Consider the following 57671-nt stretch of genomic DNA (forward strand, 5'->3'; position numbering starts at 1 on the left):
AATAGTGCATTGAGAAGCCAATTAATCACTGGAGCATTTACTTTTGTAAATAGCATTGATAAGCGACCAGCAAAAACAGAGAAAGAGCTGTGGCTTAAAAAATTAATAGAACGACGAGGGAAAAAATGTGCCGCTGTTGCTCTCGCTAATAAAACAGTCAGGACTGCATTTTCAATGCTACAAAACAACACAAACTATTGCTCAGTAGCACTATAGGGCGAAAAGGTTAAACACTTCATTACTTTGCATAACTCATTCGGTAAGCCAGTAATACACTGAGAGGTTAAAACCTCGCCTAACAGATGTTGCTCCGATACGCGCAATTATCATTGAGTCGATCATTTTAGATTGAACTCGTAAATAAGTTCGCAAGTATCAAATAATGGGGTGTTGACATGAGGGAGTCTACATCAGTGTATTAGCAAGAAACACGGATAAACCCGCAGATTACTTCAACACGTTCACTGCTAATCAATTCATTTATTGCTAAAAGATACTCTAATAGCGTCTTTTTAAAAGCATTTAGCTGATTTTATGCGATGGAGAAAGCGATAATTGGGTTTAGCGAGCCAGTTGTGACAGGGGTGAACTTTCAATATTTATACATTATTGTTAATTAACAATGCGTTACAATTAATCCTAATAGTTCGCATATAGGTATAGGTTCTCGCTTTCACACAAAACCGTTTAATACCCAAAAAATTAAATTATAACTGTATAAACACACAGAACGTGAAAGGGAGCGAGTGATTTTCGAACACTTATTGTTTCGTTAAACACATCTAAAGAAAGCACTATCAAACTTCTAATATACGCTTGTGGTAAATAGATTCCTGCTCTCGCCTAGGCTCGGCTGGAATGACAACTTTAAAGCACCCGAAGTTGTATGATTAAGTTAGAATAGACATCAATACCAAACCGTTAATCAAACAATAAGTGCGCTTGTCCATCATGCTCAATACGCATGACTTGAGTATTAAATATTTCTGTCAATAATTGGCTGGTTAATAACGACTTTGTTTCGCCTACTGCTTTTAATACACCTTCTTTAAGAATCAACACTTTATCAGAATGTCTCAAGGTTCGATTTAAATCGTGGTTTGCCATCACTACGGTTAAGCCTTTGCTCGCCATCACTTCTATCATTTGGTACAGCAAGCTTTCTTGACCAACATCTAAAGGTGCTGCGGGTTCATCGAGCAGCAATACTTTCGCATCTGGGTTCAAGGTTGGCCACACTTGCAGGCATACTCCGGCAAGTCGCACCCTTTGCCATTCACCACCGGATAAATGATGAATGCTTTTGCCTAGCTTGTCGGTAATGCAAAGCTGCGTGGTAGTTTCACTCACCGCTTTTTCCACTACATCATGATGAATGTCTTTGTTGATAGAGAGCGATAAATATTGAAAGACCGACATATTAAACGCCGGTCGATCTGACTGACATAAATAGGCGCGGATCTTTGCCAGTTCTTTCAAATCATATCGAGCGATTGATTCACCGCTGAAAGTGACGGTGCCTTGATGTGAAAGTAAACCGGATAACACTTCAAGTAAGGTACTTTTACCACTCCCATTTGGACCAATCACATGTAGGATTTCACCAGGATTAACTTGAAAGCTCATCGGCATCAAACGATTTGATACGCTGAGATCTTTTATATCGAGCATAGGCGTTAGTTTATTCATAATTAATTCTGATCATGCCCACGTAGTAACATCCAAATGAACACTGGCGCACCAATCGTCGTTGTCATTACGCCTAAAGGGAGTTCTGCACTGGTCAGTGATACTCTAGCAAGTAAGTCAGCCAACACCAGTAAACTTGCGCCACACAGTGCAGACATCGGTAACAGATAACGGTTTTCACTGCCAAAAATCAAACGAATAAGATGCGGAACCACTAAACCTATAAAACTGATCACCCCGCCAATCGCCACTGAGCAGCCGACCAATATCGACACATAGATAATCAACTTCCAACGTAGAGCAAACACATCTAAGCCGAGTTGTTTGGCATGTTGCTCACCTGCCATCAATAAGTCTAAATCTCGACCTTTGAAGCACAGCCAAACGATACAGGGTAACATTATGAGCCCTAGTGCCACTTGAGCCCAAGACACTCCGCTAATACTACCCATTAGCCAATACATCAATATTCTTAGGTTAAAGTCATCACTGAAATAAAATGCCCACGTTACAACCGCGCTAGATAAAATCCCTAACGCTACCCCAATCAATAACAAGCGCCCTGTGGTTAAACGCATCGCTTTGGCAAGTGACACAATTAAAAACGTAAAAACTAACGAACCCAATATCGCGACGGCCATTGAACCTAGTGGCGACATTAAGACAGGAAAAAAGAACAAGGCGATCACCATCGCCAGACTTGCCCCGCCTGAAATACCAATAATGCCGGGCTCTGCCAGTGGGTTGCCTAATAAGACTTGTAAGGTCGCACCGGCCACCGCAAGTGAAGCGCCTAATAATATGGCGGCAAACAACCTAGGTAGCCGAAGGTTGACGACCACTTGTTGCTGTAAATCAGACATAGGATGGAAAAAAGACAGGGATAAATCGCCAACCGATAGATAGATAGTACTCACGCTGGCTAAAAAGAGCGTGATTAAAATGAATGGCAGTTTCCAGCGCTGGTGTTTGGTGTGAATTAACTGATTGAATTGCATATGATCATAGTCACTTATGTATACTCAAACTAATTGGAGTTGCAGTGAGGCGACAAGTGAATGAAGCCCCATGAGCATAGCTCGTCTATGTGATTGGGGTGAATGAACGCCGTCAACAAAGCTGCAGCTTCAAGTACGAAGAGTATAAGCTTGCGGTGTTTGCGATACCATACCAGTTACGCACCAATTGAAAAGTAAAGTCAGAATATATTTATCGTTAGCGAATTCTTTCGACCAATAACGCCGCTCTCTGACCGACATCCACTTTATCATTGGCAAACACTAAAGCGTAACCACCAGACTCACAGATCATCGGAACGCCGCCTTGTATTCCATATTCTTGATTTAAATACAGTGGTTCAAAGTTAATTAGTGCTTGCCTCGCGGTAAAGGCTAAATCTGGATGCTGCTTGCGGATTTCATCAACCACATCATAAACCGCGATATCTTGATTCATGCAATTAACATCATCTAGCTTTTCATTACGGTTGAGCAATAAATGCATACCCGATAAAAACGATGTAAACACGGAAAGATCATTTTCGCCCAATGCTCTAAGTTGCCCGAGTTCAATGGTTAAGCTCTTCGCTTGGAAGTACTCACCTGTATACCAACTAAACGCATAACTAGGGTGATGGCATAACAAAACAGCCTGAACATCAGCATGTTGGGCAAAATATTTTAATTCTTGGTCAGTGGTGTCAGATTGATGTCTGGTCGCAGGACGAATAGCAAAAACAGGATATTGAGAAGGACGAGAGGAACAATGAAGATCGAGGTGCCAGCGTTTCTTTCCAGAAGATCGTTCAAAAAACAATTCAACGACATCTTTTATTTTGGCGGCAATTTCCCCTTCAATGCCTCGCACTTGCATGTTGGACATTTCAAAAAGTTGATTGAGGTTTTGTTCTATAAAGCGCTGCTTTTTTATGGTGGCGTCAGGATGAGCAAAAATAAACAAACACGGGTGACTGATGGTGACCTCTCCAGATAGCACTTGAGAAACCAGTTTATCGACCAACTCAATCGGCCCTGTTTCATCACCATGAATGCCAACCGATATTACCGTGGCGCTGTCCCCTTTATAGTGAGCAGGCATTATGCTTAGCATGCCACGGTGGTAAAACCGTAGCACTAGGCCATTATCAACCGTTAAGGTTTGTTGCGGCCACGATAAGTGATGCAAAGAGGTATAAACAAACCCTTTCGTGACGAGATCATTAATTAAGGGGTTATCTTTTTGATTATGCTGGTGCTCCATAACCCACCTCCGCAAGCCTACTCTTTAAAGTCTAGACTAAGTTGATGATTTATTCAGCAATACGAATTAATTTCTCATTGCCCATCAAGAGTTTCATCTCTGAAGCAATCGGATCATTGGCAGTGAAAATACAGACTCTTAATTTATCCGCTTTGGCTTTCTCGATTAACCCGGCCAAATGGTGGATATCTTGGTACTCTTCTCTGTCTGCATCACGACGACATAAATCCACGAATTCAAATGGACAATCTGCCGGATACAAAACCAATTCCGATTCTTGCATTAAACGTAGTGCTTTAATCGAAAGGTTTTCAACATCGTGATTGAACTGAATCCAATGCAAAACCGACGTCACTTCCACTTTATCTTGCAAGATATCGAGATATAGAGATTCTAATTGTTCACGCTTGGTAATGATTGGAATTTTTGCCGAAGAAAAGAAACGCTCCCAAAACTTACGTCTTTCATCTACCGTGGCTAATGATTCTTTAATGCTGTTACGTTTTGATGCGCCAAAATCTGCCAATAGCGATAAGTTCTGCGGCAGCATAGACTCTAACTTTTCACGCAGATAACGGATTAATACCGGTGATGCCCCACCACTGGATACTGCAATTTGAATACGACCACGGTTGATCATAGAAGGCGTAATAAAGTCACAATAAGGTTTATCGTCGACCACATTAACCATGATGTTTTTTTGCTTAGCATCGTGATGAACTTGATGGTTCAACTGAGGATTATCGGTCGTTGCCCAGACTTGAATATAGTCTTGCAGCATCTCTGATTGATAGAATGATTTTACCCAAAGCAGTGATTGTTGTTCCGCGAGAGAAAGCAGATGTGGATGAATATTCGGCGAGACTACTGTGACATTTGCCCCAGCTCTGAGAAGCATATCAACCTTTCGACAAGCCACTTCTCCACCGCCAACGACCAGTACCGCTTTATTATTTAGGTCTAAAAAAACTGGAAAATAACGCATTTAATTCCTTTTTGTGATGTGTCACTCATGCTTGATACTACCAAATTTGTGCACAGAGGAAACATAAGATCTTTATCACAAACAATTTTACTTCGAATTTAACACTCTCGCTTATTAATTAATCCATTAGTAAGCAATCTATTAATAATTATATAGCGTCCATACCCTGCTATTCAGAATAAAAGTTCAAATGTGACATCGTGGTGCACCATTGCACTATTTACATTGCTATGACATTTATACATCCTAAACTTAATGAAAGATTTGTGATGCTACTCAACCACATAATGGATGTTGTGGTTTGTGTATTTCAAATTCTTTCCTACTCTTTAAGAGTTAAACAGGTACGAAACCTAAGTTAAATATAAAGGTGTACCGAACAAATATTCTAATTAAAACAACATTAGTTTAATCAATCACAGACAAATTCGTTTTCAGTTCAACCTGATTTCAATGGACGTATACAGGAAGGATACACATGCAAAAATCAATTAAACTTCTCGCTTCAGCAGTAGCAGTTTCTGCTGCCATGATGGCTAACTCAGCTTTTGCCGGTACGCTGCAAGATGTACAAAAAGCGAATGAACTAAAATGTGGTGTGAGTACAGGCCTTGCAGGCTTTTCAAACCCCAACTCTAAAGGCCAATGGGAAGGTCTTGATGTTGAATATTGTCAAGCGGTTGCTGCAGCAGTATTAGGTGATAAATCAAAAGTAAAATACGTTCCACTGAACGCAAAAGAACGTTTTACTGCCCTACAGTCTGGTGAAGTTGATGTTCTATCTCGTAACACAACCTGGACACTTCAACGTGATGGTTCATTAGGTCTTAACTTCGTTGGTACTACTTATTACGATGGTCAAGGTTTCATGGTCAAGAAAGACTTGGGTGTTAAGAGTGCTTTAGAGCTTGATGGCGCGTCTGTTTGTGTTCAGTCTGGTACAACGACTGAACTTAACCTTGCAGACTACTTCCGACTAAAAGGCATGGAATACAAACCCGTAGTCTTTGACACGATGGACCAAACCTCTAAAGGTTTCGATTCCGGTCGTTGTGATGTTCTAACTTCAGACCAATCTCAACTTTACGGACTACGCTTGAACTTGAAAGATCCAAACTCTGCAACCGTTTTACCTGAAATTATCTCAAAAGAGCCTCTAGGCCCTGTTGTGCGTCAAGGTGATGACCAGTGGTTTAACGTTACTAAGTGGACATTATTTGCCATGATCAATGCTGAAGAATATGGCATTACTCAAGCAAATGTCGATGAAATGAAAAAATCAAAAGATCCTAACGTGAAACGCATTTTAGGTCTTGATGGTCCAAAAGGCGAAGGCCTAGGACTGAAAGATGATTGGGCTTACCAAATCGTTAAGCAAGTAGGTAACTACGGTGAAATGTTTGAACGTACTGTCGGTCAAGGTTCACCACTTAAAGTTGACCGTGGTGTAAATAAACTTTGGAACGCGGGTGGCTTCCAATACGCGCCACCAATTCGTTAATACACATAACTTCATAATACTCTGGACTAGGGCGGTTTCGGCCGCCCTTTTTTTTCAATGATTTTGAGGTTACGCAGTATGAAACCTAATGAATCCGAGAAAGCCGTCAATCAGTCAGCATCTGGTAGCTCCCTTTCTCACCTTATTTATAACCCAAGGTTCCGCTCAATTGCTTTCCAGCTTATCACCGTGGCGGTACTTGGTTACTTTTTCTATATCATTATCAATAATACTATCGATAACTTGAATAGCCGCGGTATCTCCACGGGTTTTAGTTTCCTCGATCGTGAAGCTGGCTTTGGTATCAGCCTAGCGTTAATTGAATATGATGAAACCTATACCTTTGGCCGTACCTTTATTGTCGGTCTACTCAACACTGTTTTAGTTTCCTTTCTCGGTATCATCCTAGCAACTATTCTTGGCTTTACTGTCGGGATTGCGCGCCTATCATCCAACTGGATGGTCAATCGCCTTGCTGCGGTATATATAGAAATTGTACGTAATGTGCCGCCTCTATTGCAGATATTATTCTGGTATTTTGCGGTCCTGCAAGCTCTACCTTCTGCAAGGCAAAGTCTTAGCTTAGGCGAGGCTCTATTTCTAAATATACGTGGCTTATATATGCCAAAGCCGATCTTTGAATCCGGCAGTTGGTTAATCGGCGCTGCAGCTATTCTTGCGGTAGTGCTCAGTATCGGTGTGTATATCTGGGCTAAAAACAAACAAAAAGTGACAGGGTTACAAACGCCAACCACTAGAATTGTTTTAGGTTTATGTATCGGCTTGCCAGCTGTGGCTTACTTTATTATGGGGATGCCAATTTCGGCAGATTACCCAGAATTGAAAGGCTTCAACTTTAAGGGCGGCATAACTATTTTACCTGAATTATTTGCTCTGTTGCTGGCTCTTGGCATATTCACGTCTGCTTTTATTGCTGAAATTGTACGCTCAGGCATTGAAGCCGTGAGTCATGGTCAAACAGAAGCCGCAACCGCTTTAGGTCTATCGCAATCAAAAACGCTAAAATTGGTTGTCATTCCACAAGCCATGCGAATCATCGTTCCTCCCCTTACCAGTGAGTATTTGAATTTAACCAAAAACTCATCATTAGCAATGGCCATTGGTTATCCTGATCTTGTCTCGGTTTTTGCAGGAACAACTCTCAACCAAACCGGTCAAGCTATTGAAATCATCTTTATGACGATGGGAGTCTACTTAGGATTAAGTTTATTAACGTCATGGCTAATGAACATCTATAACCGCAAAGTTGCGTTAGTAGAAAGATAACAAGCGGAGAATTTAGATGAAACAGCACCAATTTTTACCTGACCTCCCGCCACCGGCTAATACTGTCGGGCTTATCGGTTGGTTACGCAAAAACTTATTTAGTACGCCTCTTAATAGCCTTTTGACCTTAGTGATGGCTTATATAGCCGTGACAACCATTTGGTCAATTGCAGATTGGGGAATCATCAACGCCGACTGGATAGGAACCACTCGAGATGCATGTAACAGTACCGGCGCATGTTGGGTGTTTATCAGTGTACGTTGGGATCAGTTCATGTTCGGCTTTTATCCAGCGGCAGAATTGTGGAGACCTAAGCTATTTTACTGGACACTCGCGATTCTTGTTGTCTTAATGGCTTACGAAAAAACACCAAAACGTACTTGGATCTTTATCTTTTTTGGTAGTGCCTACCCTATTTTAATGGCAGGTCTACTTGAAGGTTCTATGTTTGGTTTGCCAGTTGTTGACACTCATCAATGGGGTGGCTTACTGGTTACGTTAATCCTTTCAACCATTGGTATCGTTCTTTCATTACCTATCGGTGTCGTTTTAGCCTTAGGCCGACGATCTAAAATGCCGATTATCAGTAAGTTGAGTGTTGCTTACATTGAGATTTGGCGTGGCGTTCCTTTGATTACCGTACTATTTATGGCTTCTGTTATGTTGCCGCTATTTTTTGCTGAAGGCATTCAGACCGATAAACTCATTCGTGCCTTAATCGGTGTGGTGATGTTCTATTCAGCCTATATGGCGGAAGTAGTACGAGGGGGGTTGCAAGCTATTCCTAAAGGCCAATACGAAGCAGCCGATTCACTTGGACTGTCTTATTGGCAAAAAATGGGATTAATTGTGTTGCCACAAGCGTTAAAAATCACCATTCCATCGATTGTAAATAACTTCTTATCCCTACTGAAAGATACCAGTCTTGTTCTCATCATTGGTATGTATGACGTGCTAGGTATCGGCCAGGCGGCGAATAATGACCCTGACTGGTTAGGTTATTCAACAGAGAGTTATGTGTTTGTTGGGTTAGTGTTTTGGGTATTTTGTTTCGGGATTTCCCGCTACTCCATTTACTTAGAAAACAAACTCCATACTGGCCATAAGAGATAATTATACCAATCAAATTAATTAGATGATCAGAAGTTGCGAAGGAAAAAGCCTTGAGAACAAGGCATAAATTTTCGATAAGTAGTTGCTCTACAATCAAAATTTATAACGTGGTTATCGAGGCTTTTAACAAGCAAGAATGTTCAGATAATTAGTGCGATTGGTATTAATACGATTGGTATTAATACGATTGGTATTAATACGATTGGTATAAATCTCTTGGAAGATAGAAGCATTCAAGGAAGTAATTATGACTCAACAACAAGACTACATGATCCAAATTGATGATATGAATAAGTGGTATGGTGAATTCCACGTACTTAAAAATATCAATTTAAAAGTAACAAAAGGCGAAAAAATCGTTATCTGTGGCCCTTCAGGTTCTGGCAAATCAACCATGATTCGCTGTATTAACCATTTGGAAGAGCATCAAAAAGGCAGAATTAATGTTGGTGGTATCGAGTTAACTGAAGATCTGAAAAATATTGAAGCCATCCGTAAACAAGTTGGCATGTGTTTTCAGCACTTTAACTTATTCCCACATTTAACGGTGTTAGAAAACTGCACCCTAGCGCCTATTTGGGTAAAGAAAATGCCGAAAGCGGAAGCAGAGAAAGTCGCCATGAAGTATTTAGAGCGGGTAAAAATCCCAGACCAAGCGGATAAATACCCTGGGCAACTTTCTGGTGGCCAGCAGCAACGTGTGGCGATTGCTCGCTCATTATGTATGAATCCACAAATCATGCTATTTGATGAGCCTACCTCTGCGCTCGATCCAGAGATGGTACGTGAAGTACTTGACGTAATGGTTGAACTTGCAGGCGAAGGCATGACGATGCTGTGTGTAACCCATGAAATGGGCTTTGCCAAAGAAGTCGCAGACCGTGTGATATTCATGGATGCTGGAGAAATTATTGAAGAAAACAACCCGAAAGAGTTTTTCGAAAATCCTCAATCGGACCGTACTATTAATTTCTTAAGCCAAATACTGCATCATTAATCTCATCGTTTAAACGCTTATATCGTTGAAACAAAGCCTTAGCAATTCACACTGCTAAGGCTTTTTAGTATCTATCACTTAACTCATTATTCTAATCAACTAGAGGCATTGAATTTCATCCCAGAACCAATTTGATTGTACTGGCGATTCCCAAACTCCCGGACCATTTTTGGCAATAAAGCACTTATCTTGATAAATCACTTTTTCGCCATTGGCCACTTGAGTTACACCTGGCTGCCAAACAATATAGTCCTCGGTCGGAGTCGGCTCTGGTGTTGGCTCGGGATCAGGTGTCGGTTCAGGATCTGACGAAGGTTCAACATCCCCACCACCATTCACATCTCCGCTCACTAGAGACCAAGGCCCGCCACTTGTCGGTGTATCTCCTTGCGTCCACCATGCTGCTTGATAAATAGCGCCTTGATAACTCACTTGGTCACCGCCAGTATAAACCTTACTTGCGTCCCATGAACTCACACCATCAACAGGAGGGTCAACAGGATCGGGTGTTACCGGCTCAAGATCATCAACGACTCTTACCTCTGGCCACCCAGCATGAGATCCATAGAAATTAGCGACACACTTTTCATAATCCCCTGAGACCAGTGCTGAATAAGCAGTTTGGAACCCGACCAATTCACATTCAAATGAATAACCACCCGGACGGTCAGAATAGTATTTCCAATTTCCATCCCAGTTGGTGTACAACACATCGGTAGCACCATTTAAATTCAAGCTTCCATAAGGCGTCTGTTGCCAGCAAGTATTGGTTTCATCACTTTCGATAGGAATTTGGAAATGTGCCGCCAAACCTTCCCAATAACGAATACGATTTACTGGCTGACCTTTATCTTTATTTTGCTCGCCGCATTCAATCCCGCCATTAATAATGTTAATAGTAGTACCAAAACCGTATCCGATACCCGCATCAAGTTCTCGCTGAGATGGTTCCCAAGTTCTATCAATAACATGCAACATCGCAGGTTTTGGCGCTTGTGGCGTTAAGAAAAACCAAATAGCAGAAGCAAGGTTAAGCCATGAATCCGCGACTAGCCCCGGGGTATTCAGTAATACTGTCGCATCCCCGTCAAACATCACTTCAGAAAAGGCGCCATAATTAAAATGATAAGAAAGCTGCTTGGCACCTCGACCAAAATAGCCTTCACCTGCCGCACATGGCCAACGCTTATTCTGCCAATCATCTTGGCCGCAACCTGTGGTATATCCTGCTTGACCTTCAGACCAGCCCATTTCTCTAACATGCACTAGTGCTTGCTGCCACTCTTCTAGAGCAAGTGGATTATCGGAAATATTATCTTTGGAAATATGACCGCCGGTTTCTTGTGAAAAGTGAGCAAACGCCGTAATAATTGACTTCTTACAAATAGCATCAGAGTCACGCTCATCGGTATACTCACCACAAAATGCAGGGAACTTGCCTATCGCACGCAAAAAACGCGTGTAGGTATATTCCGGCGCTGCCATTTGGGTTAAGAAGTCCCAGTCAGATTGAGGAAAAACGCGCTCAACTCGCTTAACATTTTCTGGGTTAGCACTCGCCCCCGGCTCAATTGCCTCTACAATAGCATTATCTCTGGTTTCTAACGCTTTAGACCAAGTAGCATACATAGGATCTGACGTCTTTTGCTGTTCCATCGCTTTTATTTCACCGCGATCGACTACATAGCCCGTCGGATTATCAGGATCCGGTTGAATATTCATATCAGCGTAACTTGGCAAGGTATATAGCGCGCCAAGAGCTATGATGAGTGATTTCCGTTTGAACATAGATGTATTCCTTATTTGTTGAGAATCATCTAGAGGTTAGTTCTGAAACATGAAACCAAGACAAGATTAAAAGTAAGGATATACTCCTTTTGCGAGTCAACTAAAAAATCATATGTCGACTGTTGAGTATATAAGGAAGTAATTGTGATACACCCAAGTAGCCTCAAGGTGAGAATTTTAGTAACCGATGTAACTGATAAATTAGACACTTCAAACTGCGTCTCAAAACATCATTAATATTAACATACTGTATAGCCGTCACATTTTAGGCTGATTAAAATGCAAATCACTTTACCGATAGAAATAGGCCTAAAGCAGTATGAGTTTGCAGACCCAACGCGCCAAATTACTTTTAAACGTCACATCCATTAAACACGATGGTTTTATTCAATATTTACTATCATCAAAGTGCTATGACTTAGAAACGGGTTTCTTCTCGGTTACTTGCGACATAGCAAATCTACCTTGTCACTGGTATGAAGATATTGATGCAAATGTAAAGTGGCTAATACCGATAGGCATGAAGAAGCATGGACTCGCTCTGTTAAACGACAAAGAATCTCGTCATATTACCGCGCAAGATTTTATTTTTTGCTCACCAGAGCTGAAGCTAGAAGATAATATTGTCGCGATTTTGCAGTCTATTCCTGCCGCTTTAGATGAATCACTATTATTTGAATACCTAGCAATAAACACCTCCACGCCACACTATCAAGCTTCATTCTGGCAATCTGCTTTAGGCGCACTAGTCGATGGTTCGAAAGGCAAATATGAAGTTGAGCTATATGGGTTGCCCCTCAACAAGCAATCTAAAATATCCTCTCGCTTTAATGCCTCATCATGGTTAAAAGCAAGCATAGAAACATTGTCTGAGCGTAAAGAAAGCCAACTATGCTATACCGTTTCACGCAATCAAAATGACAAAACTCAGTATCTCGCTTTTGATACCGACGAAACCAACAAACTGATTAACTTGCAGTGGAAAGAGTGTATCAGTAAAGCATTTTTATTTGCCAAGATCCCACATTCACAAGTGCAAGAAGTCACCTCAGCCTACCAAAATGAACAGCAAGTTAATAAAGTATTAAGAGAATACTGCCATTGCGAATCTCAATTAGCGGCCTTAGAAGATATGTTACCCTTCTTACAAACGATGGACGATTCTGTCAAACTAGATTGGGTAACATTAAAAGAAGCGTGAACACATAAGAGCCATTGATTCTACAAGCCCTTTTCTTTTCATATCGTGTTACAACTTCACCTGACAGATATGAGGAAATTCCCGTAGAATAAAGACAAAGGTTATTAAATAAAGACCTTGAAAAAGTGAACTTTAAGCACCATTAATGTACTTAAAGATACTTAGTCTATTTTTAAGTAATCCGATAGCAGTGACCCTGCAATCAAAAAATGGTTATGCTGTCGGTATCAAGTGTATTAACGAGGGAAACTATGAACAGTCCACTAACATCACGCACCGCAAGAAGCGAAAGCGTTGTACAAACCAACCGAGTGTTACGTAACACTTACTTTTTATTGTCTATGACACTACTTTGGTCGGCAGTGGTAGCGGGTGTATCCATGGCGCTAAACCTACCTCGCCCGGGTATCATTCTAATGTTAGTTGGTTTCTATGGTTTGCTTTTCTTAACCGAGAAAAACCGTAACTCTAGCTTAGGTCTTGTATTTGCTTTCTTATTTACAGGTTTCTTAGGTTATAGCCTTGGTCCAATTCTGAATATGTACGTTGGCGCAGGAATGGGCGATATTATTGTTACTGCTCTTGGTGGTACAGCTTTATCTTTCATGGCGGCATCAGCTTATGCATTAACTACTAAACGTGATTTATCTGTATTAAATGGCGTTATGATGGCAGGTGCAGTTGTGTTAATCATTGGTATGGTTGCAAGCTTCTTCATCCAAATTCCAATGTTCCACTTAGCACTAAGCTCAATGTTTATCCTGTTCTCAACAGGCGCAATATTGCTAACAACGCAAAGCATTATACGTGGTGGCGAGACAAACTATATCTCAGCAACCATTACTCTTTACGTATCTATTTACAATATTTTCATCAGCTTACTAAGCATCTTAGGTATTACTAACCGCGATTAATATGCCAATAAACTGATAATTGAATCATTCAAAAGCCTGAAGGGAAACTTTCAGGCTTTTTTGTATCTATACCCAAGTGACTTCAAGATGCAGAATTCAGAGCTATCATCTAGAGCTTTAAGCAAGTTAAAGTTACTTGGGTATATTTAAAGCAGCTAGAAGCCATAGCCGTAATATCATTAGATCCAGAGTTTGATTACTATTATGATTAGTACCAATAACTATACTCAAGTAACGCATAACGCACGCGCAGGACTGTTGAAATGTATCAATATAATGGCAAGACCATAGAAACAGACAAAGAAGGTTACCTTTTAAATCACACAGATTGGCAAGAAGACCTTGTGCCTATGATCGCGGAGCAAGAAGGGATTGAGCTTACTGATGCCCATTGGGAAGTGATTCTATTTGTGCGCAATTTTTATCTCGAATTCAACACTTCTCCAGCAGTTCGCATGCTAGTCAAAGCAATGGAAAAAGAGCATGGTCCAGAAAAAGGTAATAGCAAGTATCTGTTTACCCTATTTCGCAAAGGACCAGCAAAGCAAGCAACAAAATTAGCTGGTTTACCCAAGCCTGCAAAGTGCTTATAAAGCATATTCAGTAACTTCAATAGAGAGGGGTTACGCTCAATCACTACAAAATAGCAAAATCCCTTTCAGTAATAAGCGTCGTTTCGACTTCTTTTACAGATTCAACATAAGCGGTCCTTGGGCCTTGCTTTAACCACTCATAAAACTCAGCGACCTTTTGCTCATTACCACAAGCTAAAACTTCGACATCACCATTATTCAGGTTTTTAGCATGCCCCGTTAACCCAAGAGTTAAACCATGATGAGCGGTTTGATAACGAAAGCCAACACCTTGTACCCTACCCGATACTATAAACATTCGATTCGATTGGGCCATATCCACTCCTTCTCTATTAATCATTCAGTTATCAGTTTAGTGATAATGGCGCTAATACAAAACATTTGCCTGTATTCATTTGCTTTCCGCCTCACATTCCATGAAAATAGCCCATCTTATTTTTTCAGGCAATTTCTAACTATGTCATCAGCTATCTATCTCGTTAAAGGCAGAGAGAAATCTCTACTTCGTCGCCATCCTTGGGTTTTTTCTCGTGGTATTCAAAAAATCGATGGAAAACCACAATTAGGAGAAACGGTAGATATCTATTCCAACCAAGGTCAATGGTTAGCAAAAGCCGCTTTCTCTCCTCAATCACAAATTCGTGCTCGCGTTTGGAGTTTTGAAAAAGAAGAAATTAATACTGACTTCTTTATTAAACGCTTAACTGATGCGCAAACTATGCGTAATGCGATTATTGAACGTGGTGGTTTAACGGGTTATCGACTCATTGCGGGCGAATCAGATGGTCTGCCAGGGATCACGATAGATCGTTACCAAGATTTTCTAGTTTGCCAATTACTCAGCGCTGGCGCAGAAGCAAAGCGTGAAGAGCTTATTGAAGCATTAAAAGAGGTTTACCCTACTTGTAGCATCTACGAGCGTTCTGATGTATCGGTTCGTAAGAAAGAAGGCTTAAAAGAGCGCCAAGGCGTATTGCATGGTGATACTCCACCGGATGTCGTTGTCATTGAAGAAAACGGCGTAAAAATCCAGGTAGATATTAAATCAGGCCATAAAACAGGCTTCTACCTAGATCAGCGTGATAGCCGCCAACTTTCAATGAAATATGTCGATGGCAAAACCGTACTCAACTGTTTTTCTTACACTGGTGGCTTTGGGCTTTATGCATTAAAAGGTAACGCTGCACACGTTGTAAATGCAGATGTGTCACAACCCGCTCTTGATAACGCAAAAGCAAACGCAGAACTCAATGGCTTTGATGTATCGAAAGCTGAATTTTTAAATGCGGATGTATTCAAACTATTACGTGAATACCGTGAAAATGGCACTAAATTTGATGTTGTGATCATGGATCCACCCAAATTTGCCGAATCAAAAGCGCAATTAAATGGGGCTTGTCGCGGTTATAAAGATATCAACATGCTTGCTATGCAGATTCTAAAACCAGGCGGCACATTGCTGACCTATTCATGTTCGGGACTTATGGAGCAAAACCTGTTCCAGAAAATCTTAGCGGATGCTGCTTTGGATGCTGGTCGTAAAATGCAATTTATTGAACGTTTTGGACAAGCCGCCGATCACCCAGTGGACAGCGCCTACCCTGAAGGTTTTTATCTTAAAGGATTTGCCTGTCAGGTAATTTAATGGCTATTGTGTATTCATACGCAACATTACTTACAATATGCCTAACGAATTAATCAATTTATCAAACTCACAGTAGAGAGTAATAACATGTCAAAATTAACATCGGACATTCAAGCTAATCTTGATCTTTTCGTACAAGAAACTCAAGAAACGAAATTGGTTTGGGGACTTAAAAACGAAGATGGCTGGTTAGCTTGTGATTCTTCAGAGTTTGAAAATAGTGAAGTTATGCCATTTTGGTCATCAAAAGAAGATGCTCAAATGCACAATGTTGAAGAATGGTCTGATTTTGAAGTACTAGAAATCCCATTAGATATCTTTGTTGAAGACTGGTTAATCACTCTTTCAGAAGATGGCGTTCTAATTGGTACTAACTGGAATGCACAACTTGAAGGTAAAGAAGTTGAGCCTAGTGATTTAGCCAAACTGTATCTTTAATCAAACAAATATACGGAATAGCAAAAGCCCTTCGATCATTGAAGGGCTTTTTTATTATTACTTTAATTCAATGCTGTAGAACTTAAGCTGGTTAGAATTGCTTTGCAACTAATGCGGCCATCACTGCATCTCGATTATCTATATAATCGACTAAACCTGCCTTTCGAAGATCACACGCCGGACAATCACCACATCCATCACCGATAATGCCGTTATAACAGGTTAGCGTCTCATTTCTTACCAGATCTAACGCATCAAATTGATCTGCTAATGCCCAAGTTTCTGCTTTGTTCAGCCACATTAGTGGTGTATCAATCGTAAATTGACGATCCATACCTAGCACTAAAGACTGATTAATCGACTTTACAAATTCGTCACGACAATCTGGGTAGCCAGAAAAATCCGTTTCACACACACCTGTAATCACACTTTGAGCGCCAATTTGATAAGCGTAAATACCCGCCAGAGTTAAAAATAAAATATTACGACCAGGAACAAAGGAATTAGGCAAACCGTTATCTTGTAGCTCATGCGATACAGGAATGTCATCACGCGTTAAAGAGCTGATCGCAAGTTCATTTAATAAACTCACATCCATCACTTTGTGTGCAGCAACGCCTAACTTTTTCGCTAAGGATTGGGCAACTTCTATTTCGAGTTTGTGCCTTTGGCCATAATCAAAAGTAATGGCGTGGACTTCATCAAATTCTTTCAAGGCTTTAACAAGACAAGTGGTTGAATCTTGCCCACCACTAAATACTACAACCGCTTTAGATGTCATGAGGATTTCTCTATTATTTGGTTATTGCCGATACAACTAATTTTAATGATCATATAAGTTAGTAGAAACCAGATCCCGCACTGAGTTAAATAGCCACTTATCGAACTTTGTACAAAATGAGGGAACCAGTGAACCTGAGTGGCTAAAATCGCCCCGGCAGCTAACCAGGATACAATCAGTTTTATGGCTAAATAAGGTGAATGAAGCCGTTGCGCTTTTAACAGGCTTGGCAATGCAATGACTGCAGCAAAAACGACCGCCGCAATATTTGCCAACTGTATGGAATGAAATTGATTTGCTAATACGCACAAACCTATAAACGATGCCCACCACAATGCAGGGTGCAACATAATAAGCTTCACGGTAACCGATGGCTTACCTTCTAAGCGAATATAATGCCATAACGTAAATAGCCCTATCACATAGCCAAATAATACGTCCGAGGCAAACTGCTCCCCAAGAATAACACTTGATAATCCTTGAGTTAACGTCAGAGCAATGACCGCAAATAGATAACCCCAAATGGAATCATAATCATAGGTCTTTCGCCATACATGAAAAAGGTAGCCAATTAAAACCACACCTAAAGCGGCTCGTATGCTGGGCGTGCTGAAGCCAACTGCATCGGTTAATTGCAATAATGGCTGATAAATAAATGGCCGTGGATACTTTAAGCCTAACTGAATTAATAGCGTAATTGTCACGGTGACAATGCTAATAAACATCATATGTAAAATAGATTTACCACCGAAGAAATACACCAAGATCGGAAGCAAAAATAATACGCCAAAAATACTGGATGATAAGTTCACCAGTTTAAAAAAGCTTACCACTCCATCTGAAATACCTTCTGGCAATTGGAATATACTCGATTGAATCGCGAGTATCATAGGTAATTCATATTGGTGCACTAGTGGCGCAGCGCTAATGGCAGAGTCAATATATTGAATTGGTGCATTTGGAATATCGTGGTTTAACACTTGTTGTACAAACTGATCAGGGTAGCGATATTGTTCCGGTTTAATGCTATCTGCATAAGCGAGGAGCGCTTGATTCACTTCAATACGAAAATCAGGTGCAAACCAAGCCGGTAGTACATGAAAGCCCTGCTCATTTCTTTCGGTAAAAGCAATAACCCCGGAATCTGGAGTACAGTGATAAACCACAGCAGTATCGGTTTGAGTCAAGATCTCTTCAGCTGTAACGACTAACCCTGTTTCTTCCCACGTTTCTCTCTCTGCCGCATTAGCTGGATTTTCATTTGCGCCAATCGTACCGCCAGGGAGTGAAAGCTTCTTAGTGAAGACTTCATCAACAAATACAACTTGATTATCTGCCTTTATATAACACAGTGCGCCTTTAATATGAGACGGCACAACGTCTACCTTTGTCTCTTCCGCCGCCACGGTCATAAATGAAGTTATGACGAAAAAAATCAGAATTGAATATTTGAACACTCGTGTACCTAATTTAAACACCATTAAACCACCGACTTCCGAAGCCAATGTATATGTGAAGCAAAGCCTAACTTGTTATATAAAGCTCGTGCAGCTTGATTAAAATCCCATACTTCAACAAAAATTTGCTGAACACCGTAATCAACTAAGGTTTGTTCTATCTTAGCCAAAAGTTGTTCAGCTACACCTGACTTTCTATATTCAGGCATAATAAATAACTCATCAATACTGCCCATCGCTACTGGTTTACTTACCGTTGAGACTAATTCGCAGAAGTGCCCAGTCACAAAACCAATAATTGAATCTGAAACGTCTATCGCGACATACACCAAACATTCCGGGGAATCTAAATAGCGAGCAATACTTTTTTCCTGTTCTATTTCTTCTGGTGTTTTAAAAAGGTCTGGACATGACTGATGATGGTGGTTATGAAGTTGAAACATTAGCTCATCCAGTTGAGGTAAATCTTTTGGCGAAGCAGCACGTATTTGAATTGTCATACCCAGTTATTATTTACTTAAAATAGCGTAAGGCTGACTATTCTACTGCATTAAACGTATTTTGTACTTAGCATATTACTGATTTTCTTTCGCTTACCATACCTATCATGCAGTTAGAAAAATAACTCAACACTTTCTTATTTTTGCGAATTCTATTACAGTAAAAAATCTTCTTTTAAATGGCTTAGATTATGCTCGATTACGCACTTTTATCCGCTTTTATTCCTACCTTTTTCTTTGTGTCCATTACACCAGGAATGTGTATGACACTCGCCTTAACACTTGGAATGAGCGTTGGAATTAAACGCACGCTTTGGATGATGGTTGGAGAACTTGCTGGCGTGGCCTTAGTGGCAACGTTAGCGGTGATTGGCGTTGCGGCAATAATGTTAAACTACCCTAGCTTATTTTTAGCATTAAAATGGATTGGTGGTGCCTACCTTATTTGGGTTGGTATCAATATGTGGCTCAATAAAGGCAAAATGTCCCTGAATCTTGAGCAATCCACTCAGCCTACCGATCGCCTAAAGTTAATAAGCCAAGGTTTTATCACTGCTATTGCCAATCCAAAAGGTTGGGCATTTATGATTTCACTCTTGCCGCCATTCATTAATGTCGATAAATCGGTCCCCCACCAAATGGTTGTCTTGATTAGCATTATTTTAATGACGGAATTCATTTCAATGATGGCCTATGCAACCGGCGGCAAAAGCTTACGTTTATTTTTAACCCGCGGAGATAACGTTAAGTTCCTTAACCGTATTGCTGGCACTTTGATGATTGGCGTTGGTATCTGGTTAGCACTGATTGATTAACATGACACCCATGCATTCCTTCGCCAACCTTCCTTGCTTAAAGGTTTGGAGAACAGTCCTGAATTCTGCATTTTGAAGTCACTTGGGCATAGTTGTTACTGATAGTTTTCTTTTTATATAACAAAACGTCATAACACATACTTTAATTGGCTTTGAAATTGTGAATCTAGGCTGTAAATTTACAAACAATTGGAAACATTCCTCCCCTTTTTTAAACAAACCATTTTAAGGATTCAACTATGTCACTTGCGGTTATCGCTAACTTAGCGGTATTTGTGTGCATTCTTTTCTTTTTATTTCAACAACAAAGAAAATCTAGCACCCTATCTCGCCTTGTTTTATTAGGACTTGTGCTTGGAAGCGCGTACGGTTTACTGATCCATGTTTTTTATGGCGAAGGTAATCCGGTTATCAAAAACACCCTAGATTGGGTGAATGTGGTCGGCAGTGGTTATGTTGGCCTACTCAAAATGGTGATCATGCCATTAGTATTAATTTCAATGATTTCAGCGGTTGTGAAACTCGACAACTCTGGTTCACTGGGAAAAATTAGTGGCTTAACCATTTCGGTACTGCTCTTCACTACAGCTATTTCAGCATTAATTGGTATTACCGTTGCCCACCTATTTGGTTTATCTGCGGAAGGTTTATCAGCAGGTGTTCGCGAAACGGCTCGCATGAGCGTATTAGAAAATCGTATGGGTAGCGTTGCTGACCTAACAATTCCACAGATGCTAATAAGCTTTATTCCAACTAACCCATTTGCAGATTTAACTGGTGCACGTTCAACGTCTATTATTGCGGTTGTTATTTTCGGAATTCTCGTAGGTATTGCCGCTCGTCACGTGATGAAAGAGAAACAAGAACTTGAATCACCAATTCGTACCTTTGTTGAAGCTGTTCAATCAATCGTTATGCGTCTGGTTAAAATGATCATTGCCTTGACACCATACGGTATTGCGGCGCTAATGACTAAAGTGGTTGCGACCTCTAGCCTTAATGACATTTTAAGCTTAATTGGCTTTATCGTTGCTTCTTATGTTGCAATCTTATTAATGTTTGTTGTGCATGGTTTATTAGTTTCTCTGGTTGGCGTAAGCCCTAAAGAATACTTTAAACGAATCTGGCCAGTCCTAACGTTTGCGTTTACTTCTCGCAGTTCTGCCGCGACGATTCCACTGAACGTAGAAGCGCAAATAACCAAATTAAAAGTGCCACCAGCGATTGCTAACTTATCTGCAACCTTTGGTGCCACGATTGGTCAAAATGGTTGTGCTGGTATCTACCCTGCTATGCTGGCAGTGATGGTCGCGCCAACGGTTGGTATTAACCCACTAGATATAAACTTTATTCTGTCTTTAGTAGCGATCATTACCATCAGTTCATTTGGTATTGCCGGTGTCGGTGGTGGTGCAACGTTTGCAGCATTGATCGTACTACCAGCAATGGGACTACCTGTCGCGATTGCAGCTTTACTCATCTCGATTGAACCATTAATTGATATGGCGCGTACTGCACTTAATGTAAGTGGTGCGATGACGGCAGGGACTATCACCTCTCGTCTGCTAGGTGATAAAAAAGACATCAATAAAGAGTTTGATGAAGTTAACGCTTAGTAGCCGTCCCAACAAGTTATTCATCACAATATAAAATAAACAAAGCCCGCTAGTTCGCATTGAACTAGCGGGCTTTTTGTCACTTATATATATGATTCAATATTAGTTACAAAGACGTTATTAGATCAGGTTATAAGATTGCCAGTGCTAATTTCGCTAAATTATACGCATCGACATAACCTGAATGCTGTCGCCCTTCCCATTCTATATTCAAGTTTTCTTGGGCGGCTTTATGACCGATTCTTTTGTCTTTGAGTCGGTACTTAATACGGTAGAGCGTCGCGAGATTCAAAAACTCTTTAAAAGGAAACTCTAAACCTTTTTCCAGACACTCTTTTCGCAAAATATCATCATCATGTCCCCAAGCTGCGTAGATTTTATTAGGGCCACCAAAGTTTTTAATCATAGATTTCAAAACATCTTCTAACGGGCGGCCTTGTTTTTGTACTTTACGTGGCGTAATACCCGTTAGCTCAAAGCAAAATGCAGAAATTTCATCATGTTCAGGTCGCACGTAATATTGAGCACGCTTAACGATCTCGCCTTTGTTAAGGTCAATCTCCGCTAAACCTACTTCAATAATTTCACCGGTCGTGCCAACACCATCGACATTCCAGCAACACATTTCTAAATCGAAACAGACGACTCTGTTATAGTTCATGCTACATTTTACCCATAAAAATCAAGAGTGGGATTCTACCCAAGTTGCAAAAAATTCTCGACCCCAATTCGTTTACAGTGTCAGCAAATAACCCACTAAACTTGGTTTATCTTGTATTTTTATCGTTTCAAACCACAACATTAAGGCTAAATCAGTCTCGATAGCACAAAGAATAATCAACAGTCTTGATGTGAGCATGATTCTATAATGGAATTTAACAAGCTTATGTTAAAATATCTGACATTGCGCGTAAGTGATCTACGCCACTTGTGAATTCAAATTTCACCCTAATATGATCACTTAGAACCGAATTAACTAATCAAATAAAGCTAAGAGATAAAATAATCATGACTTTTGACCTATCGGCAATCCCAACCACTATCGATTTATTCCATATCATTTTGGCTGCAACAACCATTCTTTTCCTTCTATTAAGCTTTCGAACTAAAACGGTAGAAAAAATCGTCGAGAAACCTGTCGAAAAAATTGTTGAAGTAGAAAAGCCAGTTGAGAAGATCGTTGAAGTTGAAAAAGTTGTCGAAGTAGAAAAAGTGGTTGAGAAAATTGTTGAGGTTGAGTCTAAATTGAAAAGCGCCCCAACTGATTCGGCACTTCAATTGATGTCTATTTTCCAGCAAGAAGCACGTTTAATTGATTTCTTATCTGAAGACCTAACAGGCTTTAGCGATGAAGAAGTCGGCGCAGCGGCTCGCGTGATTCATATCGGTGGACAGAAAGTATTAGCGGATCACTTCAAATTAAGCCAAATTCGTACAGAAGACGAAGAATCTCGCATTACCATTGAAGAAGGCTTTAATGCGCAAGAAGTTCGTTTAACCGGTAATGTATCAGGCCAAGCACCATTTACTGGCACGCTTATTCATAAAGGTTGGAAAGCCGATACCATCACACTACCTAAGCTATCTGAAAATTACGATGCCAAGGTATTAGCACCAGCAGAGGTTGAGCTGTAATGTCTACTAGTCAATATTTTATCGGTATCGACTTAGGTACTACCCACTGTGTTTTGTCGTATTGCCCAATAAGTGCCGATGAGCCACAAGTCAATGTTTTCGCAGTGCCACAATTGATTTCGCAAGGCCAAGTCGATTCATTAAATCAACTGCCTTCGTTTTTATATCAAGCGCATGAAAGTGAAATAGCTTCAGGTACGAACGCCCTACCTTGGACAAATTCCGCGACCAATACGCTCGTGGGTAGTATTGCTCGCAACATGGGTAATAAAACGCCAATGCGTTTAGTGGCGAGTGCCAAAAGCTGGTTATGTCATGGTGGCGTTGACCGTCGTAGTGCTTTCTTACCGCAAGGTAGTGATGACGAAGTTCAGAAAGTGTCACCATTGAAAGCAACACAGCTCTATCTAGAACATTTAATGGCCGCTTGGGATCATCAACATCAAGATGCTCCGTTACGTGAACAACAGGTGACCATTACTATCCCTGCGTCATTTGATCCTGCTGCGAAAGAATTAACTGCAGAAGCAGCACGTAATGCCGGTTTTCAACATGTCGCCCTACTGGAAGAGCCTCAAGCAGCACTTTACAGCTGGATTGACAGCAATAGCGCAGCTTGGCGTGAACAAGTTGAGCTTGGTGATTTAGTCTTAGTGGTCGATATCGGTGGTGGTACCACTGATTTATCATTGGTTTCTGTCACTGAACAAAACGGTAACCTTGCTTTAGAACGTATTGCCGTTGGTGAGCATATCTTACTTGGCGGTGACAATATGGACTTAGCTCTCGCCTACCGCTTAAAAATGAATCTTGCTCAACAAGGTAAACAATTACAACCTTGGCAAGTACAAGCCATGGCGCACCTATGCCGTGACGCCAAAGAAGCTTTGCTAAACGATCGCACACTGACTTCTGTGCCGATCGTAGTCCCTAGCCGCGGCTCGAAACTACTAGGTAGTACGCTTAAAACCGAACTCACTCAGCAAGATGTCGAGCAAACACTACTTGAAGGCTTCTTCCCGAAAGTCGCAGTAAACGAGCATCCTGTACAATCGGCTCGCAGTGCTTTAACTCAACTTGGCCTGCCTTATGCGCAAGATGCGGGGATTACTCGTCATATCGCCGCGTTCTTATCTCGTCAAAGTCAGCAAGATGGTTCGAGCTTTGTTAAACCGACCAAAGTGTTATTTAATGGTGGCGTATTAAAATCTGAGCTAATTTCAGAACGCCTGCTTGATATTATCAATTCTTGGTTAACTCAAGATCATAACGACCAAACGCAAGCGCTAACCGGGGTCGATCTTGATTTAGCCGTCGCTCGTGGGGCGAGTTACTACGGTTTTGTTCGCCATAATATGGAAAACAATAATAGTGGTGTTCGTATTCGCGGTGGTATCGCGAGCAGTTACTATGTAGGTATTGAAAGTGCCATGCCAGCCATTCCGGGCATGGCGCCACCAATGGAAGCGATCTGCGTTGCGCCATTTGGTATGGAAGAAGGCAGCCACGTTGAGTTATCTAGCCAAGAATTTGGTCTAGTGATCGGTCAACCGGTTCAATTCCAGTTCTATGGCTCAACGACTCGTCGCGAAGATGAAGTTGGTACTCATTTGGATTATTGGGCACCAGAAGAACTCGAAGAGCTTCCTGAGATTCAAGTCACACTGGATGCTAAAGAAGGCCGAAATATTGGTGAAGTAGTTGTGGTTAACTTAGCAGCGACGATTACTGAAATTGGCACCTTAGAACTTGAAGCCATCGCCAAAGATAATGGCCAAAAATGGCTGGTTGAGTTTAGCGTTCGTCAACAATAACGAACTAACCTCTAGGTTCCACGTTCCACATCAACTAAGGGCATTGAATTGAATAGATAATAACGCTTTCATTCAATGCCCTTTTGTTTTTATTTTGCTTTAGGAAAACATCATGAATTCTCCAATCAAATCAAATGCCCGTTACCTAATTGGAATTGATTTAGGCACCACCAACAGTGTGCTTGCCTACTGTGAAATTCAGGATGATTTAACCAAAAGCCAAGTCAGTATTTTCGATATCGACCAGCTCGTTGGCCCGGGTGAAGTTGTACGTAAGCCGCTGCTTCCTTCTTTTCGTTTCCACCCTACTCAAGGTCAATTTCAATCATCTGATATGTCACTACCTTGGGATCTACAACCGGTTGAAGGTGAATTAGAGCAAGTTATCATTGGTGAGTGGGCCCGTGAATTAGGCGCGCAAATTGAAGGCCGCCAAGTATCCAGCGCCAAAAGTTGGTTATCTCATAATGCGGTTGATCGTGAATCTGAAATCCTACCTTGGTCTGGCTCAGATAACGTCGAAAAAGTATCTCCACTACTTGCCAGTGCCAGTTACTTAAATCACATGCGTCAAAGTTGGGATCATCATAATCCTAACCACAAGCTAGCAGAGCAAGAAGTGGTGGTAACCATCCCGGCATCCTTTGATGAAACCGCTCGCAACCTTACCTTAAAAGCTGCTCAATTAGCAGGTCTACAACATATTCATTTATTGGAAGAGCCACAGGCAGTTTGCTATGACTGGTATAGTCGTCATATCGACACAGCTTCCACACAGCTACAAGATATCCCTTCGATACTCGTTTGTGATGTTGGTGGTGGCACCACTGACTTGAGCTTAATTGAAGCCCAATACCAAGAACAGCAACTCTCACTGAACCGTATTGGAGTGGGCGATCACCTTATGCTCGGTGGTGACAATATCGACTTAGCCCTCGCCCATCTGGCTGAACAGCGTTTAAATCAAAATAAAAAACTGAACGCAGCGTCGTTGATGAAACTAATCCAACAAACACGTAAAGTGAAAGAAGATTTATTGCGTCCTGATGCGGCAGAAGAAGCCAAAATATCAATACTCGGCAGTGGCTCTCGCTTGATTGGTGGAACAAAAAGCGCACCAATTACTAAGCAAGAGATCCATCAAATCGTTATCGATGGTTTCTTTCCTTTAACTCAGCCAAACGAAATGCCGCAGCAACGAAAAACCGCTGTCGTTGAATTTGGTCTACCTTATGCTGCGGATGCTGCGATCAGCCGCCATTTAGCAGAATTTATTCAAAACCATTCTCCCGATGGCAAAACACCTACTGGGCTATTACTAAATGGTGGTGTGTTTAATAGTGAATTGGTCGAAAACCGCATGGTTGAGTTACTCAGCCAATGGCATGGCGCTCCGATTACTTTGCTGGATAACCCTAGTCCTGATTTATCGGTTGCTTTCGGTGCGGTCGCTTATGCCAAAGCTCGCCATGGTGCGCAACTTAAAATTGGTGGCGGTTCGGCTCGATCATACTTCTTACACCTAAAACAAAAGAATGTCTCGGCTTCAAAAGCCTTATGTGTTTTATCCAAAGGCACCGACACAGGCCAAGAAATTCGTCTTAATGGCCGCCAGTTTTTATTAACTCTTGGCGAACCGATTCAAATTGATTTGTTAACCTCAACCCAAGAGCAATTTATTGATGCCAGCGGATCTTTAACGCCTCCTCAAAATAGTTTGTTGCTCAACGTACAAACTAACTTAGAGCGAGCTGCATTCAAGCCGCTACCGCCTTATATTGCGACATTAGAAGGCAGCCAAGCCCGTGAGAACTTGCAAGCAAACCAGAAAGATCGCGTTGAAGTCATGCTCGCTTGCCAACTTACCGAAGTAGGTACTCTAAAAATTGAATGTGTCAGCACCACAAATGACAATCAACGTTGGTTACTCGAGTTCGATACCCGCAAACATGAAGAATTTGAGCAAGCTCAAGCTCATCCCCGCTTAGAACAAGCGAAAGAGCTGATTTCAACCGCCTACTCTTCTAATAAAAAATCGGACAACGCTAAATTAATTAAAACTCTTAGCAAAGATCTCGAAAAACAACTCGGCAAACGCGAACAGTGGGATTTTGCCACCCTACGCCAGTTATTTGATACGTTTGCTTTAGGAAAAAAACGTCGTCGTCGTTCGGAAGCGCATGAAAAACAATGGCTACGTCTGGCCGGTTTTGCTCTACGCCCGGGCTTTGGTGATCCAACCGATGAATGGCGCTGCGAACAAACATGGGCGTTATATCAGCAAGGTATTCAATTTCCGTCGCACCAAACTTGGTCGGATTGGTGGATTTTCTGGCGTCGCATTGCTGGTGGATTAAACCAAGAGCAGCAAGAAACCATTTTGGCCGATATTGCGAAGTACCTACACCCAGGTGCGCATCGTGGAAAAGGAACGGGCAAAGAAGCAACTGAACATGGATACGAAGCTATGGTTCGTCTATCCGCCTCGCTAGAACATCTAGACAGCGAAGATAAAATCTTACTCTCTAATTGGTATCTAAGCCGTGCACAAAAGTCTCCCGAGTATGTACAAGCACACTGGTGGGCATTAGGCCGCTTAGCCTCACGCACCCAAATGTATGGCAGTCAACACAACCTTGTGCCAGTTGCTCAAGTCAATCAATGGCTACTTAAAATGCTTGATTTAGACTGGAAGAAAGAGCCGATGATTGGCTTTGCCGCGGTGATGATGAGCCGGAAAACTGGCGATCGCAGTATCGATATTAGTGACGATATACGTGAGAAAATCATCAACAAACTTACCACAAGTCGTGCAACGCCAACTTGGATAACACTCGTCAGTGACGTAACAACATTAAGCGAAGATGAATCGAAAAAAGTCTTTGGTGATTCTATTCCGGCAGGTTTGCAGATGGTGAACTAATTCAATGTATACCCAATGGAATGTAGGCCACTTGAGCTGAACGTCTAGTGGCCTAGTGGTTTTAATTAGGGTTATTACCTTGCTGCAAAACTCGAACTTCACGTTGCGGGAACGGAATAACAAAACCATTTTCTCGCATCGCTTCAAAGATCATGAGCAACAAATCCCCACCCACTCGATTTTTACCATCATCAATCCCTTCCATCCAGAACTCAACGAACATATTTACCCCAGAATCACCAAAGCCATCAATTTCACAATCTGGCTGTTCTTCAAACGGCACGCCTTCTCCACTAATTACCTGTTCGTGCTGCGCAACCGTCTGCTTAATGATTTCAACCAGTTTCCTGATGTCCGTATCGTAAGCGACAGAAAAATCGACACGATATCTCTGCTTTTGGTTTTTATGAGTCCAGTTAGTAAAGCTCTCAGTTACAAACCTCTCATTGGGCACCATGATGTCTTTACCATCAAAAGTTTCCAGTGTGGTTGAACGTAGCGTCGATTCACGCACTATTCCAGTACGCCCATCTTCCAACTCAATATAGTCACCAATCGAAATAGAACGATCTAATAAAATGATAATGCCGGAAATAAAATTAGATGCGATAGCTTGCAAACCAAATCCAAGTCCGACCCCCAGTGCGCCACCAAAGACCGCCAACGCGGTTAAATTAATCCCCATTACCTTGAGAAGTAGCAAGGAGAACAACACAAACACGGTGACTTCAAATAACTTTGCCGCCACTTCTTTGGTTCTAAAATCGAGCTTTTCTTGACGACGAATCAGCTCTTTTCCTGTCACATTAGAAATTCGACCAAGCCAGAATAATACCGATCCCAGTAGAACCACTCTCACCACATCATAAAAAGAGATTTGGATGTCACCGAACCCAAGCTTCATGGTTTCAAGGATAGTTATAATTGGCGTAAGTAAGTTAACTAGGTGGAGAAAAAGTAATGGAAGGCCAATATAGCGGAACACAAAGCGGATAAAATCGGAACGAACAAAATCATGGGTGACTCGATTACAAATCAGTAGTATCGCAATAACCAACGCCGTATTAATAAGCCAAGAGTGCCCTAATAGTTTTTGAACAATTTCGATAAAAAACATCAAAATAAAAACAGTGATAATCGGAAAAACCAAATTGCCAAGCTTACTGGAAATTTTACGTAGTTGATTCGCCTCCTCTTGCTTGGCCACCTTTGTTAATGCAGGCACATTTCTACGGATCGTTTTTGCGCATAAAAAGGAACAGCCAAACACAATCAACACAATAACAAGCTGGATATAAGTCTCGGTTTGCATCAATGCTTCAAACACCTGCTGACTAGCCTGCTGTGCGATGTCTATGTAATGCTTAAAATCCATTTACCTTCCTTCATTTTGAATATCACCACTATGAATATAGTGGCTAGGTTTAAGTATATGCTTGATTTACAAGAGCAAGGACTTATAAAAGTAAAAAAGCCTAAGTAGGTCTCACTTAGGCTTTCAAATAACTAGGGCTTTAAAATAACTTGAGCTTTCAAATAGAAGCTTCTGGCTATGCTGCTTACATGAACCAACTCCACCAAATAAAGGCCGCTAGGAACCCAAATAGATAAACAAAACCAACCCAAGACAGTACTTTCAGTTTACCCGTAAATTTAAGGTTGTCCGGTAAGTTAGTTTTTGTCACTAGTTTATAATTCAAAACCGCAAAGATCGGGGTCGTCATAAAGGCTAAGATCATCGCAAAATGCATCATCGCCATTAATGATGAAGTGAAAAATAGAATAACCGAAAAGGCCAATAAACTCACAATCACCATCCAGATATTTAACAAACCTTTCGCTTCAGTTGGATGGCTTTCCTCTGATTTTTTGCTTAGCAATAAGGTGCTTTCGGTTAACACTCGAGAGTAACCATCAATACAAGTAATGGTACTACCGAAGATACAAAAGAAAGCAATCACCGCAATAAGGTAACGAGACCACTCACCAATAGATGCCGTGTACATGCTGACTAATTGGTGAGAGAAGCCAATACCAGAGGTTTTAAGTGTTTCGCCACTACCATTTAATACTAGTGCGCCAAGAGATAGAAACACTATCGCTAGAGTAGCGGTGCCGATATAACCCACATTGAAATCAAATAATGCAGATCGCGCCGTCACTTTTTGCTCCTTGCTTTGTGACTTTAGCCACAGCGAGTTAAAACAAGAAATTTCAATTGGTGCTGGCATCCAGCCCATCATGATCACAATAAAACCAAAAGCAGCCATCGTCCAAGCTGACGGGCTTTGATACTCCGCAGGTGCAACTGCGCCATTACTTGCAGCAATCATCACAGCCAGTACTGTGGTCACCACTAACACCCCCATGATAACTTTAGATAAAGTACTCAGTGCTTTGAAATGTCCAGTGACCAAAATGGCTAAACAGACAACTAAGATACCACCAGAGATAACCGGGATAGATAATGAGATCGGCAAGAAGTACCCCATTAAGCTGGCACTAAACATCAATAATGCGGCCACATTTACAAACGCAGATACAAAATTAAGGATATTAAATAACCACAGGTATCCAACCCCCATTTGGTGATAGCCCTGTACTAAACTTTGCCCTGTGCCCACCGTATATTGAACGCCTGCTCTAAAAAATGGGTATTTAAAGAAGTTTACTAGCAGGATAAGCGCCGCGAGTTGCCAGCCATAAATAGCGCCTGCTTGTGTGGATGACACTAAATGCGAACCACCGACAGCTGCCGAAGCCATCATGACGCCAGGGCCTAGTGCTTTAATTAGAGCGGTTTTCTTACTGATATCCCCTGCGTGAGGAGCTGAAACTGTGGCAGTATTTTCCATATCTTGTCCTTAATGAAGCAAGTGAATTGATTGAATATTCAATTCCAAGCTTTTTATTGTTATTGCCTTCCATTGCCATCAGTAATGTTGATAACTCATTTGGCTTTTTGGGGGAGAGACACGCAACGTACCTATCTTATTGATAAAAGAGTTAACGTTACTTTTTAGAACATTCTGCTAACTTTATGACAAAGAAACAAGGGTTGGAATAACAGCAACAGAACTATTGACTACTAATGACATTAGGTTTAGTAATTTACTTCAACCCTATACTGGTAACAGAATCACTGACTTGTTTTTAACGCCAAAAATAACATAAAAAAAAGCTGACCATCAGGCCAGCTTCTCAGTCATTCTTTGTCGAACTCAGTTTGAATTAATATAAACCAAGGTCTTTTTGCAAATGTGAAGATAACGATGAAGCGTCATAAGCCGAAGTCACTGGCTTTTTGCTTGCTCCAAATAATACGTCCACAATGTGCATCATCAATCCTTTGACGTTAACCGAGTAGGTTTTTTGATCCATAGATGGTGTTGCAACTGTTTCTAAAATTGCTTGTGTCATCTTTGTACTCACTCTAATTTAACTATCAATTTGAGCGTATAATAAAAGTACAAAAGACGAGTTAACAATGAAAAATAGCCAGCATTCGCATTAGTTTTTCTAATTTACAAAACATTAACACCCTGTGACTACTATAAAAATTCAACGCATTAAAAAACAACAACTTAGATCAAATATTAAGCAAAGCGTTATAGCAAGAATAGTTGGCTTAACACTTTGTTAACTATTATTTATTTTGAATGAGAACGAAATCTTAATTCGCTATCCACTGAGTCTCAATCAGCAGTTGATCGTATTGCTTAATTCTTGCAGTAAAGATATCACCTTCATGCACCACACCGACACCACTTGGGGTGCCTGTCATGATCACATCGCCGTTATTTAAGGTGGTATACGATTTCACTTCACTCAAAATATCATCTGGGGTATACATCATATTCATTACCCCACCCGCTTGTACTCGTAGCCCATTGATCAGAAGCTCTAATGACAATCCTTGCCAATTACCGCCCTTTAACGAGACAAACTTACTTAACACAGCAGAGCCATCGAAAGCTTTCGCTCGCTCCCAAGGTAACTGCTTTGCTTTCAATTGAGATTGTAATTCGCGCTTAGTGAGATCGAGACCAAAACCGACCGCATGTATTTCACCATTTTTAATGCTAAAGCAAATCTCACCTTCGTAATGCAATGGCTCTTGATGAAAGGAGTTTAACTGGTTAGTAATTGAAGTACTCGGCTTATTAAATACCACCATTTGATCTGGCATTGCATTATTTAGCTCTTTGACGTGCTCGGCATAATTTCGGCCTACACACACTACCTTTGAGGGCTTCTGCTTTTTATTATCTACCAGTATTGTTGTCATTGTTGTCCCTTTAATGTTGGGTAGTTTGCTATTAAGCCGACACACGGAAAGAAGAGTCTAATTCACTCATTCCAAGTCCGTTGCGTTTATGCACTTTAATTTGTACTGGAATACGCTCTTTCATGGCATCTATATGACTGATCACACCAATCATTTTACCGGATGCATTTAAGTTATCTAATGCGTTTAAAGCCATATCGAGCGTATCAGCATCCAATGTACCAAAACCTTCATCCAAGAATAAAGAATCAATACTGGTTTTGTGACTGACCAAATCCGACAATGCGAGCGCTAAAGCTAGGCTCACTAAAAAGCTTTCACCACCAGACAAAGTCTTCGTATCTCGAACCGTGTCGCCTTGCCAAGTGTCTATCACTGATAACGCCAATCCGTCCGTTGATACACTAGCAGTAGGTGGATGGGCATTCTCAGCCATTGAAACCCCAGAACGCTGCAATAAATAGCGTCCATGCAGCCGTTCCAATTGTTTATTGGCTAAATACACAAGGTTGTCTAAAGTGAGTCCTTGAGCAAATTTTCGGAATTTATCACCACTTTTAGAACCAATTAAGGCATGTAGGTATTGCCAGTCATCATAATGGGATTGTTGTGATTCTATCTGTTTAAATAGCTCAACTTGCCCTTCACGCCTGCGCTTGTCACTCAATAATTCGTGTTCAATTTGTCCAATGCGGTAGGTTTGGCGATCTAAGATTTCACTCACTTCTTGAAGGCTTTTTAACACCGTTTCGCAATCCGTCTTCATCCACTGAGACGCCTTTTCATGCTGTTGAATACTACCCCACTGTTTATTGGCATTGTCCACTAACGCCACCGCTCGCTCAGCTTGATTATTTATCTCTTGCTGCAAGGTGATGAGTTTCTGTCTTTCATTTTCATCTAATAAGGCTGCTTCAAACATGGCTTGATCTTCAAACGGACTTTGAGCAAGCGCTTGTTGCCAATCTAGCTGTGCCTTTTTATAAGTTTGAGTTTGTTGTTCAAACTGATTTTTAGTACTGCCAATCTCACCGGATAATTTTTCTAACTGAACTTGCAGACTATGCCACTGTTGTTGTGCGACTTGATAGGCTTGTTCCGTTTCATCTAATTGCTTTTGACTCGCTTGTTTTTCTTCTGCAATGCTTCGCTTACCAAATAATGCCAACCGTTCTTGTTTTTTCTGTGCGAGAAATTCAACTTGATCCGCAAGAGCCTTGTTCATTTCATCTGCAAGATTTTGCTTTTCTTGCAGTAATTGATTCAAACGAACTTCATTTTGTTGTACTTGCGCCAGTTTGTGCATCAGTTCAGTAGATTGCTGATTATATTGCTGCCACCGCTTCGATGCGTGACGCTTTTGCTCTAACCAATGACTTAATGGCGAAACATCAGTTGGGCTACCCTCTACCAATGAATAGTCAGGCAAGCTATAGCCTAAAGCCCTCCATTGATCACTCAAGGTTTGATAGATTGTCGCTCTATCTTCTTGCAGGCTTTGTAATGATTGAAGCTTGGCATCATCTTGTTTTAGCAATACTTGCTCTTGTTGCTTAAGCCCTTCAAGCGAGGCTTTTACTTTTTCTTGCTGAAAATTACTTAATTGCAGCGCTTCCTTGCAAGTACTCAATTGCTTTTCAGCCTGTTGAAGCTGAGACAAGTTCGCTTTAATGGCTTCGATTTGCCTAGGAACGTCAACCTCATACCGCTGCAGTTGCTTTGAGTCTTCAATCGCAAACAGTGGTAATGTTTGATTGCTAAAACTTTGCTGCCATTGTTGTTCAATGTCGCTCAACTCAGCTTTATCTTGCTGCTGTTTTTGCGTTAATTCAGTTATATACCGAGCCGTAGAATCTAGTTGTGAGCGAGCTTGCATGCCTTGCGCTTCAATCGTCTTTATCTCTGTTTCGGCGCGTTCTTTATCAAGACTGACTTGCGAGCGGTTCAGTGTCGTTGAATGCTCTAAAGCCGGATGTTCCAATGAACCGCACAAAGGACACGCTTCACCCGCTTGTAATTTGGCACGATAATCGGCAAATTGCGTGTCTTGATCGATAAGAGTTTTATAGCTTTGTATTTCAGCGTCTTTGGCTTTATAAGCCAGACGTAATGATGCGCAATTATCGGTGAGTTGTTGATGCTGTTTATTTTGCTCAATCAATACCTGAGCTTCACGTAGAATGGTTTGCGATAACTTTGCCCATGTATCGTGCTTAATTTTTAATTGATAAATAAAATGGCGATGTTGATCTTTTTCTTCTAACTCTTGAGACAATTGCTCCGCATTTTTTTGTTCATCGGTATTGAGAGATAACCAGGTTTGATTGGCAGCTTGATACAGCGCTTGTTTACCATGAACTTCCGCTTGGCATTGCTGAAAGTGTTTTTCTTCTGCTGCGATCGTATTAGCCAGCTGATCTTTTGCTTGTTGCTCGGCTTGAATAGTCTTATTTAGCTCGACTATTTCACGCCCCTTTTGTGCCATTTGTTCAACTTGCAACTGCCATGAATTTAGGTGTTGAGAGATCACCTCATCATTCGCATGCTTATCTAAATACTCTCGACAAGTCGTCTGTTGTGTTTGAGCTTGACCTAAAGCAGATTTAACTTGGCGAAGCTCTTGCTGTACGGTATTAAGCTGCTTATTTTCATTTTGGTATTGGCTAGTTAAATCGGCAACTTTGCTCTCTTTTTGCTGTATATCTTGATCGAGCGGCAGGACTTGTTCATCAATTAATTTGAATAGATCTCGTTGTGATTTTTTCTGCTGATCCAATGCAACAGCAGCCTTGTCATGAATGTGTTGTTTCGATTGTTTCTGCTTTTCAAACTCTGAAAATTGTTGCTGCTTTTCATTTAATTGAGTGGTAACAGAATCAAGTTGTTGCTTCGCCTGTTGCCATTGCAGGAAAGGCGGTCTCAATTTTTCAGCCGGTTCACTTTTCGCAAGTTTATCCAACTGCGACTGCTCAGCTACTTTTTGCTGATTAACCTTATCTTGTAGTTGCTGCGCTTCTTGAACGGCTTGTTGGGCAGCCTGGTATTGTTGCCACCACTGGTGATGCTCATTCCAGGCTTGTAATACTTGCTTGTTTTTCTGTTGCTGTTGTTTAACGTCTTCAAGTTCATTATTCAGTTCTGACACTTGCTCTAAAGACAGAAGTTGAACACCTTTGGCTTGCGATTCCAGTTCCGCTAATTTTTGTTTGGCGTCGGTGAAGTACTCATGCACTTTCTCTGAAATTTGGCCGTAGATCTCCGTGCCGGTTAACTCTTCAAGTAGTTCCGCTCGCTCGGATTCTTTCGCATTTAAAAAAGCGGCAAATTGGCCTTGAGACAACATCATTGATTTAGTAAAACGTGAAAAGTCGAGACCCGTAATGTCTTTTAACAAAGTGTCTTTTCGTTTTATTTGCGTGGCAAGCATCTTACCGCTTACCACTTCTGCAAGTTCAACTACCGCAGATTGTAAATTTCCATCCACTTTGCCCCGAGAACGACGCATGCTCCAAAATGCACGGTAAGCTTTGCCTTTTACTTCGAACTCCACTTCCGCTAAACATTCTGTAGTACCTCGAGTCATGATCTCATTGTTTGAAGTAGAGATAAGCCCAAGACGCGGTGTCTGGTGATACAAGGCTAAACACATGGCATCGAGTAAGGTGGTTTTACCTGCCCCAGTTGGCCCTGTGATTGCAAATAAGCCATTTTCGGCAAATGGAGATTGAGTGAAATCGATCTTCCACTCGCCTTTTAAGGAATTTAAATTTTGAAAGCGAACCGTTAAAATTTTCATTATTTCACTTCCTTGTCACTAGTATCGCTATTGCCACTTTGTTGCTCTAAGACATCGGAGACGACTTGATCAAACTGCTGCATAATTCGTTGTTGTCTAGCCTCTGCCTCTTCTCCTTCAAAGGATTCAAGGCTCATTCGCTTATGAAAAACATCTTGTGGGGTAAGCTCAGCCAGAGTTTCATTTTTCACTTGAGTAAGTGATTGAACCTGTTGCGAGCGACTACGGCGCAGCTGCAATACTTCAACATTAAGATTTTCCGTCATAGCTTGGATTCTAGGTTGTAAATCTGACAAATAATCATCCACTTCTACATGGATACACAACCAGACTGTTTGCTCGATACCTACAAATTGCTGCAATTGTGACTCTATACTTTCAAGCGATCCTTTCAATGTCATCATGGATTGAAAAAGCGGAATAGGAAGTGGTTCGATTCGCTTACCATTTTCATTGAATTCGACTAGCACCACATGTTTATTCGATAACGTTAGCTGGTTTTTTTCTGAGATCTCACTTTCAACAGGTTGAGTTTTAATCTCATCAAAGCTCAACGGAATAGGCGATCCGCAGTAGCGAATAGATTCAGATTTGGCAACAATTTGTGGCCTGTGTATATGGCCAAGCGCAATATAATCAACCGGTGGAAAAGCTTTGGCATCAAAAGCTTCAAGTGAACCGATATAAATATCTCGCACAGATTCAGAAGTGGTGATACCTAGCGCCGTTAAATGCCCCGTTGCGATAATTGGCAGATTACGTTTGAGCTTTTGTTGTTGCTCAGTTTGTATTTCTAAGGCTTTGTCGTGCAAGTTCTGGTAGTGCTGTTGAATGGCCTCACCCAGCGCTTGTTTCTTTTGGGTACTCGTTTCTCCCGCGACACTTTGCAATACATCTCGCGGTCGGATAAAAGGAACCGCACACAAAATTGCGCCAGCTTGCTTATTACGATCTTCCAGTAAGAGCACCTGTTCATTAAGGTTTTCAGTCGTATTCGCAATAACATGGGTATTTAGGCAAGCAAGCAGATCTTTAGATTCATTCAGCATTGAAACCGAATCATGGTTACCACCCAAAACGATTAATGTTGTACCTAGTTGACTCAATTTCACAACAAACTGATTGTACATTTCTCGGGCGTAACTTGGTGGTGTGCCAGTATCGAAGACATCTCCCGCAATAATAACCACATCGACTTGTTGAGCTTTAACCAACTCAAGTAGCCAATGAATAAAAGCTTGATGTTCATTCTTGCGACTTTTTGTGAAGAAGTTTTGACCAAGATGCCAATCTGAAGTGTGGATTATTTTCATAATAAATATTGAGCACGCCAATTTAAAAAGATGATATACCCAAGTAACTTCAAGATGCAGAATTCAGAGCTATCATCTAGACCTTTAGGCAAGGAAGATTGGCGAAGGAATGTCAGTACCTTTCAAACCAATCTGACGCTGTATAAAGGTTTGGATGAAGCTCCCGAAGGGCAAGTTAAAACAAGCTTTATGCTGCGTTAAATTGAATAGAGATAGAATAACTATGATCATATTCAATTTGTCTTGCCTAAAGCTTGTTTTATTCTTGCTGAAACTCGCATCTTGAAATTACTTGGGTATAGATATTGTGCCATAAACGATTGAATAAAAAAGGATGCGCGATGTGTTTTATTGCAAATAGTTACCGTAATAACTTTTTTGACAGACATAAAAAAAGCTCAGGAAATTTAACCTGAGCTTGTTACAAAAACCATCACAAAAGTAACGGCCAGCTATGCGTAACCACCAATGTGTGTTCTGGTGTTTAGCTGATCGGCGGCCAAACCAAAAGCTAAACGAACACCTGGTATGCGACTAATTTCGTCGCTTTACCAATACACTGCCTGTTAATAGTAGACAATCCATTAAGGTTGCTTTTCTATACAACAAACAACGTGTATTCAGTAAAAAGAGCTAAACTGCTTATTTATCTATAGGTTATCGACTTTTCAGTGGCTTCGATAAAGTTTCGCATCAATAATTTACAGACTCTTTCATGATAAATTTGTGATGTAAAATCAACCACTAACTAAAAAAATCAATCTCTATATTTTAAATAGACCGCAATTCTAGCGTTTCTACTGAAGTATGTCATCAAAAGTGTGAATAACATCTCTAAAACTGTGAAATAAGTATTCATTGATACATTTTATCGTGACATGATTTTATTCAGCTTTAGTATTCCTGAATATTATCAAAAGATTAAGTCAATTTAATGACATGTATACTCTGTAACTTCAGAGAGCAGATTCCTGCAAGAGTTAAATAATTTGTAGGCAATAAAAAATGCCCACCGAAGTGAGCATTTAAAAAGTGAGCAGATTTTTGATTCTAACTAGCTAGTTTTTACAATAGGCTCATTAAAGAACTTCTACCTTATCATCAACATAACGTTGAAAAACCGGATTTTTAAGCTCTTCTACACTAGCAGGGTTCCATAAGTTATTTTTAATGCCTTTAACTACGGTATAAATAACCGCAGTATCAATCGCTGACATCAAGGCAATATTGACCGGCTCGTTATTGGTGTAGCCCATCTCGACTTCCAATAGATCTTTATAGTCTATGTAACGAAATGCCCCAGCGCTGACCTCATAAGATAATATGGTTTTGGTCGTTGTAACACTAGATAAGATCTTACCGGTTCTCACATCAACAGATCGTAAGTTTACTGTAATTTGATCGGTTCGATATTCACCAGAAGCTCCGATACCTAAATAACGGGCACCTAGTCCACCAGTTTTAATGTTTGTATCATAAGCCACAATACCACCTTCAATTAATATATTGGCTGATTGAAGTGATGGTAATTGCCCCCCTTGATTAAAGGCTTCTCCTTTCGTTTGTGCGGCCCGGATAATTTTCCGCTCTGTCAGTAAGTTCTGTAGACCTTCCCTCTCAAGCGGAGCAAACCAACCAGAATCAATAAGAGACATGGTTAATAAAGAGGTTGCACCTTGCGAGACAGCAGTTGAAAAATTACTGTTTGGTTGTGGTCTATACTGACCAGTTTGATCTCTAAAGTTATACACCGAGACCATAATAATCCCTTGAGGTTTCGGCAAACTAATTAAATCTTGATAAGCCACACCGCGGTACATCAATTGGGACTCTTCTTCAGCATCTGGAATGGTTATGGAATTTGAACAAGCCGTTAACATCATGACCATGGCGGCTACATAAAACTTTTTCATCATTTGATTCTCCATATTAATTACCTAAAGGGTCGCTAACTTGGATCACAGATGATTCACCACTCACTTTGTCATATATATTCAAAGTCAAGCCACCATTGCCATCATCAATGACATTCAAAATAAAATCGTCGGTTTCCAATTGTCCACCATCAGACTTTCCTGAACTCACATCATCTAACAAATTATTCAGAAGCCTAGATTGTAAAGTTGTTTGTAACCGATCTGCAGCGGTTAGTCCCAACTCATCATCAGGCTTATATTGATTAATAGCATTGGCGACATTTAACAAATGGGTTCCGTTATAAGGGTTTCCTCCAAAGCTCGGGTTGGTAGGTTGATACACTAGCTCAGTTGCTACGGTGTGAAAACTGACCATAACTGAGCTAATTAATAGAATGTTTTTGAACGTCCTTTTCATAGTGACACCTTAGAGCTCATCAGGAGCAAGATCGGTTTTATCTGAGAACTTCCTGTCTAATTTCCACCTTAATAAATAAACGGAAATATTATCAACGGCTTGTTCTGCCTTAGTTTCTGCTTGTTGTAAGCCTGGTGATAAGCTTGTTCTATATATGGGAGTATTAAAGTGAAATATGGTTATAATACTGCCCGACAATGCTGTAGGCCTTTCTTTAACACTTAGATTTATCGATAGATTTTCATGTTTATCATTTAATTTTTGAGAGAAGTAAAAGTAAAAATTTCTCCCTAGTACTGTCACCGTTTGATCAACAATCAAGCCGTTTATACCACCTTCTGTATCTGGCAATATGTTGCTTTCTTCTACTTTCTTATTACTATCAATAGTGTCATTATCGTTAGCTGTTTCTACTTCCGCATTGATTGGAAAGGAAATTGAAATCAGTAAAGAATAAAAAAATAAGGCACTACTAATATTTTTCATACGGCCCCATCAAACTTGTATTTTTTTGCCCACATCAGTGCTTGCAATCTATTTCTTACTTTTATTTTTTTAAACACATGATGTAAATGTGTTTTTACTGTATTTTCGCTAACAAACAACTGTTCAGCAATTTGAATATTTGAAGCCCCCACTAACAGTAACTTTAATATTTCTTCTTCCCGACAAGTTAAATCAGCGAATGTTCTCGACGAGAACAAATCATTTTCTCTATAATATTCAATTATTTTTTGAGACAACTCATTTGACAAACTAAACCGACCAGACAATACATCCCCTAACCCTTTGTTTATACTATCCAAACAGTCATCTTTAAAAAACACAGCCACAACATTAGAAAATTGTAAGATAAAAGACACATTAATATCCCGACTATTATTAATTAAAATTTCTTTCGCTTTCCTTCCTTCTTCATGCATATGATTCAAATAGCTTTTAATCATATCTCCTTGAATATATTCCATATCTAAAATCACATACATCAGGTTAATATTGCACGTATCGTTCAGTTCAAGAAAATTATTAAAAATTATCGGCTCTATTTTTCTGCCTAACTCTCGTTCTAAGTTCTCCTTGAGCAAAGAAGACTGTAATGTCTTACTTGTTATCAAGTATAGTTTTTCATCCATGCTTATCTCCAATCCCTTCCCTACATAGACTTCCTTTTATATTCATACTAGACAAATAACTTGAAACGACCTACTGCATCCAGCACAAAAAAGGTTCCATTTTACAAATTCTCATTTATGAGAAATCTAACGCAAAACCTGAAAATTTATTAAACAAAGGTTAGGACAATGTCAAGCCACTGTAAACTTACGTTCAATAGTTTTTTTCTGAAAAACTTTTGATCTAACCACAAACTTCAAACCGTAATACTTTAGTTTATTGATTCTCTTTTATATTCAACTTTAAGTTTATAGCCACAATCAGAACTCAATACCATAATCCCTATTAAATAACGCATAGGGGTTGAGTATGAAAATCACAAATATACATAGCTCGTTTTTTTTATACTCCACGAGTATTCTCTTTTATTTATCGTCAGTAAATATAGCTTTCGCTAATTTAGACCTTGCTAAGAGTGAATTACCCCAAAGAGATGAATTAATAACTAAAACCACAAACCAAACAAAATACAACATCTCTGATATAAATATCTCAGGTGAATCAAATATTGCCTATATAAAACAATCTAGCGGTTTTGATGCTGGAAATTCAGCCTCAATAAACCAAAAAGGTAATAAAAATAAATCATTGATAAATCAAGGAGGTGACGCCAATAGTGCAAGTATTGATCAGTACGGAAATAGTAATTTAGCCATCATAATGCAGTCTGGATATGGAAACACAGGTTCGATAATTCAGGATGGCAACGATAATGAAGCCATATTAAGCCAATCGGGAGTTAGCTTAGAAGGTTCTATCTCTCAGTCAGGCAATGGCAACCTTGCTTACATTGTTGATAGCGGCAACGTAAGTATGTCTGGATACGATATCAATCAATCTGGGCAAAGCAGTTTAATAATAATTAATGGTATGAATAGAAATATCAACATGACACTAAAATAATAGAAGGAATTTATTATGAAAAAGTTAACAATTGCAATTTCAACCATTCTAGCTACCGGGTTTAGTGCGCAAGCGCTTGCGGTAGATAATACATCAACAGTGAATCTATCTGGTGTAGCAAGTACTGCGACAGTTGTCCAATTAAGTGCAGGTGATAGCAGCGGTAACATGTCCAATGTCCAAGTTAATTCAGGTTTTAGCAATCATGCTAATGTCTTCCAAGCTGGAACAAAAAGTGATTCAGATGTAATGATAACAGGCGGAGCATTCAATGATGCTAATGTCGTGCAAGGTGCATTAGGAGCAGATAACTCAGCAACAGTGAGCACAACTGGTTCATATGCAACAAACTCCTCAATCAACCAAGGTGCTGCTGCTTTTGATGGGATACTAAGCCTTACTTCTAGCTCTAATACCGCTGGTATTTCAACGACAAATTCATCATTTGTTAATTCGACCATTAATCAAGGTTCACTTGCGAGTACTGGTTTACTATCATTAGCAATAAGTTCTAATTCTGCTGATATTTCGACCAGCAATTCAACCGTTGTTAATGCGACAATCAATCAGGGTTCTGTTGCTTCATCTGGTGCTTTTGACGCTAATGTGAGCGCTAACTCAGCAACTATCTCAACGATGAATTCAGCATTCGTAACCTCAACCATTAATCAAAATAATGTTAATGATGGCTCATCTAATAGTGCTTATATTGGAGTAAGCGACTCTGGTGGTATTACCTCTACCGTTAATCAAGATGGTTCAATGAACACTGGTAATATAGTTGTGACTAATTCTGGCGGTGTAGGAGCATCGATTGATCAAAATGGTGATATGAACTCTGCTGGCATCAATGCACATGATGCATACTTCTCTAGTGCATCTGTTGATCAACTAGGTGACGGTAACGAAGGCTATATTGATACCTCAGGCGTATTCAACACTACAAGTATTGACCAATTTGGTGATAATAACTTTGCAGGTTCTACTACTTCTGGCTGGGGTAACCAATCTTCTACTACTCAAGTTGGTGACGGCCATGTTGCATATACAACAATGAGCGGTGTTGGGAACCAATCTACAACGCTACAGTTAGGCAATGATAATGCATCATATACAACCGTAGCTGGTTGGGGTAATACTGCAAATGTGTTCCAAAACTAAACAATGAAAATCTCTAATATTATAGCGGCGTCCTGCGCCGCTCTTTTCTTACCTACCCTACTTCTAGCTGCTGAGAAGAGTATGCTTAAACCATTCCCAAATTCAGAACTCAGTTGCCAGTCAAGTGTGCAAGCTGCAAAGCTAGTATTAAAAACGACTAACTCCGATGTTATTCAAGTCAAGATATCGAGTAAAAGTGGGAACTCAATAAGGTCGCAAGTCTCTGGCAGTTCATCCAATCAATTTCAATTTTCGACTTCGGATTTACCTCTTAATTTAGAGCTCACAAGCAATAACACTACGCTATCCTATCAAGTCATAATACAAAACTCTGAATGCCATATTATCGAGAAATAATGGTTGTAGGGTATTAGGAGCAAAAATATGTTGAGGCCTTAGTCGTTTGTTATGCGCACCCATTCGTAATCCGGTCTAATGTCTGCTGCTTCGGAGGAAAATACCAGAAGAAAAACAAAGCTATCCCAAACGTAAACAATTCAGCTAAAGGAATAGCGAGAATGAATGGATATTCTGGAAGTAATTTAAACAACACCAACAGCAGTAATATGGGTAAAACAAGGCTACGACTTAAAGCAATGATTGCAGATGGTTTGGGCAGATGTAATGCAGTAAGATAAGAAGTGATAATCATTGTCAATCCACTCACCAAGAACACAGGCCAGACTAACTCCATCAATTCATTCGCTAACTCAATCACATACATTTCATTATCAGGTAAAAACATTGTTACGAGAAACTCTGAAAAGCCAACCAGAAAAGCTATAAATATTACCGCAATCACCAACGCATTTAAGGCACTCACCAATAAAAATTGCTGAATTCTTTTTACTTGCCGTGCGCCAAAGTTTTGGCTTATAAATATACTCCCAGCCTCACCAATTGAAAAACCAAACATCATGCCGATCATTAGTAGATAATTCAAAATAGTAAATGCAGCAACACCGTCCACACCGTAACGTAAGACAAATAACCAATTCAATATAAGAACGATAATTGCGCCAGAAATCTCATTCACGAACTCGGATAAACCATTTGCAGCCGATTGAAATAGTTCACGCCACCGTGTTTGATGAAAATAAAAGTTTAAATGCCGATTACTCTGTAAAAAGTAACTACATAGCACAATAAAAGGCAATGCTTGTGATATTCCTGTCGCCCATGCTGCACCAGCTATTCCCCAACCTAAATGAGCAACGAATAAATAATCCAAACCGATATTTACTGCCGAACCAAGTATTAATGCAAAGCTTGCAAGGTTAGGATAGCCATCGAGGCGAACAAAGAAATAAAGCGCGACGGTTAGAAGCTGTGTCCAGATAAACCCCATAGTAATGCGGTAATACGTTTTCATCAAAGGTAATACTTCGTCCGTGCCCCCCAAAGCCCTTAGTACATTGGTCTCAAACGTTAGACCAAGTAAAATAATTAGGCCAACTAAGCTAATTATAGCTATTACAGTTTTTGAAAATATATTACTCGCTTCTGTGTAATTTTTCTCACCTATATATTTTCCTGCGCGCACAGAGCCACCCATTGCGAACATAAAGCTCAACCCAAACAAAATACCAAAAAACGGAATAATCAGGTTGACTGCTGCTAACGCATTAGAGCCGACGTAGTTACCGATAAATAATCCATCAACAATATTAGCGGTCGTCAATGCCAACAAACCAAGCAACGAGGGTATCCATAAACGATAAAATGTGACAATCACGGAGCTACTTAACACGTGATTAATACGATCTGATTGGGTCATTAAATAATCCATTGATACATAAAAAGGGTAACCTCGCAGATATTTTGTAAATTTACTTGCTAACTGGTTTAGGGGTAATAACGAGATAGACGTACTATACACTAATATATAAATCCATATATCAAGAAGAAGTTACTAAACTTTAATCCATTATTTTCAGTAAACCCCATACATTAAAAGATATATTTGAATAATTTGGGGCATCAATGGGGCATAGAGGGAGTGAAATAGCCTAATTTCCTCCATATTCGTAGTTGTTATTCATTAGTGTATGGCACAAAAAAACGCACCCGAAAGTGCGCTTCTTTAATGGCTAATTACTTAGTCCAATCTAGTATCACTTTCCCAGAAAGCCCGCCACGCATAGTGTCAAAGCCCTCTTGGAATTCATCAACATTGAAATGATGCGTGATAATTGGCGTTAAATCTAGGCCTGATTGAATGAGGCTCGCCATTTTATACCACGTTTCGAACATTTCACGGCCATAGATGCCTTTAATCACTAAACCTTTAAAGATCACTTTGGTCCAGTCAATCGCCATGTCAGATGGTGGAATACCTAGTAATGCAACTCGACCACCGTGATTCATGCCTTCTAGCATGGCATTAAATGCAGATGGCACGCCTGACATTTCAAGCCCCACATCAAAGCCTTCCGTCATGCCCAATTCAGTCATAACATCTTCTAGCTTTTCTTCAGCAACGTTGACGGCGCGAGTGACACCCATTTTACGTGCCAATTCTAAGCGGTATTCATTAACGTCAGTAATGACGACGTGACGGGCACCAACGTGTTTGGCAACTGCTGCTGCCATAATGCCGATTGGGCCTGCACCTGTGATCAACACATCTTCACCGACGAGATCAAACGATAATGCGGTGTGAACTGCATTACCAAATGGGTCAAAGATGGAAGCTAAATCATCTGAAATTTCATTTGGGATCTTGAATGCGTTAAAAGCAGGGATCACTAAGTATTCAGAGAACGCACCGGTACGGTTTACACCCACGCCCGTTGTATTACGGCATAAGTGAGTACGACCGCCACGGCAGTTACGACAGTGACCACAAGTGATATGACCTTCACCTGAAACACGGTCACCAAGTTCGAAACCTTTTACTTCTTGGCCGATACCAACGACTTCACCCACGTACTCATGACCGACAACCATTGGATAAGGAATGGTATTTTTTGACCACTCGTCCCAGTTATAGATATGAACATCCGTCCCACAAATAGCGGTTTTACGAATTTTGATTAAGATGTCGTTATGACCCATTTCAGGCATATCAACTTCTGTCATCCAAATGCCTTCTTCCGGCTTTAGCTTTGATAGCGCTTTAATTTTTCCGATTGTTTTAATATTGCTCATCATTTCAACGCCCATTTAGATGATCTCCATTTCTTTGCCGACTTTGATAAATGCATCAATTGCACGGTCAAGTTGTTCACGGCTATGTGCAGCAGACATTTGAGTACGAATACGTGCTTGGCCTTTTGGTACCACGGGGAATGAGAAACCGACAACGTAAATACCTTTTTCAAGTGCACGTTCTGCAAATTCAGCTGCCACTTTTGCATCACCTAACATAATAGGGATGATCGCGTGATCAGCACCGGCCATAGTAAAGCCCGCTTCTGTCATGCGAGTACGGAAGTGATCGGCATTTTCCCAAAGCTTAGCACGCAGATCGTTACTTTCAGCCAGTAGATCAATCACACGAATAGAAGCCGAAACAATTGCAGGTGCAACCGAGTTTGAGAACAAGTAAGGACGAGAACGTTGACGTAACCAGTCAATCACTTCTTTTTTACCTGAAGTGTAACCACCTGAAGCGCCACCCATTGCTTTGCCTAATGTGCCCGTGATCAAATCAATACGGCCCATTACATTATTGTATTCGTGAGTACCACGACCATTTTCACCCATAAAGCCAACCGCGTGAGAATCATCCACCATTACTAAGGCGTTGTATTTATCGGCTAAATCACAGATAGCGGTTAAGTTTGCAACCACACCATCCATTGAGAATACACCGTCTGTCACAATCAGTTTATGACGTGCGCCAGCTTCATCTGCGGCGATCAATTGTTGCTCTAATTCAGCCATATTATTGTTGGCATAGCGGAAGCGTTTTGCTTTACACAAACGAACACCATCAATGATAGATGCGTGGTTTAGGGCATCAGAAATAATCGCATCTTCCGCGCCAAGAATAGTTTCGAATAAACCTGTATTTGCATCAAAGCAAGACGTGTAAAGAATGGTATCTTCCATGCCTAAGAAATCAGACAATTTACGCTCAAGCTCTTTATGCGAATCTTGTGTACCACAAATAAAACGTACAGAAGCCATACCAAAACCGTGCTCATCCATGCCTTGCTTCGCCGCTTCAATCAGCTCTGGATGATTTGCTAAACCTAAGTAGTTATTTGCACAGAAGTTCAATACTTCCTCGCCGGTTGAAATAGAAACCGCAGCGGCTTGCGCAGAAGTAATAATACGCTCAGATTTATACAAACCTTCAGACTTAACATCTTCAATTTGTTGGTTTATCTGGCTGTAGAATGCAGAAGACATGAAATTTCCTTTTTATATTTGTGATTTTTTCAATTAAAAACCTAACATCTATTCTAGTTTATGCCATAAAAGACTATTATCCCCCTGAATGGAAAAACATTAGTGAACTGAATTCACAAATAGACTACTACTTGGAGATAATGGCATGCTTAACTCTCGATTGATTGCTCTTTTGCCCGATTTAGCTAGCTTCATACTCGTGGTCAATAAAGGAAGTTTTACCGCGGCAGCAAAAGAATTAGGTGTCACCCCTTCTGCGTTAAGTAAGCTCATCACGCGGTTAGAAGCCTCGCTTTCCGTTAAACTATTTGACCGAACCACTCGCACTCTGCAAATTACCCAGTCAGGCCAAAAGATTTACCAACAATCGGTTGCCATGGTGAATGCTGCCCAGCAAGCGGTCGATATTTCTAATGCAGAACATGAAGCACCGGTCGGTACCATTACTATCGCAGCTCCTAAAGCCTTTTTAAGTATCGTGTTGCAACCGATTGTGACGCCCTTTCTACAACGCTATCCTGATATCGAACTCAAGCTTAAAGTATCTGATGGGGATATCGATATGCTAGAGCAAGGTATCGACATCATGTTTCGATTAACCGATAAGCCGTATGAGAATCTAATCTCACGAGAACTCGGTAAAGTGAATTTATCATTATGTGCCAGCCCCGATTATCTGGCTTTAAAAGGCATTCCCACTCACCCAACCGAACTTAAGTTTCATGACTGTCTGTACCTAGGCGAAACTCGCACCGATCATATTTGGGATTTTGTAAAAGGCAATGAAACACATACGATCCCAGTGTCAGGCCGTTATGCCGTGAACCACTCACAAATGCGTTTAAATGGGGTAAAAGATGGGCTTGGTATTGGTATCTTCCCTGATTTTGTTATCCGAGAAGCATTAAGTAATGGAGAAGTCATCCAAGTGTTAGATGATTGGACAATCAAAGGAAATTATCACGGGGTAATTGCGATGCAATACGCGTCAAGCAAATACATGCCGACGCGTTTGAAAGTGTTTATTGATTATGCAGTAAAACATTTACCTATTTAATTGGCCATCTTAATGAACTATCGAGATGAAACCCTAGGGCTACAACCCCTCAAATTCAACAATCGCTTGGCGGCCGCGTTTGGCTAGGAATTCTAAAAACTGTTTCGGTGTGTGCGTGATCACCTGCTCTGCTGGCATTTCAATACGGTCAAGTAATTCACTGGCCTTTTCAAATTTACCGAGATCATGAGCAAAGTGAGCATCGGTGCCTGTCGTGATATAACCACCCGCTTCTTTTACTGCCAAGGCGATCGCTTCACAACGCAGTTCACTGCCCGCACGGCTGCCGCCTTTTAATGAGGAGTTATTCAACTCAATCGCCACATTGTATTGTTTAGCACATTCAGCTACCGCTTTAAAATCGAAATCGTATCTCGGGTTTCCTAAATGACCAAGCGCATCAATACGGCCACTTTCAATCACATTGATTAACGTTGTGGTATGGACTTTTTTAGTAGCAGACGCAAATACCGGCTCATGAAAACTCGCAATCACCCAATCTAAATGTTCATCGGTACTAGGATGAATATCGACCTCACCAGCTTCATTGATGATGTTGCTTTCCATGCCGCGCAGAATAGCGACATCATTTAAAAATCGAGGAAGAATACGTTGGTTATTGAAAAACCAATAGTGTGGCGCACCAGGCATAGTTGAAGCATGATCCGTTGTGCAGAACATTTTCATACCATGGTGATGAGCGCACTCTGCATTCTCGATTAACGTACTATAAGCGTGGCCACTTGCATAAGTGTGAGTGTGAGTATCAACCTGTATCTGCATCGTATTTCTCCTTCAGCTGGATATATACCCAAGTAACTTCAAGATGCAAGTCACTTGGGTATATACCATACCATTTTCATATTGCGGCTGTATTAAAAATCGGCTTAGCCTTCTAAAGGGTTTCTATAGAAACAAAGCTCTCTATTATTTTTAGTAAGTTTAGTGTCAATTTTGCCATGTAAATTCAAATAATTAATACAAAACGGCGTAAACAGGTGTAATTTATAAGGATAAAGATTAATTTCTAGCCATACAAATCGAAAAGGATATTCTTATGTTTAAGCTCAAACCAGCATCTCTGGTTGCTATCGCCATCTTTGGTTTTTCACAGCTTGCCTTTGTACCAACCGTCTTAGCAAAAGAGAATCCAAGCCAACAAACATCACCGATTCAAGCCAGTCGCTATCAACAAGATGCCGAGCTTATTAAGCATACATTTGAGAGCCAACTTTACACTTTGAATGCCAGTACGGCCGGACATTACGGACTGCGAATGTTCCGTCAAACGTTAGATCCTAAATACTCCGCGGCAGTTTGGTCAGATATGGCAAGAGTCACCAGTACGCTCAACGAAATTGCCGCTGAAATACACACACCGAAACAAGCTAAAGCTTACGGGCAGAAAAAATTACAGTACTACAAAACAAAGGGGACGGTTCGCACCCAAATGCGCTACAAGGTGACCAAAGATAAGCCTGAGTATCTCTTCCTAGGCATTGATCTTCTTGGCGCTATGGCTCGCGCAGATGAATATGGTTTAAAGCATAAAAACGATAAACATTTGCATAACTTAATCCGTCAATTCGATTTTAAACCCTATGCAACCGATCCTGAAATGATCAAAGCATGGGCAGCTCAATTAGCGAATCAAGTATATTGGTTGCGTCAGTTAGATGAGCAAGATGTGGTTGATGACTTTATTCTCGCTTTCCAAAATACCTACCCAGATAGCCAAGATAAACAACTTACCGACCAACAATATACGAATAAAATTTACGGTTTAACCCACATTATTTTTGCCGCTTCGGAATACTATCAGCAGCCTATCGACAGCAAAGAATTCGCATGGATTTATGATTACTTCGATAAAAACATTGAACAGATATTAACTCGAACTAAAGAGGATGTCGTGGCAGAAGTCGGTATCAGTTATCTGCTCGCTGGGAAATTAGATTCACCAACTCTTGCCGATACACAAGCCACTATTGCTCATGCGATTAATATGAAAAAAGGAATGATTCCATCAACCGATGGTGATTTTGAATTAAGAAAAGGTGAGCACAGAAACGTATTGGCGATTATGCTGCTTAACTGGCAAGGAACCAATGCTGCTCCAACCATTTCAAATCAGCCAAAGGTATTTAGCGATTTACCCTATGGCTTAGTTAAGAAGTAATTCTAATATCATTTCAGCACCTCTTTACTTGCTTCCTTACACGAGTATAAACTCAAGTAAAGAGGGGGTGCTATACAACCCAGGCATTGAGAACAAAGAAGCAAAGCATACTTAAAACCGTCGTCGCAATAACATTCTTTGTTTTCCAAGCAATAAACGCCGCGAGAATAGCCGCTATCAAGTATGGATTATGATAAGAAACCGATAAACGATCATCGTGGATAAACACAATCGGTGCCCAAATAGCGGTTAACACTGCCGGGCTAGAGTAGCTAAGCAAACGCTGCGCATTGCCATTTAATTTCAGTGGTAGCTTGGGGGAAAGAAACAAATAACGGCTTAAAAACACCACCGCTGTCATCGCCAAAATTGAAAGTAGAATCATGCTTCTCCCTCACTATTTTGATGAGAAACGGCTTTATCTTTAGCATTACCTTCGACCAAGTAACCTGCCACCATCGCGAGCAAACTGGCAATAATAAGGCTACCTTCGATTTTCCAATAACTCAGTAAAACAGATGCTACCAAGGCTACGATTACCGATGTTAAAACAGACCAAGTTTTAATCGTCGGAATGACAATCGCAATAAACGTTGCGGCGACGGCAAACTCAAGTCCCCACTGATCTAAATTCGGAATTTGTTTTCCTGCGACAATCCCGATAAAACTAGCAATATTCCAAACTAGGTAGAAGCTAAAGCCTGCACCTAATGCGTACCAACGACTAAACGCTTTTTGAGTTTGATGGCCACAAACCGCAAACAATTCATCGGTAAGTAAAAAGCCTAACCCTAGACGCCATTTAAGCGGCAAAGAGCTCAGCTTTTCACGCATCGACATACTGTAAAGAAAGTGACGAGAAGTAATAAACAAAGTCGTCAGCAACATAGTCCACAAGCCTACTTGAGCATCAAACATACCCGTTGCCACGAGTTGCGCGGCCCCAGCAAATAAAATCGCCGATAACGCTTGCGCTTCAAGTGGGGTTAAACCGATATCAATCGCATACGATCCTGCCAATAACCCCCAAGGAATTACAGCTAAACTTAAAGGAGAAATAGCTAAAGTCCCCCGCCATATTTGCGATAAACGGGAGACATTTGAAGAAACGTTATTCATAAATATTAAGAGTGCTCATTGCTATCAATTAGGGTTTCGAAACGAGGATTACCTCTTAACATTTCAAAATCTGGCTCATCAGAGGCAAGTTCTCGAAGTGAAGCACTCGATTCAATCGCTAAAACAAGATCATTAATCGCTTGCTCTTCCGCACCGAGTCGAGAGTAGGCACAAGCACGTTGGTATAGAGCGTGCCCATTATTATCATCAACTTCAAGTACTCGATTACAAATACTCAACGCCCAATGGTATTCATTGATTTCCATTGCTGAATCGGCTTTATGGGTTAACGCTTCGAGATCACCAGGGCGAATTTTTAAAATTTCATCATAAGTTTCAATTTTTTGCTCTGGAGTCTGAGCACTCTGCGCACGAAGCCACAAGTTATGAACTTCATTAATAATTTCAATTTCGCGGTTGTTCTCTGTAATGATCCGCGTCTTACGCTTTAAGTCACGCTCTAAGGCACTAAACTTTTTCTCATAAGACATGGTGATTTCATTAAGACGCTTATCAGCCATTTCTTTGGTGTTGTGCTTAATCTCTTTCAAAGACTGCCAACCGACTAGTGCAACCAAAGAAGCGACACCAGCGATAATGTAGAAAAAGTAAGTTACGGTAATATTGGAATAGTTGAGCGATTTATCTGCGACAGCCAATTCTCGGTCGGTAATTTGCACCGTCAAGCGACGCTCTAGATCTTGCTGCTCGGTCCGCAGTAATTTTAACTCATCGAGGATATAGCGTTCCATCAAAGGACGATCGAGCATCTCCGTCTCTGAGTATTTTTGCGGTTCATCTGCTAGCGTCTGAAATGACAATAACGATACCAGTACAATCCATAACCACTTCATAATTTCGTCCTATTATATTATCGTTTTCTTCCGCCAAACTTTAACATAATTACAACCAAATTATAGCTTTACCCCACACATAAATAAGGGGTAGAGACAAGATTCTAGTTATGAGTACTTTCTAAACACTGGTCAACTATCAACTGTAGGAGAAAGGTTTCTCGTTCAATCGACATGCCTTTTTTATCACTTAATTCAATGGTTTTTAAGTTGTGCTCTATCGCTTGTTGAATATTAATCCACACGGGCTTCATACCATTATTGATTTCATGCGATTCAAAACTGGTTTCACCTAACGTTTCATCAACTTCGCAGGTATAACAATAAGACAGCATGTGCATCACATTGGCATCATCTTTGTACCATGGACGAAACTCTTCATAGCAACCGAACGCTTCAATATTACGAATATTCTGCGCACCCGTTTCTTCTTGTAGTTCGCGGATCATGCCCTCTACTTTGTCTTCACCAGAGTCTAATCCCCCACCAGGCAAGCTGTAGTCGTGGTAGCGCTCGGTATAAAGTAGCAGAATATTCTCACCTTTCATGGCAATCGCACGTGTTGCTAAGCGTTGAATAATCGATTTAGATTCTAACTTTTGCACATCTGGGTGCACGGTACTGCGTAGTAATTTCATTAACTCTTTATTCTCTTTAAAACGGTTATTCAATATTAAAATCGGCCACAGACTCAATACACATCGCATCATGACGCCAAAATTCAAACGCACAATCAAGCAATATTCCATCTTGGTTATAACGCATTTTTTCAACAAGCGTTGCTGGACTACCCGAAGTGGCACGTAAAGCTTGAGCGGTTTCCCCCATCAAAGAAGAAGCGGTAATGCGATATCGAATTGCTTGGTACTCTTGATGGTAGTGCTGACGATATACATCAATAAGAGAAGCACTTAAGTCATGCTCAAGAAGATTAGGAAATAAATTTGGATGGACATAAGTCGTCACAAAAGCCACTGGGCGATCATCTAAATAACGCACCCGATCAATACAATAAACATTGCTAAAAGGTTTCAGGTTTAGTTGCTTCGAAGCTTTCTTATTAGCCAGCATGGATTTTGCAGTGATCAATTTTGTTTCTGGTTTACGCTGCTGAGCGAATGCCATTTCAGTAAAACCTAACGCTTGACTAGGATCGTATATCAACGGCTCTGGAGAGATAAACCAACCACGTCGGTCTTCTCTATACACTTTACCTTCGGCTTCCAGTAAAGATAATGCCTCTCTTAAAGTCACCCTCGTGGTATCAAAAGATTCAGCCAATTGACGTTCTGATGGTAGTTTTTGCTTGGGCATCAGAAGGCCAGATTCTATTTGCTCTACAACGGCATCTTTAATCTTCACATACTGCATCGGCGATTCGGTATCCTAAATGGCATTTCTGTATTGAAACAAATTCTACCATGTTCTATTTGTTTTGCTGCTGAAAAACTAAAACGCCCCATACATAAGCATGAGGCGTTTGAACTACGACAAGAGAATAAGTCTACTACTTAGTCACAAGCCATAAAGCATGAATCATCGCAGGGAAGAAAAAGAAAAAGCACAATACTACGTTGATCAGTAGATCTTTACCTACACCACATTTTAAAAATACGGCTACTGGTGGAAGTAATACCGCTAAAATAATTGCGACTAATTTGTTATCCATATATTTTCTCCGAAAAACCAACAAAGCATGATTATCAAATAGTTAAGTAAACTTATCTAGTAAAATCAACCTTATTGGAGAAATTTTACTATTTACAGACAAACCGTTTAAACAATTGACCAACTATGCGTCATCGTGACACCCGCCCCAAGCATTAAACAAACTGAGCAATATTTCTCTAACGACTCAGAAACGGCTTTTTCCACTAGTTCTTCATCTAATTGTTCGCCGGTTAATTCAAAGTGAATGTTAATCTCGGTAAATACTTTCGGTGCGGTTTCTCGACGCTCAGTAGTCAGTTTAGCGACACAGGTTTTAATATGTTGCCCGGCACCTTTTAGGCCATCAACCACATCAACTGAACTGCAACCACCCGCAGCCATCAATACCATTTCCATCGGGCTTGGTGCCGTTTTACCGCCATTGCCATCCATCACAACAGAGTGACCAGACTGTGATTCACCGATAAACTGAAAACCATCAACCCATTTTACTTGTGCTTGCATACTCATTCCTTTTAATCATACCTATAACGGAATTTAATATTTCTTCACGATCGTTTGGCCAATCGGTGCTAATGAAATAACCGCTAATTTGATGTGCTGAATACCAAAAGGAATACCGATGATTGTCACGAAACAAGCTAATGCTGAGGCTAAGTGACCCAGTGCCAGCCAAATGCCAGCAAAGACAAACCACACCACATTACCAAGCATGCCTAAAAACCCGGTCCCCATATCTTCTTTGAAGGTTAGTTCATTTCGCTTAACGGCCTCTTTACCAAATGGAAAAAAGGTAAACGTGCCGATGATAAAGCACGATTTAGCCCAAGGAATACAAATAATCGTCAAAATACAAATCAGGCCAGCTAACCACCAAAACAGCCCCATGAATACGCCACCCAGTAGGAACCATAAAATATTACCAATCGTGCGCATTTAAACCTCGTTATTTATAAAGTAAAGCGAGCACCATAGGCTCGCTTTAAAACTTAACTTATTCTCATTATATATACAAATATCAAAATATTACATTAATTAGCCAGTTAGAACGTTATCTTCTGGGTATTTCAATAAAGTTGGCTTCGGTTTCGCTAACATATACGCCAACGTCAAAGGCCCGATACGGCCAATAATCATGATCACTACCATGATATATTTGCCGGGCTCTGATAACTCTGCAGTTAATCCGGCAGAAACCCCTACTGTCGCGAATGCTGAAATTGTTTCAAACATTACTTTATCAAAACTGGCTTTTTCGGTAAGCATCAATAGGAACATCGAGCCCGTTAGTATAATACCGCTGACTACGATAATCGCTAATGCACGAGTTACTTTAGGCCAACTGACTGTTCTACGGAATAAAACTGCATGTTGTTTTTGCTTTAAAAACGCCCAAGTCGCGACAATTGCCACCACAAACGTAGACACTTTAATACCACCACCGGTTGAGGCAGAGCCCGCACCAATGAGCATTAAAACAATCATGATAAGTAGTGCTGGCTGGGTTAACTGGCTTATATCAATACTATTAAAGCCGGCAGTACGCGCCGTTGCCGATTGGAAAAAAGCCGCGAGCCATTGTCCACCTTCCGATAAATGCCCCATTGTCGCAGGGTTATTACGCTCTAACAGCCAAAACATAATGGTGCCAAATAGTAATAAAATAGGAGTAGCGGTTAACATGATTTTGGTATGTAGATTAAAACCACGAAATCCACGACGCCAATTGGCACTGACATCTGTAATCACGGTAAAACCAATACCACCGATAATAAATAAACCGGCAAGAGGGAAAGTAATCGCAGGGTTTGCGACGTAGCCCATAATGCTGTCAGAAAATAGAGAAAAACCGGCGTTATTAAAAGCTGAGACCGAATGGAATAAGGAATAATACAACCCTTTCCCCCAGCCCATTTCTGGCACCCAAGTAAAAGCCAAAATTATCATTCCGATCAATTCAGCAATACAAGCGAAGATAATGATCTTGGTGACTAATTTTTTTAAGTTTACGTTCTTATCTTGCCCTAACGCTTCTTTCGCTACCGCTTGTTGCTTTAAGCTTAATCGAACACCAAAGATATATAGCAAAACGGCAGATAACGTCATTTGCCCAAGACCGCCAATCTGCATCAAGAGCATCAATAATATTTGCCCTTCGATAGTAAAGTGTTGTCCGGTATCAACCACACCTAAACCGGTTACACTAATTGCAGAGGTCGCAGTAAAGAGTGCATCAGTAAATGACAGACCAGAAACAGAAAAAACAGGAAGAGTCAGTAACACTGCCGCAGGAATTAAGATAGAAAGAAAGCTGCCTAAAATGATTTTAGGTTCAGACCAACCTTTTCTCTCACCATCTTGTTTAATGGTAAAGACTGAACCTCGAGTTTCTAATAACTTCATGGTTAGCCTATTACATCGATTTCATTTTATGAGCCATAATATCTTGTGGCCCAACAATGAATAAGATATCGCCCATTTCAAGTACCGTATCATATTCAGGAGAATCAATAATTTCAGGGCCGCGCTTAATCGCCAGCACCTTCATATCAGGATCTTTACAAAGAGATAAATCACCTAATTTTTTACCCATATTTTTAAGTGCAATAACGATTTCACTGATTGCTAAGCCACTACCGATATCATGGAAATCAAACACACGACGATCCAGCATTTTACGAGCAACGCGAATCCCCATGTCTCTCTCAGGTAAAATTACATGATCAGCGCCGATTTTCTGTAAGATTTTGGCGTGGAATTTATCGTTAGCTTTCACCCAGACATTTTTCGCACCTAATTCTTTAACCACTAGAGTCGTTAAAATACTAGCATTAACATCTGAACCAATCGCCACCATTACCATGTCATATTCTTCAAGCTTTAATTCTTGAGCGGTTTCTTCATTCGCACAGTTGGCCACAATCGCGTTAGTCGCAATAGAGGAAACACCCTTCACTCTTTCTTCATTAACATCAATTGCAAGTACTTCTGCACCTGCACTACATAACTCTTCACACACTGAACGTCCAAAACGTCCTAATCCGATAACTGCAAACTGTTTAATTGAAGATTTCATACTCTGATATAGCCTTTCAAATCACTGAACGTTATGTACAGTAGAGAAATAATGAAAAAGATCGGCAAACCCTACCAACTATTTCTTTAAACACCAACTTATTATTAATCAAAAATCAAAACCTTGCTTCATCTTGTCGACTTTTTTAACTATCTATCACTAAAATGTTTACAATTTGATCTAATCCTCCGAATAGGTATAAAGCTACTGTAATCATTCAAATAAAATCATACGGTAGGTTAATGATAAGAGTAGGAATAAATTGGGATTTTTGATAGTTTAGTTACCGTAGACACACTCGTTTAGCAGGAAATCAGTTTGAAAGCATTTTATGAACGTTTTAATACTTTTCTAGCTAACCATTCATACAACTGGGTAACCGATCTGCTAACGATTGCAGCTTCTAGTTTTCTTGTTTGGTTAATCTGGCGCTTTA

Annotated in this window: 54 protein-coding genes and 1 pseudogene (1 of these 55 running past the window's edge); 21 read left to right on the top strand and 34 right to left on the bottom strand. The window is 40.6% G+C overall.

The features are described 5' to 3' along the window. Positions 1-216, top strand: a pseudogene (locus tag K358_RS18260) (IS110 family transposase); the annotation flags it as partial. A gap of 705 nt (positions 217-921) precedes the next feature. On the opposite strand, the gene btuD reads toward K358_RS18260, so the two are convergent. The 4 genes from btuD to K358_RS0108940 form a co-directional block, all read right to left on the bottom strand. Next, positions 922-1671: a vitamin B12 ABC transporter ATP-binding protein BtuD gene (gene btuD, locus K358_RS0108925; RefSeq protein ID WP_027696494.1), complete on the bottom strand. Its 750-nt coding sequence runs from the start codon at positions 1669-1671 to the stop codon at positions 922-924. Between the two features lie 20 nt (positions 1672-1691). After that, positions 1692-2687, bottom strand: coding sequence for a vitamin B12 ABC transporter permease BtuC (gene btuC, locus K358_RS0108930; protein WP_027696495.1), 996 nt, complete (start codon positions 2685-2687; stop codon positions 1692-1694). A gap of 217 nt (positions 2688-2904) precedes the next feature. Continuing rightward, positions 2905-3948 (bottom strand): succinylglutamate desuccinylase, encoded by a 1044-nt coding sequence (locus K358_RS0108935; RefSeq protein WP_027696496.1) that lies wholly within the window; start codon positions 3946-3948, stop codon positions 2905-2907. A gap of 49 nt (positions 3949-3997) precedes the next feature. After that, a complete protein-coding gene (locus K358_RS0108940; RefSeq protein WP_027696497.1) occupies positions 3998-4933 on the bottom strand; it encodes a siroheme synthase in 936 nt (311 codons plus the stop codon). A 478-nt stretch (positions 4934-5411) separates the two neighbouring features. Between K358_RS0108940 and K358_RS0108945 the strand changes: the two genes are divergently transcribed. The 4 genes from K358_RS0108945 (at position 5412) to K358_RS0108960 (ending at position 9832) form a co-directional block, all read left to right on the top strand. Beyond that, on the top strand, positions 5412-6434 hold the full coding sequence (locus K358_RS0108945; RefSeq protein ID WP_027696498.1) for an amino acid ABC transporter substrate-binding protein: 1023 nt from the start codon (positions 5412-5414) through the stop codon (positions 6432-6434). Positions 6435-6512: 78 nt separating this feature from the next. Next, entirely contained in the window at positions 6513-7721 is a 1209-nt protein-coding gene (locus tag K358_RS0108950) for an amino acid ABC transporter permease (protein ID WP_027696499.1), read from the top strand. A 16-nt stretch (positions 7722-7737) separates the two neighbouring features. Continuing rightward, positions 7738-8835, top strand: a complete 1098-nt coding sequence (locus K358_RS0108955) for an amino acid ABC transporter permease (RefSeq protein WP_027696500.1) — start codon at positions 7738-7740, stop codon at positions 8833-8835. A 247-nt stretch (positions 8836-9082) separates the two neighbouring features. Next, the gene (locus K358_RS0108960) at positions 9083-9832 is read left to right on the top strand and encodes an amino acid ABC transporter ATP-binding protein (protein WP_027696501.1); all 750 of its coding nucleotides are present in this window, start codon (positions 9083-9085) and stop codon (positions 9830-9832) included. A gap of 99 nt (positions 9833-9931) precedes the next feature. Here the strand turns inward: K358_RS0108960 and K358_RS0108965 are convergent, their stop codons facing one another. Then, positions 9932-11620, bottom strand: coding sequence for a chitinase (locus K358_RS0108965; RefSeq protein WP_027696502.1), 1689 nt, complete (start codon positions 11618-11620; stop codon positions 9932-9934). 319 nt (positions 11621-11939) lie between these two features. Between K358_RS0108965 and K358_RS0108970 the strand changes: the two genes are divergently transcribed. The 3 genes from K358_RS0108970 to K358_RS0108980 all read left to right on the top strand — a co-directional run bounded on the left by K358_RS0108970 (position 11940) and on the right by K358_RS0108980 (position 14328). Beyond that, positions 11940-12821, top strand: coding sequence for a hypothetical protein (locus tag K358_RS0108970; protein ID WP_027696503.1), 882 nt, complete (start codon positions 11940-11942; stop codon positions 12819-12821). Positions 12822-13072: 251 nt separating this feature from the next. After that, positions 13073-13735: a Bax inhibitor-1/YccA family protein gene (locus tag K358_RS0108975; RefSeq protein WP_027696504.1), complete on the top strand. Its 663-nt coding sequence runs from the start codon at positions 13073-13075 to the stop codon at positions 13733-13735. 263 nt (positions 13736-13998) lie between these two features. Then, positions 13999-14328: a TusE/DsrC/DsvC family sulfur relay protein gene (locus K358_RS0108980; RefSeq protein WP_027696505.1), complete on the top strand. Its 330-nt coding sequence runs from the start codon at positions 13999-14001 to the stop codon at positions 14326-14328. Positions 14329-14371: 43 nt separating this feature from the next. Here the strand turns inward: K358_RS0108980 and yccX are convergent, their stop codons facing one another. Further along, positions 14372-14644 carry an acylphosphatase gene (yccX, locus tag K358_RS0108985; RefSeq protein WP_027696506.1) on the bottom strand — a complete coding sequence of 91 codons (273 nt, stop codon included), beginning with the start codon at positions 14642-14644 and terminating at the stop codon, positions 14372-14374. A gap of 141 nt (positions 14645-14785) precedes the next feature. On the opposite strand from yccX, the gene K358_RS0108990 reads away from it, so the two are divergent. Both K358_RS0108990 and K358_RS0108995 read left to right on the top strand, forming a co-directional pair. Beyond that, entirely contained in the window at positions 14786-15973 is a 1188-nt protein-coding gene (locus K358_RS0108990) for a class I SAM-dependent methyltransferase (protein WP_027696507.1), read from the top strand. Between the two features lie 87 nt (positions 15974-16060). After that, on the top strand, positions 16061-16411 hold the full coding sequence (locus K358_RS0108995) for a DUF2750 domain-containing protein (protein ID WP_027696508.1): 351 nt from the start codon (positions 16061-16063) through the stop codon (positions 16409-16411). A gap of 91 nt (positions 16412-16502) precedes the next feature. Here the strand turns inward: K358_RS0108995 and queC are convergent, their stop codons facing one another. The 3 genes from queC to K358_RS0109010 all read right to left on the bottom strand — a co-directional run bounded on the left by queC (position 16503) and on the right by K358_RS0109010 (position 19149). Further along, entirely contained in the window at positions 16503-17192 is a 690-nt protein-coding gene (queC, locus tag K358_RS0109000) for a 7-cyano-7-deazaguanine synthase QueC (RefSeq protein ID WP_027696509.1), read from the bottom strand. After that, a complete protein-coding gene (locus tag K358_RS0109005; RefSeq protein ID WP_169716291.1) occupies positions 17189-18568 on the bottom strand; it encodes a bifunctional NUDIX hydrolase/phosphatase PAP2 family protein in 1380 nt (459 codons plus the stop codon). Before K358_RS0109005 ends, queC begins: the two co-directional genes overlap by 4 nt. Before the next feature lie 104 nt (positions 18569-18672). Next, positions 18673-19149, bottom strand: coding sequence for a GNAT family N-acetyltransferase (locus tag K358_RS0109010; protein ID WP_027696511.1), 477 nt, complete (start codon positions 19147-19149; stop codon positions 18673-18675). A 191-nt stretch (positions 19150-19340) separates the two neighbouring features. Here K358_RS0109010 and K358_RS0109015 point away from each other — a divergent pair, with 191 nt between their 5' ends. Next, complete coding sequence (locus tag K358_RS0109015; RefSeq protein ID WP_027696512.1) at positions 19341-19964, top strand: LysE family translocator; 624 nt, start codon at positions 19341-19343, stop codon at positions 19962-19964. Between the two features lie 239 nt (positions 19965-20203). After that, positions 20204-21580, top strand: coding sequence for an L-cystine transporter (locus K358_RS0109020; RefSeq protein ID WP_027696513.1), 1377 nt, complete (start codon positions 20204-20206; stop codon positions 21578-21580). A gap of 130 nt (positions 21581-21710) precedes the next feature. Here the strand turns inward: K358_RS0109020 and K358_RS0109025 are convergent, their stop codons facing one another. Further along, on the bottom strand, positions 21711-22241 hold the full coding sequence (locus K358_RS0109025) for a 3'-5' exonuclease (protein WP_027696514.1): 531 nt from the start codon (positions 22239-22241) through the stop codon (positions 21711-21713). A 347-nt stretch (positions 22242-22588) separates the two neighbouring features. On the opposite strand from K358_RS0109025, the gene K358_RS0109030 reads away from it, so the two are divergent. From K358_RS0109030 to K358_RS0109040, 3 genes are all read left to right on the top strand, one after another. After that, entirely contained in the window at positions 22589-23215 is a 627-nt protein-coding gene (locus K358_RS0109030; protein ID WP_027696515.1) for a DUF2760 domain-containing protein, read from the top strand. After that, positions 23215-25029, top strand: coding sequence for an Hsp70 family protein (locus K358_RS0109035; RefSeq protein WP_027696516.1), 1815 nt, complete (start codon positions 23215-23217; stop codon positions 25027-25029). Before K358_RS0109030 ends, K358_RS0109035 begins: the two co-directional genes overlap by 1 nt. 112 nt (positions 25030-25141) lie before the next feature. Next, positions 25142-27952 (top strand): Hsp70 family protein, encoded by a 2811-nt coding sequence (locus tag K358_RS0109040; RefSeq protein WP_027696517.1) that lies wholly within the window; start codon positions 25142-25144, stop codon positions 27950-27952. A 61-nt stretch (positions 27953-28013) separates the two neighbouring features. On the opposite strand, the gene K358_RS0109045 is transcribed toward K358_RS0109040, so the two are convergent. The 6 genes from K358_RS0109045 to sbcD form a co-directional block, all read right to left on the bottom strand. Then, the gene (locus K358_RS0109045; protein WP_027696518.1) at positions 28014-29327 is read right to left on the bottom strand and encodes a mechanosensitive ion channel family protein; all 1314 of its coding nucleotides are present in this window, start codon (positions 29325-29327) and stop codon (positions 28014-28016) included. Positions 29328-29511: 184 nt separating this feature from the next. After that, positions 29512-30807 carry an NRAMP family divalent metal transporter gene (locus tag K358_RS0109050; RefSeq protein WP_027696519.1) on the bottom strand — a complete coding sequence of 432 codons (1296 nt, stop codon included), beginning with the start codon at positions 30805-30807 and terminating at the stop codon, positions 29512-29514. Positions 30808-31183: 376 nt separating this feature from the next. Next, positions 31184-31372 (bottom strand): hypothetical protein, encoded by a 189-nt coding sequence (locus K358_RS0109055; protein ID WP_027696520.1) that lies wholly within the window; start codon positions 31370-31372, stop codon positions 31184-31186. A 253-nt stretch (positions 31373-31625) separates the two neighbouring features. Continuing rightward, positions 31626-32240: a fumarylacetoacetate hydrolase family protein gene (locus K358_RS0109060; RefSeq protein ID WP_027696521.1), complete on the bottom strand. Its 615-nt coding sequence runs from the start codon at positions 32238-32240 to the stop codon at positions 31626-31628. Between the two features lie 31 nt (positions 32241-32271). Further along, on the bottom strand, positions 32272-36036 hold the full coding sequence (locus K358_RS0109065; protein WP_027696522.1) for an SbcC/MukB-like Walker B domain-containing protein: 3765 nt from the start codon (positions 36034-36036) through the stop codon (positions 32272-32274). Beyond that, a complete protein-coding gene (gene sbcD / locus K358_RS0109070) occupies positions 36036-37349 on the bottom strand; it encodes an exonuclease subunit SbcD (RefSeq protein ID WP_027696523.1) in 1314 nt (437 codons plus the stop codon). The genes K358_RS0109065 and sbcD overlap by 1 nt, the downstream gene beginning before the upstream one ends. Positions 37350-37403: 54 nt before the next feature. On the opposite strand from sbcD, the gene K358_RS19245 reads away from it, so the two are divergent. After that, positions 37404-37550: a hypothetical protein gene (locus tag K358_RS19245; protein WP_156888710.1), complete on the top strand. Its 147-nt coding sequence runs from the start codon at positions 37404-37406 to the stop codon at positions 37548-37550. 878 nt (positions 37551-38428) lie between these two features. Here the strand turns inward: K358_RS19245 and K358_RS0109075 are convergent. From K358_RS0109075 to K358_RS0109090, 4 genes are read right to left on the bottom strand one after another with little or no spacing between them, the layout of a single operon-like run. Then, on the bottom strand, positions 38429-39262 hold the full coding sequence (locus K358_RS0109075) for a CsgG/HfaB family protein (RefSeq protein ID WP_027696524.1): 834 nt from the start codon (positions 39260-39262) through the stop codon (positions 38429-38431). Between the two features lie 16 nt (positions 39263-39278). Next, positions 39279-39683 carry a curli assembly protein CsgF gene (locus K358_RS0109080; RefSeq protein WP_027696525.1) on the bottom strand — a complete coding sequence of 135 codons (405 nt, stop codon included), beginning with the start codon at positions 39681-39683 and terminating at the stop codon, positions 39279-39281. Between the two features lie 9 nt (positions 39684-39692). After that, complete coding sequence (locus tag K358_RS0109085) at positions 39693-40169, bottom strand: curli production assembly/transport protein CsgE (RefSeq protein WP_027696526.1); 477 nt, start codon at positions 40167-40169, stop codon at positions 39693-39695. Beyond that, complete coding sequence (locus tag K358_RS0109090) at positions 40166-40816, bottom strand: LuxR C-terminal-related transcriptional regulator (RefSeq protein ID WP_038150023.1); 651 nt, start codon at positions 40814-40816, stop codon at positions 40166-40168. Before K358_RS0109090 ends, K358_RS0109085 begins: the two co-directional genes overlap by 4 nt. 349 nt (positions 40817-41165) lie before the next feature. Between K358_RS0109090 and K358_RS18790 the strand changes: the two genes are divergently transcribed. Both K358_RS18790 and K358_RS0109100 read left to right on the top strand, forming a co-directional pair. Next, positions 41166-41759, top strand: a complete 594-nt coding sequence (locus tag K358_RS18790) for a hypothetical protein (protein ID WP_051241253.1) — start codon at positions 41166-41168, stop codon at positions 41757-41759. Positions 41760-41774: 15 nt separating this feature from the next. Next, a complete protein-coding gene (locus K358_RS0109100) occupies positions 41775-42920 on the top strand; it encodes a beta strand repeat-containing protein (RefSeq protein ID WP_027696528.1) in 1146 nt (381 codons plus the stop codon). A 406-nt stretch (positions 42921-43326) separates the two neighbouring features. Here K358_RS0109100 and K358_RS0109105 read toward each other — a convergent pair whose 3' ends face one another. The 3 genes from K358_RS0109105 to K358_RS0109115 all read right to left on the bottom strand — a co-directional run bounded on the left by K358_RS0109105 (position 43327) and on the right by K358_RS0109115 (position 47279). Then, positions 43327-44697 (bottom strand): MATE family efflux transporter, encoded by a 1371-nt coding sequence (locus K358_RS0109105; RefSeq protein WP_051241254.1) that lies wholly within the window; start codon positions 44695-44697, stop codon positions 43327-43329. Positions 44698-45014: 317 nt separating this feature from the next. Next, positions 45015-46070 carry an L-threonine 3-dehydrogenase gene (tdh, locus tag K358_RS0109110; protein ID WP_156888716.1) on the bottom strand — a complete coding sequence of 352 codons (1056 nt, stop codon included), beginning with the start codon at positions 46068-46070 and terminating at the stop codon, positions 45015-45017. Positions 46071-46085: 15 nt separating this feature from the next. Then, the gene (locus K358_RS0109115) at positions 46086-47279 is read right to left on the bottom strand and encodes a glycine C-acetyltransferase (RefSeq protein WP_027696531.1); all 1194 of its coding nucleotides are present in this window, start codon (positions 47277-47279) and stop codon (positions 46086-46088) included. Positions 47280-47424: 145 nt separating this feature from the next. Between K358_RS0109115 and K358_RS0109120 the strand changes: the two genes are divergently transcribed. Next, positions 47425-48336 carry a LysR family transcriptional regulator gene (locus K358_RS0109120; RefSeq protein ID WP_027696532.1) on the top strand — a complete coding sequence of 304 codons (912 nt, stop codon included), beginning with the start codon at positions 47425-47427 and terminating at the stop codon, positions 48334-48336. A gap of 39 nt (positions 48337-48375) precedes the next feature. Here K358_RS0109120 and K358_RS0109125 read toward each other — a convergent pair whose 3' ends face one another. Next, on the bottom strand, positions 48376-49119 hold the full coding sequence (locus K358_RS0109125) for a phosphatase (RefSeq protein ID WP_027696533.1): 744 nt from the start codon (positions 49117-49119) through the stop codon (positions 48376-48378). Positions 49120-49393: 274 nt separating this feature from the next. Between K358_RS0109125 and K358_RS0109130 the strand changes: the two genes are divergently transcribed. Further along, positions 49394-50515 carry a DUF3541 domain-containing protein gene (locus tag K358_RS0109130; protein ID WP_027696534.1) on the top strand — a complete coding sequence of 374 codons (1122 nt, stop codon included), beginning with the start codon at positions 49394-49396 and terminating at the stop codon, positions 50513-50515. Positions 50516-50585: 70 nt separating this feature from the next. Here K358_RS0109130 and K358_RS0109135 read toward each other — a convergent pair whose 3' ends face one another. From K358_RS0109135 to K358_RS0109180, 10 genes are all read right to left on the bottom strand, one after another. Then, positions 50586-50900: an AzlD domain-containing protein gene (locus K358_RS0109135; RefSeq protein ID WP_027696535.1), complete on the bottom strand. Its 315-nt coding sequence runs from the start codon at positions 50898-50900 to the stop codon at positions 50586-50588. Beyond that, positions 50897-51634 carry an AzlC family ABC transporter permease gene (locus K358_RS18270; protein WP_051241255.1) on the bottom strand — a complete coding sequence of 246 codons (738 nt, stop codon included), beginning with the start codon at positions 51632-51634 and terminating at the stop codon, positions 50897-50899. Before K358_RS18270 ends, K358_RS0109135 begins: the two co-directional genes overlap by 4 nt. A 5-nt stretch (positions 51635-51639) precedes the next feature. Then, positions 51640-52488, bottom strand: a complete 849-nt coding sequence (locus tag K358_RS0109145) for a tetratricopeptide repeat protein (RefSeq protein WP_051241256.1) — start codon at positions 52486-52488, stop codon at positions 51640-51642. A 104-nt stretch (positions 52489-52592) separates the two neighbouring features. Continuing rightward, positions 52593-53126, bottom strand: a complete 534-nt coding sequence (locus K358_RS0109150; protein ID WP_027696537.1) for an NUDIX hydrolase — start codon at positions 53124-53126, stop codon at positions 52593-52595. Positions 53127-53151: 25 nt separating this feature from the next. Then, positions 53152-53859: a phosphonate utilization transcriptional regulator PhnR gene (gene phnR, locus K358_RS0109155; RefSeq protein WP_027696538.1), complete on the bottom strand. Its 708-nt coding sequence runs from the start codon at positions 53857-53859 to the stop codon at positions 53152-53154. A 136-nt stretch (positions 53860-53995) separates the two neighbouring features. Beyond that, on the bottom strand, positions 53996-54157 hold the full coding sequence (locus tag K358_RS19010) for a YqaE/Pmp3 family membrane protein (protein WP_027696539.1): 162 nt from the start codon (positions 54155-54157) through the stop codon (positions 53996-53998). A gap of 107 nt (positions 54158-54264) precedes the next feature. After that, positions 54265-54663, bottom strand: coding sequence for an OsmC family protein (locus tag K358_RS0109165; RefSeq protein WP_027696540.1), 399 nt, complete (start codon positions 54661-54663; stop codon positions 54265-54267). A 33-nt stretch (positions 54664-54696) separates the two neighbouring features. After that, positions 54697-55095: a YccF domain-containing protein gene (locus K358_RS0109170; RefSeq protein WP_027696541.1), complete on the bottom strand. Its 399-nt coding sequence runs from the start codon at positions 55093-55095 to the stop codon at positions 54697-54699. 99 nt (positions 55096-55194) lie between these two features. After that, positions 55195-56562: a TrkH family potassium uptake protein gene (locus K358_RS0109175; RefSeq protein WP_027696542.1), complete on the bottom strand. Its 1368-nt coding sequence runs from the start codon at positions 56560-56562 to the stop codon at positions 55195-55197. A 10-nt stretch (positions 56563-56572) separates the two neighbouring features. Next, a complete protein-coding gene (locus tag K358_RS0109180; protein ID WP_027696543.1) occupies positions 56573-57235 on the bottom strand; it encodes a potassium channel family protein in 663 nt (220 codons plus the stop codon). Between the two features lie 318 nt (positions 57236-57553). Here K358_RS0109180 and K358_RS18275 point away from each other — a divergent pair, with 318 nt between their 5' ends. After that, positions 57554-57671, top strand: partial view of a mechanosensitive ion channel family protein gene (locus K358_RS18275; protein WP_244875244.1) — the start only. Its footprint extends 1052 nt past the window's final position; 118 of the gene's 1170 nt are visible here — the first part of the coding sequence; the start codon lies at positions 57554-57556; its stop codon lies beyond the right edge, outside the window.

This window comes from Vibrio litoralis DSM 17657, assembly GCF_000426765.1.
Lineage (GTDB): Bacteria > Pseudomonadota > Gammaproteobacteria > Enterobacterales > Vibrionaceae > Vibrio > Vibrio litoralis.

What these genes read in the sequence shown, in the direction of transcription:
- btuD (WP_027696494.1), bottom strand. Translation starts at nt 1,671, where the DNA reads ATGCTCGATATAAAAGATCTCAGCGTATCAAATCGTTTGATGCCGATG.
- btuC (WP_027696495.1), bottom strand. Translation starts at nt 2,687, where the DNA reads ATGCAATTCAATCAGTTAATTCACACCAAACACCAGCGCTGGAAACTG.
- K358_RS0108935 (WP_027696496.1), bottom strand. Translation starts at nt 3,948, where the DNA reads ATGGAGCACCAGCATAATCAAAAAGATAACCCCTTAATTAATGATCTC.
- K358_RS0108940 (WP_027696497.1), bottom strand. Translation starts at nt 4,933, where the DNA reads ATGCGTTATTTTCCAGTTTTTTTAGACCTAAATAATAAAGCGGTACTG.
- K358_RS0108945 (WP_027696498.1), top strand. Translation starts at nt 5,412, where the DNA reads ATGCAAAAATCAATTAAACTTCTCGCTTCAGCAGTAGCAGTTTCTGCT.
- K358_RS0108950 (WP_027696499.1), top strand. Translation starts at nt 6,513, where the DNA reads ATGAAACCTAATGAATCCGAGAAAGCCGTCAATCAGTCAGCATCTGGT.
- K358_RS0108955 (WP_027696500.1), top strand. Translation starts at nt 7,738, where the DNA reads ATGAAACAGCACCAATTTTTACCTGACCTCCCGCCACCGGCTAATACT.
- K358_RS0108960 (WP_027696501.1), top strand. Translation starts at nt 9,083, where the DNA reads ATGACTCAACAACAAGACTACATGATCCAAATTGATGATATGAATAAG.
- K358_RS0108965 (WP_027696502.1), bottom strand. Translation starts at nt 11,620, where the DNA reads ATGTTCAAACGGAAATCACTCATCATAGCTCTTGGCGCGCTATATACC.
- K358_RS0108970 (WP_027696503.1), top strand. Translation starts at nt 11,940, where the DNA reads ATGAGTTTGCAGACCCAACGCGCCAAATTACTTTTAAACGTCACATCC.
- K358_RS0108975 (WP_027696504.1), top strand. Translation starts at nt 13,073, where the DNA reads ATGAACAGTCCACTAACATCACGCACCGCAAGAAGCGAAAGCGTTGTA.
- K358_RS0108980 (WP_027696505.1), top strand. Translation starts at nt 13,999, where the DNA reads ATGTATCAATATAATGGCAAGACCATAGAAACAGACAAAGAAGGTTAC.
- yccX (WP_027696506.1), bottom strand. Translation starts at nt 14,644, where the DNA reads ATGGCCCAATCGAATCGAATGTTTATAGTATCGGGTAGGGTACAAGGT.
- K358_RS0108990 (WP_027696507.1), top strand. Translation starts at nt 14,786, where the DNA reads ATGTCATCAGCTATCTATCTCGTTAAAGGCAGAGAGAAATCTCTACTT.
- K358_RS0108995 (WP_027696508.1), top strand. Translation starts at nt 16,061, where the DNA reads ATGTCAAAATTAACATCGGACATTCAAGCTAATCTTGATCTTTTCGTA.
- queC (WP_027696509.1), bottom strand. Translation starts at nt 17,192, where the DNA reads ATGACATCTAAAGCGGTTGTAGTATTTAGTGGTGGGCAAGATTCAACC.
- K358_RS0109010 (WP_027696511.1), bottom strand. Translation starts at nt 19,149, where the DNA reads ATGACAATTCAAATACGTGCTGCTTCGCCAAAAGATTTACCTCAACTG.
- K358_RS0109015 (WP_027696512.1), top strand. Translation starts at nt 19,341, where the DNA reads ATGCTCGATTACGCACTTTTATCCGCTTTTATTCCTACCTTTTTCTTT.
- K358_RS0109020 (WP_027696513.1), top strand. Translation starts at nt 20,204, where the DNA reads ATGTCACTTGCGGTTATCGCTAACTTAGCGGTATTTGTGTGCATTCTT.
- K358_RS0109025 (WP_027696514.1), bottom strand. Translation starts at nt 22,241, where the DNA reads ATGAACTATAACAGAGTCGTCTGTTTCGATTTAGAAATGTGTTGCTGG.
- K358_RS0109030 (WP_027696515.1), top strand. Translation starts at nt 22,589, where the DNA reads ATGACTTTTGACCTATCGGCAATCCCAACCACTATCGATTTATTCCAT.
- K358_RS0109035 (WP_027696516.1), top strand. Translation starts at nt 23,215, where the DNA reads ATGTCTACTAGTCAATATTTTATCGGTATCGACTTAGGTACTACCCAC.
- K358_RS0109040 (WP_027696517.1), top strand. Translation starts at nt 25,142, where the DNA reads ATGAATTCTCCAATCAAATCAAATGCCCGTTACCTAATTGGAATTGAT.
- K358_RS0109045 (WP_027696518.1), bottom strand. Translation starts at nt 29,327, where the DNA reads ATGGATTTTAAGCATTACATAGACATCGCACAGCAGGCTAGTCAGCAG.
- K358_RS0109050 (WP_027696519.1), bottom strand. Translation starts at nt 30,807, where the DNA reads ATGGAAAATACTGCCACAGTTTCAGCTCCTCACGCAGGGGATATCAGT.
- K358_RS0109055 (WP_027696520.1), bottom strand. Translation starts at nt 31,372, where the DNA reads ATGACACAAGCAATTTTAGAAACAGTTGCAACACCATCTATGGATCAA.
- K358_RS0109060 (WP_027696521.1), bottom strand. Translation starts at nt 32,240, where the DNA reads ATGACAACAATACTGGTAGATAATAAAAAGCAGAAGCCCTCAAAGGTA.
- K358_RS0109065 (WP_027696522.1), bottom strand. Translation starts at nt 36,036, where the DNA reads ATGAAAATTTTAACGGTTCGCTTTCAAAATTTAAATTCCTTAAAAGGC.
- sbcD (WP_027696523.1), bottom strand. Translation starts at nt 37,349, where the DNA reads ATGAAAATAATCCACACTTCAGATTGGCATCTTGGTCAAAACTTCTTC.
- K358_RS19245 (WP_156888710.1), top strand. Translation starts at nt 37,404, where the DNA reads ATGCAGAATTCAGAGCTATCATCTAGACCTTTAGGCAAGGAAGATTGG.
- K358_RS0109075 (WP_027696524.1), bottom strand. Translation starts at nt 39,262, where the DNA reads ATGAAAAAGTTTTATGTAGCCGCCATGGTCATGATGTTAACGGCTTGT.
- K358_RS0109080 (WP_027696525.1), bottom strand. Translation starts at nt 39,683, where the DNA reads ATGAAAAGGACGTTCAAAAACATTCTATTAATTAGCTCAGTTATGGTC.
- K358_RS0109085 (WP_027696526.1), bottom strand. Translation starts at nt 40,169, where the DNA reads ATGAAAAATATTAGTAGTGCCTTATTTTTTTATTCTTTACTGATTTCA.
- K358_RS0109090 (WP_038150023.1), bottom strand. Translation starts at nt 40,816, where the DNA reads ATGGATGAAAAACTATACTTGATAACAAGTAAGACATTACAGTCTTCT.
- K358_RS18790 (WP_051241253.1), top strand. Translation starts at nt 41,166, where the DNA reads ATGAAAATCACAAATATACATAGCTCGTTTTTTTTATACTCCACGAGT.
- K358_RS0109100 (WP_027696528.1), top strand. Translation starts at nt 41,775, where the DNA reads ATGAAAAAGTTAACAATTGCAATTTCAACCATTCTAGCTACCGGGTTT.
- K358_RS0109105 (WP_051241254.1), bottom strand. Translation starts at nt 44,697, where the DNA reads ATGACCCAATCAGATCGTATTAATCACGTGTTAAGTAGCTCCGTGATT.
- tdh (WP_156888716.1), bottom strand. Translation starts at nt 46,070, where the DNA reads ATGAGCAATATTAAAACAATCGGAAAAATTAAAGCGCTATCAAAGCTA.
- K358_RS0109115 (WP_027696531.1), bottom strand. Translation starts at nt 47,279, where the DNA reads ATGTCTTCTGCATTCTACAGCCAGATAAACCAACAAATTGAAGATGTT.
- K358_RS0109120 (WP_027696532.1), top strand. Translation starts at nt 47,425, where the DNA reads ATGCTTAACTCTCGATTGATTGCTCTTTTGCCCGATTTAGCTAGCTTC.
- K358_RS0109125 (WP_027696533.1), bottom strand. Translation starts at nt 49,119, where the DNA reads ATGCAGATACAGGTTGATACTCACACTCACACTTATGCAAGTGGCCAC.
- K358_RS0109130 (WP_027696534.1), top strand. Translation starts at nt 49,394, where the DNA reads ATGTTTAAGCTCAAACCAGCATCTCTGGTTGCTATCGCCATCTTTGGT.
- K358_RS0109135 (WP_027696535.1), bottom strand. Translation starts at nt 50,900, where the DNA reads ATGATTCTACTTTCAATTTTGGCGATGACAGCGGTGGTGTTTTTAAGC.
- K358_RS18270 (WP_051241255.1), bottom strand. Translation starts at nt 51,634, where the DNA reads ATGAATAACGTTTCTTCAAATGTCTCCCGTTTATCGCAAATATGGCGG.
- K358_RS0109145 (WP_051241256.1), bottom strand. Translation starts at nt 52,488, where the DNA reads ATGAAGTGGTTATGGATTGTACTGGTATCGTTATTGTCATTTCAGACG.
- K358_RS0109150 (WP_027696537.1), bottom strand. Translation starts at nt 53,126, where the DNA reads ATGAAATTACTACGCAGTACCGTGCACCCAGATGTGCAAAAGTTAGAA.
- phnR (WP_027696538.1), bottom strand. Translation starts at nt 53,859, where the DNA reads ATGCAGTATGTGAAGATTAAAGATGCCGTTGTAGAGCAAATAGAATCT.
- K358_RS19010 (WP_027696539.1), bottom strand. Translation starts at nt 54,157, where the DNA reads ATGGATAACAAATTAGTCGCAATTATTTTAGCGGTATTACTTCCACCA.
- K358_RS0109165 (WP_027696540.1), bottom strand. Translation starts at nt 54,663, where the DNA reads ATGCAAGCACAAGTAAAATGGGTTGATGGTTTTCAGTTTATCGGTGAA.
- K358_RS0109170 (WP_027696541.1), bottom strand. Translation starts at nt 55,095, where the DNA reads ATGCGCACGATTGGTAATATTTTATGGTTCCTACTGGGTGGCGTATTC.
- K358_RS0109175 (WP_027696542.1), bottom strand. Translation starts at nt 56,562, where the DNA reads ATGAAGTTATTAGAAACTCGAGGTTCAGTCTTTACCATTAAACAAGAT.
- K358_RS0109180 (WP_027696543.1), bottom strand. Translation starts at nt 57,235, where the DNA reads ATGAAATCTTCAATTAAACAGTTTGCAGTTATCGGATTAGGACGTTTT.